The sequence below is a fragment of the Microvirga sp. GCM10011540 genome (assembly GCF_042650665.1).
Taxonomy (GTDB): domain Bacteria; phylum Pseudomonadota; class Alphaproteobacteria; order Rhizobiales; family Beijerinckiaceae; genus Microvirga; species Microvirga lenta.
The window spans coordinates 1-56,468 of sequence record NZ_JBHSBQ010000136.1; the positions used below are offsets into that span (position 1 = coordinate 1).

Genomic DNA, 56,468 nt, shown 5'->3' on the forward strand with positions numbered 1-56,468 from the left:
CTTTCTCGGGATCGGGGCGGACCGTGTGGCGTTTCCGCTGGAGCGGTTCTGGCTTCGGGGCGATCAGCTGTTCATCCGGGGGGTGACGGAGCAGGATATCGAGGCGATGGACGATTATCGCGATCAGATCGACAGCTTCCAGCGTCTGCCGCGCAACCAGCAGGCCGAGCTGCGGGTCTGGGAGTAATCCCACACCTCGCCCCACACCAAAACAACGAGCCGGCGGAGAAATCCGCCGGCTCCAGCAGCCTCAGGGGATGGTACACGCAACGACGTGAGGTCGCGTCATCACAGATGAGGGCTGCTGCATCCGCCGGAACTGAAACGTCCTGTTCGACTCCGCGAACGACTGATGATTCTTAGCCAGAGGAACATCACACACCCGGAGTGAGGGATGAACGAAGGCGGCAAGTTCAGAGCCTGCACTTGCAAAATTGTTGATGGGCTCATCCTCTGGCGTGCCGAAGCCATGACTTCACAGGAGCTATGTACTCGCTGTTTTGAGAGCATCCAGGATCGTTGACGCCACAGAAGGCCAAGGATGGGTGAGGTGATCGGCATGAGCTTTGAACGAACACCCGTTGAGCCGAAGCTACTCCTCGATGGGCGACCTCGGAACAGACTGCTCGCAGCATTGCCACCCTCCGAGCTGGAATACATCCTCACGGAACTGGAACTCGCCGTCATTCCTCGCGGATCCATCCTGCAGGACTACTATAAGAAGCAGGATCACGTCTTCTTCATCGAGAGTGGCTTGGTCTCGCTGCAGGCCAAAACCAACAGCGACGATCCCGTCGAAGTCGGGGTTCTGGGCCGAATGGGCATGGTCGGAGCACCGGTCGTTCTCGGTACTCTTGATGCTCCCCTGCGTGCCGTCATGCTGATCCCGGGCGAAGCGCTCATGATCAGCGCCGCCAGCCTTCGAGCTGCCATGGCCCGCACGCCAATACTGCACGATCTCCTCTTGGGCTATACCCAGGCGATCACCGTGCAGAATTCCCAGCTCGTGCTGTGCAGTTCACGCCATGAGACGGAGCAGCGTCTTGCACGATGGCTCCTGCTGGCTCACGACTGGCTCAAGTGCGATCTCATTCCCGTAACGCACGAAACGCTCAGCAACAGTCTGACCGTCCGCAGGCCCAGCGTCACGGTCGCCATCAGCAATCTCAAGGAGGCCGGCGCCATTCACACCGACCGCGGGTGCATCACTATCGCGAGCCGGCCGAGGCTGGAGCGCCTCGCCTGCGGCTGTTACCGCGTGATCAGGTACGAGTATGCCCGCCTGCTCGAGAAGACCCTGATCGTCCCCGGTTGAAGACGAGGTCGCGGCTTGCCGAGCGAGCGCCGATATCGCGGATCTCGCCTCGATCCCCGCGATACCCGAACCCGGCCTACTCGGTCCCTGGACGGTTTTACACGTCAGCCGTTGAACGACGGCATCGCCTTGAGCTGCTCGGCCGACATCGGAAGGATGATCCGATCGGGATAGACGACCGGGCTGATCCGGTTACTCAGGCGGGTGTCGACTCCCGCCTCGGTGCTGGGAGCTAGGCCCCCGACAGTGCCGGTCGTTGCCGTGGTCCCCGGATCGATCCGGAAGGCATGGACCGGAACACGGACCTTGCGTTCACCGAAACCGAGAGTGCCGCCAACCTCGAGGACGAACTCGGACATTCGGCCGTCGGGCCCAAACAGCACGTCGGCGATTTCGCCGATCACCTGATCGTCCGCGCCATGGACCTCCCGTCCGACGAAATCCGAGGGGCGCAGGGTTCCCGGCGTATATTGCCCGAGATACCGCTCCAGCTCGAACGTCGCGCTGCCCGGAGGCACCGGAGCTCCTGCCGTGCCACCGGCCTGCGCATAGGCGGGGGCCGTCAATATGATCGAAACGCCTAGACTCACGAAGTGCAGAAATGTCCGCATGAATTCCTCCTTGAACGATCCCGCAGGGGCGGCCGGGGATCGGGTTAATCGGGCAGGGGCTTGCTAGAGCTGAGGTATGTTGACGATGTCGGAATCCACGAGTTCGCGGTACTCATGGTCTCTGACGTCCCAGTCCGGAACAGCCTCCAGCTCAGGCCCGGTCACATCCCGCACAACCAGACGGCCCTGCTGATAGAAGACCTGGTCCAGGCGGATAGGGACTTCCTTCTCGGCAACACCGAGGAATCCGCCCCGATCGAGAACGATGAAGCGGCGTCCGTCGGTGGACTTGAAGACGAGACGCTTCACTTCACCGAGCTTTTCTCCTCGTGCATTATAGACACCGCTTCCTTCGAGTTCTCCGGCCCGCATGGTTCGGAACGGAAGTGCGGCCGTGCTCGCCGGGTCCGGCGTGCCCTGGTTCACCTGGGTCTGAGGAGAAACGCGCTGAGGCGTGGCATTCTGCGCCATGGCAGCAAGCGGTGCCGACAGAAGCAGGCCCAGCAGCACCTTATGGTGTATCTTTTGCATCGATCGAGATCCCTCGTGGAGCATCGAAGTGTTCAGCGAGCATCATTCCCATGAACAACAGAGGGATACGAACAGCGTTCCTCATGGGGGGCGACCGTGCGGCAAATTCCGTACGGTGGCGGACAAAACAGAGGCTCCGCAAGCGGCCTGCCGGCTGGGCCGCGGCGCATCCCGAAGGCGAGGGGCGCCCGCTTTGCAGGGGCAGCGAAGGCTTCGCATCTCCTAAACCGCCTCACGCTCGACCTTGCCCTCCGCCTGCAGCCACAAAGTGACGACCCAGCACAGCAACGCCCAGGCAGCGCCGACGGCCCAGCCTGCCAGTACATCGGTCGGCCAGTGAACGCCGAGATAGACCCGGCTGATGCCGACCAGGATCGTCAGGAGCACGGCAGACACAAGAATGTACGCCTTCGCGCGCTTGGGCGACTGGACCCGTGCAAGCAGCGCGCCCAAGGTCAGGTAGACCACGGCCGCCATCATGGAGTGGCCGCTTGGGAAACTGGCCGTGTAGACATAGGAACCGTGGGAGACAAGATCGGGCCTGGGGCGGTCGAAGCCCATCTTGATGAGGGTGCTCAGCAGGATGCCGCCAGCGACCGAAAGCAGAACTGCAAGAGCGGCACGCCATTTGTCGGTCAGGAAAAGGTAACCCACCGCGCCTACCGTGAGCAGCGTCAGGACGCCGACCCCGCCCAGCGCCGTGAAGTCGCGCATCATCTCCTCCAGCCAGGCAGGGCCTAGCGGCTCTGCCGGGTCGGCTTCACTGCGCAGGGCGAGAAGGAGCCTCCGGTCGATGGCGTGGGTGCTGCCCTCCACAACCTCGTCCGCCAGTTCGACGAAGGCCCAGATAGCGCCTGCCGCCGCGAGGCTCGCCAGCAGGATGGGCCACTCGGCCCGACCGATCTGCCGGGCAAGGGCTCCCATCCGGGATCCACCGGCCATGTCCATGGGCTGTTGTTGCAGGCGCGGCTTCAATTTCCATCCGTTCGGTTGTTCTGAGTGGCTTCGCCCAATCAACGCGCCGTGCCGAAAAGAGGTTGAACAGCATCGGCACCTCGATGGTCCACTACCGTACCAACACTTTGCGGTGGAAGCACAGGCACTCGCGAGGAGGAGCAGGAACAATGCACCTCCGGACAAGTTGGCGACCGTTGTATTTCGATCAGCGGAGAGTGCCATGCGTCAGGGACGGAGCCGATTTGGGGAGGCGGGCAGGGCGATCCGCCAGAGCCGGGACAGCATTGCAGACATCTGGGGGGAGCGCACTGGCTTCCATGGCGAGGACCAGTGGCCTGCCCGCGTCGACGAGGCTCTGATCGAGGAGCCCGAGCGCTGGGTTCAATCGGCCTGTGTCCTGTGCTCCAACGGCTGCGCTCTCGACATCGGCGTCAAGGACGGGCGCATCGTCGGGGTGCGCGGCCGCGAGGTCGATCGGGTCAATCGAGGACGACTTGGTCCCAAGGGCCTGCATGGCTGGCGCGCCAACAACAGCCCGGATCGTCTGACCCGACCCCTTATCCGCTCCGGCACGGGCTTTCGCGAGGCGAGCTGGGACGAGGCGATGGGCCTCATCGTCTCCAGGTCGCAGGAGCTGATCCGCGACTATACGGGCTCCTCGATCGGCTTCTACACCACGGGTCAGCTGATGCTGGAGGAGTACTACACCCTCAGCGTCATCGGCAAAGCCGGCATCGGTACGCCGCATATGGACGGCAATACCCGCCTCTGCACTGCGACTGCCGCTGCGGCGCTGAAGGAAACCTTCGGTTCCGACGGGCAGCCCGGCAGCTACTCCGACATCGATACGACGGACTGCATCCTTCACGTCGGTCACAACATCGCCGAGACCGATACCGTTCTCTGGATGAAGGTGCTCGACCGCCGTCGCGGGCCGAACCCGCCCAAGCTCATCGCAATCGACACGCGCGAGACACCGACGGCCAAGGAAGCAGATATCCATCTCTCTCCGAAACCCGGCACGAACGTGCCTGTCCTCAACGGACTTCTGAACCTCATCATCGAGGGGGGCGGAGTGGATCGAGCCTTCGTCGAGGCGCACACGATCGGCTTCGACAAGTTGAAGGAGACCGTTTCCAAATACACGCCAGAACGCGTGGAGGAGCTCTCAGGCGTGCCCGCTGAGAGGCTTCGGGAGGCCGGGCGTATGCTCACGGAAGCCAAGAGCCTCGTATCCACCGTGCTCCAGGGCGTCTACCAGTCGATGCAGGCCACTGCGGCGGCCGTGCAGGTCAACAACATCAACCTGATCCGCGGCTTCATCGGAAAGCAGGGCTGTGGTCTGCTGCAGATGAATGGCCAACCGACCGCCCAGAATACCCGCGAATGCGGAGCCGACGGCGACCTGCCCGCTTTCCGCAACTGGGATAACCCGGAGCACATCAAGGAGCTGGCGGAGCTGTGGAACGTCGAGATGGACAAGATCCCGCATTGGGCTCCTCCGACCCATGCGCTCGAAATCTTCAACTATGCGGAGAAAGGCTCGATCCGCATGCTGTGGATCCAGGCCACCAATCCGGCGGTCTCGCTGCCTGACCTCGGTCGGGTACGCTCCATCCTGAAGAACCCGAACCTGTTCGTGGTGGTGCAGGACATGTTCCCGACAGAGACGACGGAACTGGCGGACGTGGTCCTGCCGGCTGCGGGCTGGGGCGAGAAGACCGGCACCTTCACCAATGTCGACCGCACGGTGCATATCACCCACAAGGCGGTCGAACCGCCAGGCGAGGCCAAGTCCGACCTGGACATCTTCCTGGATTATGCGCGCCGCATGGACTTCCGCGACAAGGATGGGCGGCCGCTGATCAAATGGCACGATCCGGAGAGCACGTTCGAGGCGTGGAAGGCCTGCACCCGGGGGCGGCCCTGCGACTACACGGGGCTGTCCTACGCCAAGCTCACGGGAGGCTCAGGAATTCCCTGGCCCTGCAACGAGCAGCAGACGGAGGGCACCAAACGGCTCTACGAGGACCATCATTTCCCTACGGAGCCCGAGTATTGCGAAAGCTTCGGGCATGACCTCGTCACCGGCGGCGTGGTCACACCGACCGAATACAAAGCCCTCAATCCGAGCGGAAAGGCTCTCCTGAAGGCAGCCGAGTACCACGCTCCCCACGAGGAGCCCGACGACGCATATCCGTTCTGGCTCTCGACAGGCCGGCTCGTCTACCATTTCCACACCCGCACGAAGACGGGACGCTCCGAGGAACTCCACAATGCCGCGCCCGATGCCTTCATCGAGATGAACGTTGCGGACGTGCTCGGAAACGGCTTGAGGGAGGGCGATTGGGTCAGCGTGTCCTCCCGGCGGGGAAAGGTCGAGGCTCGTATCAGGATCGGCGACATCGAGCCGGGGAGAGTCTTCATTCCGTTCCACTACGGCTACTGGGACGACCCGGAGCGGATGCGTGCGGCGAACGAGCTGACCCTGTTCGAATGGGACGCTGTAAGCAAGCAGCCGCACTTCAAGTATGCGGCGGTATCCATCAGCAAGATCGACGAGCCGCAAACGGATCAGCCCGACACGGCGCCTACCATTGCGTCCGAGGTGGTCGACCGCCTCAAGCACATGGCGGATGCGGCCATGAAGGTGGTTAAGCCCGAGCACCGGCACGTCCGTGAGTATCTCGGCCTGCTGGAAGGCAGCGAGCGGGCGCTGGCAGACGCGCTGGAAAAGGTTGCCGAGGCGCATGCGCGCGAGCCTGACATTCGGAACGAATGCCACCTTCTGGCGCACTGGTCCCGCAAGGAGCTCGACGAATTGCGTTCTCTCATCGAGCGCTACGGAGAGGAGAGGGAGGCCGAGACGGACCGCCTCGGAAGTGCCCTGAAGCCGCAGCAGAAGGCGACCGGTTTCGGCCTCGTTCGCGACCTGCACGATTGCTGGCTTCTCGCCAACGAATCGCATGTATCGCTCGTCATCCTCGCCCAAGCCGCAAGCGGGCTGCGCGATGAGCAGATGAAGGGCCTTATCAAGCGGATCGATGAGCAGAACCACCGACAGCGCACCTGGCTGATGACGCGGATCAAGCGGGCTTCGCCTCAGGCTCTTACGGTTCCCTCGTAAGGATGAGAGCCCGTGAAGAGCATTCCCGAGTGGATTTGGGCGCCGCTGTCGGCGATGCTGCTGACAGCTGTCGTCGGCGCGACGGGATACTGGGCCGGCCTGCCGTGGCTGTTCCCGAGCCTTGGGCCGACCATTTTTCTGCAGGTGCATAAGCCGGGGCAGAGTTCCGCAAAGCTCTACAATGTCGTCGTAGGGCATGCGGCCGGCATCGTGGCCGCAATCACCGGCGTCCTCATCCTGGGGGCAGGGAGCGCTCCGCCCGTGTTGTCGTCGAACGAGCTGAGCTGGCCCCGGATCTGGGCGTCGGTGATCGCGATGGGGGCGACGCTGCTGATTCAGGTTCCGCTCAAAGCCTCCCATCCGCCTGCTGCTGCGACCGCGCTGCTGGTTTCGCTGGGCGGATTCTCCCTGGCGTGGCGCGACATGGGGGTGCTGACCGCCGGTATCCTGATTGTCGCCCTGCTTGGAGAGGGATTGCGGCGGTTGCGGTCTGCCGGTGACTGAACCTCCCTGCCTTGGAAGTCCGCCCGAAGCGGGATCCGAGCACCGGTGAAGAGGCCCTGACTCGGCACGAGCCTCGGACGCGGTGAGGGGAGGCCCGGCTACGAGCTCTGCTCACAGCCAAGGTTGTCGTTCGAATTGCCGTGCCTTTGCGTGTCAGCCCTCGTTATAGGGCCTCGGGACTATTGACGCTGCATGCTGGCGCGCCTACATCATACTCCAATATGGAGTATTCCACTTTGGACACAAAAACCCTTTGCCTTGCCGTCCTGTCCATGGGGGACGCTTCCGGCTACGAGATCAGAAAGCGTGTCGAGGAGGTCTTCGCCCGCTTCATGGACGTCGCTCCGAGCGGGATCTACGCCGCTCTGAAGCTGCTCGATCAGGAGGGCCTCGTCTCGGCGACGGTCGTGCCGCAGGAAGGCAAGCCGAACAAGACCGTCTACACCTTGCTCGACAGGGGTCGCGAGGCTCTGGCTGCATCGCTCCGGGCCTCGGAGGGACGGCACAGAATCCGCTCCGAGTTGGTGACGCTGCTGATGTTCGCCGATCTGCTTCCTCCTGAGAAGCTGCGAGACGTCCTCGCCAATCGGGTGGCGGAACTGGAGCAGATCAAGGCCGAGATGGAAGCATCCACCAACACCTGCCGCCCGGGGCACCGGTTCCTGGTTCGCATGGGGAGGGTCTTGGCCGAGGCGGAACTCTCATTCCTGCGCGAGAGCGTTCCGGAACTCTTGGCCGAGCTCGGTCGGAGCGAAAGCGACGTGGGTACATCCGCGGCCGGCGAACTCGTCGGACATGACCAGCACTAGGGGCATTACCTTGAAGAAAAACTTTGCTGTCGTGCTTGCCGTGGCCGCCGTCGTTGCGGCGGGAGCCGGGGGGGCGCGCTACCTGAAGAACGATACGGCCCAGGCGGTGGCTCCGACTACGGCTCCCGGGCCCACGGTGGTCGAACTCGCAGCGAGCGAGATCTCCGAAGTGCGTAAGACGGACCTTCGGTTCAACGTCCCGCTCGCCGGTACCCTGCGCCCTGTGGATCAGACGACGCTCAAGTCGGAGGTTGCGGCGAAGGTGTCGGAGGTCCTGGTTCAGGAGGGCCAGCCCGTAAAGAAGGGTGACGTCCTCGTGCGTCTCGATACCGAGGATCTCGAAACCAGGCTGAACGAGCGCGTGGCCAACCTCGAATCCGCGAAGGCACAGCTTGTGCTGGCGGAGAAGAACCGCTCGATGAAGCTCAGCCTTCAGCAGAAAGGTTATGCGGCCCAGGCCTCCGTGAACGAGGTCGAGAGCTCGTACCGGGCCGCCCAGGCGAGCGTTCGCGCACAGCAGGCGCAGGTCGATCTCGCCCGGAAGGCGCTCGAGGAGGCCGTCGTAAAGGCTCCGATGGACGGGTTCGTGTCCGAGCGTGCCGTCAATCCGGGCGACAAGGTTCCGGTGGACGGCATGCTGCTGACGCTGATCGACTTGGCGAAGCTCGAGATCGAGGCGCCGGTGCCGACGAACGAGATCGCACGCGTGGCGGTGGGACAGAAGGCGAGCTTCCGCGTGCCTGGCATCGAAGGTCGAGAGTTCTCCGGCCGAGTCGAACGGATCAATCCGACGACTAAAGCCGGTTCGCGCTCGATCCCGGTCTACATCCGCGTCGAAAACGGCGACCAGGTTCTGCGCGGCGGCATGTTCGCCTCGGGCGACATCGTTGTCCGGGAGGTAAAGGAGGTCGTCGCAGTCCCGCCGGAAGCGGTGCGCGGCGACGCCGACCGTAAATACGTGCTCAAGCTCGACGGCGGAAAGATCGCCCGGCAGTCGGTCGAGGTGTCGGAGGACGCCACGGCCACCCTGGTCGCCGTGAAGTCGGGCCTGTCGGAGGGCGACACCGTCGTGAGCGCCCCGTCCATCATTCTCGAACCGGGTACTCCGGTCCGCATCGGCGGAAAGTAAGATGTTTCTCACCCGTATCAGCATCAACAACCCGGTCTTCGCCACCATGATGATGGTTGCGATTCTCGTGGTCGGGCTGTTCTCCTATCAGCGTCTCGGCGTCGATCAGTTTCCCGACGTCGACATCCCCACGGTCGTCGTGACGGCCTCCTATCCAGGGGCCTCCCCGGAGGCGGTGGAGAGCGACGTCACCCGCAAGATCGAGGATGCCGTCAACACGATCAGCGGTCTCGACACGCTCACCTCGCGTTCCGTCGAGGGGCGCTCCATCGTGATTGCGCAGTTCACCCTCGACACGCCTGGGGCGACCGCCGTGCAGGACGTGCGCGAAAAAGTGGCCGGCATTCGCGGTCAGCTCCGCGATGAGGTGGACGACCCGACCGTCACCCGCTTCGACCCCGACAGCGCGCCGATCGTATCGGTGGCGGTGGAGTCGCCTTCGCGTTCGTTGCGCGAGCTGACGACGCTGGCCGACGAGGTCGTGCTCAAGCGGATTCAGACTGTTCGCGGCGTGGGCAGCGCCGCCATCGTCGGCGGGGTGAAGCGCCAGGTCGAGATCCGGCTCAAGCCGGACCGGATGCAGGCGCTCGCCATCGGCGTCGATCAGGTCGTGGCGACGATCCGCTCCGAAAACCAGGACCTGCCGGCGGGCAACGTCACCCGCGGGCGCGAGGACAAGGTCGTCCAGATCGAGGGAACTGTGAAGGAGCCGCGCGAGATCGGCAATTTCATCGTGGCCCAACGCGGAGGCTCTCCGGTCCGCCTGTCCGAGGTGGCTGACGTCATCGACGGCCAGGAGGAGAAGACAAGCCTCGCCCTCTACAACGGCAAGCCGGCTCTGGCGGTGGATGTGGTGAAGGTGCAGGGCGCCAACACGATCGAGGTCGCCGACGGCGTGTTCAAGGCTGTGAACGAGCTCAAGGTCTCCCTGCCGTCGGACGTAGAGCTGTCCGTCGTGAAGGACTCGTCCAAGGGTATCCGCAGCTCGGTCGCGAACGTGCGCAGCACGATGCTCGAGGGCGCAGCCCTGACTATCGCCATCGTGTTCCTGTTCCTGCACTCGTGGCGCTCGACCGTGATCACCGGGCTCACGCTGCCGATCTCGGTGATCGGCACGTTTGCGGCGCTCGCCTTCATGGGCTTTACCCTGAACACGATGACCCTGATGGCCCTTTCGCTTGCCATCGGCATTCTGATCGACGACGCCATCGTGGTGCGTGAGAACATCGCCCGCCACCTCGAAATGGGGGCAGGCCACTTCGAGGCCGCCCTCAAGGGTACCCAGGAGATCGGCTTGGCCGTGGTGGCGACCACGCTCGCCATCGTGGCCGTGTTCGCCCCCGTGGCCTTCATGGGCGGCATCATCGGCAAGTTCTTCTTTCAGTTCGGCATCACCGTCTCTGTGGCGGTGCTGATTTCGCTGTTCGTCTCGTTCACGCTCGATCCGATGCTCTCGAGCGTGTGGCACGACCCGTCCATCGGCCGGAAGCCTCGCGGCGTGTTCGGCTGGGTCGCGAGCCTGTCGGACAAGCTGACGGCGGGGATCCTGGCCGTCTATCGGCCGCTGATGCGCTTCAGCCTGCGGCGCCGCTGGGTCGTGATGGTGGCCGCCCTAGGCATCTTCGTGGGCAGTTTCGCCCTCGTGCCCATGATCGGCGTCGAGTTCGTCCCGACGGCCGATATGGGCGAGATGACCGTGAAGGTGACCGCGCCGGTAGGCTCCTCCCTTGAATATACGGAGACGAAGGCCCGTCAGGCGGAGGCCGCCATCAAGGACTTCCCGGAGGTGGACTTTACCTACACGACGATCAATAGCGGCCAGGCGGCCGGCAGGAACGAGGCGAGCGTGGCGATCACGCTCAAACCCATCGAGGAGCGGACGCGCTCGGCAACGGAGCTGGTGGACCTGATGCGCGAGCGCCTCAAGGCGATTCCCGGTATCGATCTGGCCGTGAGCCTGCCGGGCGTCGGCGACGGTAAGCCGGTTCAGATCAGCGTCCAGGGACCGAACCTCGACGAACTGGCCCGGATCGCAAACGAGACGGCGGCCATCATGGGGAAGGTGCCGGGCGTGGTCGACATGGAGTCGAGCCTGAAGGCGGCCCGCCCCACCATCGCAGTCAGCCTTGATCGCGAGCTGGCGAGCGATCTCGGGGTGAGCCTGCAGCAGGTTTCCGACACGCTCAGGCCATTGTTGTCCGGCGAGGATGCAAGCAGCTTCCGCGCGCCGAACGGCGAGAACTACGATGTCAACGTGCGCCTGCCCGAGACGGGGCGCGAGTCCCGCGAAGACCTGTCTCGGCTCTATCTCGCCAGCAGGCTGTCGAACGAGGACGGCACGCCGCGCATGGTCGCGCTGCGGGAGGTGGCGAAGCTGGAGCCTGGCGTCGGCCCGTCCCAGATCAATCGGCGCGATCTCGCGCGGGAGGTGCAGATCACGGCCAACGTCAGCGGCAGGGCCGCGGGCGACGTCACGAGCGAGATCAAGGCCGCGCTCAAGGAGGTGAAGCTGCCGGCGGGCTATCAGTACGTGTCCGGCGGATCGGCGAAGAACATCGAGGAGACTTCCGGTTACGCGGGGTCGGCGCTGCTTCTGGCCGTGATCTTCATCTACATCATCCTGGCGTCGCAGTTCGGCAGCTTCCTGCAGCCGCTCGCCATCATGGCGTCGCTTCCGCTGTCGCTGGTCGGCGTGTTCCTCGGTCTGCTGGCCTGGGGATCGACCCTCAACATGATGTCCGCGATCGGCTTCATCATGCTGATGGGTCTCGTGGTGAAGAACGCGATCCTGCTGGTGGACTTCGTCAACCAAGCCCGTAAGGGCGGCATGGAACGCTCAGCCGCAATCATGCAGGCTACCGAGGTGCGCCTGCGGCCCATCCTGATGACGACGCTCGCCATGATCTTCGGCATGCTGCCGATGGCCTTGGGGCTGGGCGAGGGCGGGGCGCAACGCGCCGGCATGGCACATGCCGTGATCGGAGGCCTGATCAGCTCGACCGTTCTCACGCTGGTGGTGGTGCCGGTGGTGCTCACCCTGCTCGAGGACATGGCATACAAGCTCGGCTTCGGACGAAAATCTGATGTCGCGCCTGTCACGGAGGATGCCGGTCCGGCGCTGTTGGCGGCGGAGTAGCGGAGGCTGGCGCCGTCCGGAATCGACATGGAAAGGGTGCGCAAGAGCGCATCCTTTCGCCTTTGAAGGAATGCAACGCCGGGAAATCGAAAAGACGCTGCGAATCTCGTCAGACCTGTCGGGTCCCACGGTAACGGGCGAAGGTTCTTTGTCCTTCAGCCCCGAACAGAACAACGTCGTAGGTGTCGTTCTCGACGCCATCGACTTCCATTCCCGGTGATCCGACGGGCATGCCGGGAACCGCGAGACCCTTGGCATGAGGCTTCTCGGCAAGGAGGCGCTTGATCGCGTCCGCGGGAACATGCCCCTCGATGACGTAGCCGCCGACCTCGGCCGTATGGCAGGATGCGAGAGATTGGGGCACGCCGAGGCGGACCTTGAGGCGGTTCACCTCGGGTGACTCGACCACCTCCACCGGGAAACCTGCGGCGCGGACGTGGTCGACCCAAGCGCCACAGCAGCCACAGTTTGGATCCTTGGTGACCACCAGCTTCGGCTGGGATTCTGTTGCCGCCGCGGCGACGGCGGACATGGCGATAGGGGTGGCGGCAAGGCCGACGAGAAGCGCTCGCCGGTTGACCGTCGGATTGCTTTTCATGATGTGAGCCTCACTGCTTGGCGTTCTCCTACGCCTTCATGATGTCCCGGGCGAGTTGGCGGATCTTCATGCCCTTGCCAATGGCCGCGGTAACCTTGGTTATACGCGACCTGGTGAATGGCGATTGCGCTGCACACGACATCGCGAACCATGTTGCTTGTATAGGCCATCGCCGTGTCGCAGTATCCCGGATCATTGCATCGATTTCGAATTAGAGCCCATGAACTTGGGTTTTCAGGAGCCGCGACTCAATAGGGCTTCTTGTCCACCCGGGATTGGCAGCAGTCACGTGCTCCGCTCGCAGGATCGGACGATCTCGGTTCAGAGGCAGCCCGGAGGATCCCTCTGATGCCAGCGGTTGGAGTATCCGCATACATGTCCTGGCCCCTTCGCATTTGCGGCCAAGCCTCGTCCACGCGTATTGGACACTATAGCGTTGGCTTTAATGTAATTATGCTCCAAAATCGGGAGGCCAGCCAATTCTGAACAGTTGTTCATTTGAACATGCCGAGTTCTCGCTTCTCCTCCGACCAGGTTTGCCCATCGATGGGGCTCAATAAGTCTTCATGCGAGGGTGGTCTCTTCATATCATTCCTGCGATCCTTCAGTATAAGGGAACATCATCCCTGAATTTGTCGTTGATCCCCCACTGATGCGGCTCGAGTAGGCCGCTCATGTTTTGGGAGGTTACACATGCGCATAGCATTTCTGACAACAGTCGCCGCTGCCGCTTTCTCACTGAGCCTTGCGGCCGTGGCTCAGACGAGCGGCGGTGCATCGGGCGGTACTTCGGGCGGTACGTCGGGTGGGACGTCGGGCGGGACGACCGTTGCTCCCAGCACATCCGGCGGAGCTTCGGGTGGCGCTTCGGGCACGACGGGCGGCAGCACGGGTAGTGCGTCGGGAACCACCTCGGGCGGCGCTTCCGGCACCACGTCCGGTGGAACCTCCTCAGGCACATCGGGCGGCACGTCCGGCGGGGTCTCCGGAACGACCTCGGGCAGCGGCTCTGGCGGGGCGGCAAGCGGCACGTCGGGTGGAACCTCTGGCGGAGCCTCCGGCAGCACCTCCGGCACGGCGTCTGGAACCACGGGTGGTGGCAACACCAACGTCAACATCAACCTGTCGGGCGAGCAGCGCACCCGAGCCGTTGAGACGCTCCGCAGCGTGAATGTGAGGCCGGTGCAGCAGAACATCAGCATCTCGGTGGGGCAGACGGTCCCGACTACGGTAACCGAGCTGGTCGACTGCCCGACAACGCTCGAGAGCCTGATCACCGGCATCCGTGAGTGTAAGGTCGTGCTGGTCGGCGATCGGTACTACATCGTCGAGGGTAGCTCCCGCCGCGTCGTTACCGTGATCGAGCGGTAAACCTTCGCAAGAGACTGGTCCGCCTTGCGGACCTTCTTCACCCCGCGGTGCTCACGTGCCGCGGGGTTTCGCTGTCGCTGCGGGCTGAGAATGGCGCCGCTGATGAACCATCGCTTTCCGGCTGGGTTGGACAGCTAGGCCGCGCAGTCCGAGGAGACTGTCGGACCATCCAACTCTCAATGAGGAGGTGCATATGGCTGAGACATATCGAGGCGGCGCTTCGCGTCTGGGCTCCGGAACCGGAATGGGATCTCCAGCCTACGGGATGGACGATCAAAGAAGAGCGATCTCGCCGGATTACGATGAAGACCTGGAGGGTTACGACTACGACCAATGGGGTGATTACGACGAGCGCCAGAGGACCCGCACCGGCCTCGCCCTTGATGACGGTATCATCCTGCTCGGCATTCTTCTCGGGGGAACGGCAGGATACATGATCGCATCCTCAGTTCGCACGGATCAGGTCGGCAGCAAAGCCCGGAGACGGTTCGGGCGGTCGGGCGACAGCCAGTACTCGGGCCACCGGGACCAAAGGAGATCCTAAAGTTCCGTCGAGCATGACGAAACGACGGATCTGATCGCGTCCAATAAGGTCGAAAGCACGGCGGTCTACAATCGCAGCGGCGAAAAGCTCGGTGAAGTGTACAACTTCATGGTCGGCAAGCGATCGGGCCAGGTTGCCTATGCCGTGATGAGCTTCGGCGGCTTCCTGGGGATCGGCCAGAAATATCATCCGCTTCCGTGGAACATGCTGACCTACGACACGAGCAAGAAGGGCTACGTGGTTGACGTCGACAAGGAGCAGCTGATGGGAGCTCCGAGCTATGGAGCAGGCGAGGAGCCATTCTCTCAGCCGGATTACGGAAAGCACGTGCGGGACTATTGGGCCTCCCGCGGGTCACGATCGGCAGTGATCGGATAATTCATGCGATGAGGCCTGCCATTCCCGAGAGTGGCAGGCCTCACCGCTCTCTGCCCCACCTCAAGAGATGAAATCAACGGTCCGACAGCCGAGCCTGCTCGTCGGCGTCGTGCCAGATGACGGTCTATGCCTTGGTGGAAGGCGAGGTGAATGTCATCGTGAAGATCTGTCCGGCGATCGCGCCGCCGAGTTCTGGCGTGACGTTCAGAGGTGTGCAGGCATCGAGAGATGCCAGGATCCGGCTCATGATGATCTTCCGCTCCTCCACGTCGCCGTTGAAGGTGGAGTAGGTGATGCGGGGCTTCCCGAGCACTTCGCCGTTACGCTTGAAGCTGAAGCGGATCGTGACCTGAAAATTCTGGGTATCCGGTGGTGGATTCCAACAGGACCAGAGGGCCTCTCCCATTTTCCGGATGGTGTTGACCGGCGGCCCGACCGGGGCCTGTTGCGAGATGGCGGATGTGATCCCCAAGGCAGACAGTGCGAGACCGACAAGAAACCGTTTCATGATGCCCTCCGCGCGGGACCTTAGCAGCCGTCGGAAGCGAGTCCAGTGCGACCTTCGGGGCGCGCTGGCCTGTCCTGACCGCGGGCTGCCTTTTGCGGAGACTCCACGGATCGACCTCTAGAAAACGCCCGGTCTTCACTGCGGGTCTCGTGCAGGCGTATGTCTGAGAGGCGGATGGCTTCGTTGGCTGCCGCCAGCTCGACCCGCAGCCGCTCGATCTCGTCGGCAGCCTCGCCCAGCATCCGCGTCGCGTCGTCGTTCAGGCGGGTGAACCCGGTTGTCGACGGCAGGGCCATGTCCGCCGTGAATCGCAACCGTTCTACTATATCCTTGGTGTCGTTGCTCATGCCCTTTTAAATGGCACGGCTATGGTGAAGGGAAAGTTTCTCAACTCGCCGACTGAAATAACACGTTATTGCGTAGCGCGTAATTTCATGTCGACGGCGAGCCGAGCGGCACTGACCCAGCATCAAGGCGCCTCGAAAGCGATGGCGAGGGCAGCAAGGGTCAGGAGCGCTGAAATAAGCCAGTGCCAGTGAAGGATCAGCAACCCGCCCTCCTTGCATTCGGGGTCACAAGGAGGAGGTTAGTCCATGCCGCGACAGGTGTGGTTGGACGATGGTCTTAGACCGTGGGCCTACCCGAAATGGGCAGGCTGCCGCGACCGGGCAGAGCGGCACTCGAGCCGTTCCGTAGATTTGTCTTGCCTGTTCGAGCGGCGAACGGTTGTCTTGTCAAAGGCTTTGCATTACGGCACGAATTCACAAGAACTAAGATGATTTTCTCCAGGAGAACGAAGATGCGCCGCGCCGTCTCGACTGCAATTCTCGTGCTGGGACTCGCAGCACAGGCTCACGCGCAAACGGGACCTGCTCCCGCCGCTGACGCCGCGCCCGTATCCCGTGCGGAGATCCGCGAGTTGATCGAAGCCGCCCAGGCGACTGCCAAGGCCTCCCGCGAGAATGTCGACTATGCGCGCGTGATGCCGGATCTCCTCTACCAGATCCTGGCAAAGCTCGACAAAATCGAAGACAAGCTCGACAAGGTCGAGAATGCGGTGAAGGCCAATCAGCGCAAGCGCTGAGACGCGGAGCCGGACGTGCGACCCCACCGGGCCGCGCTAATCCACATAGCCGAAGGCGCCTTCCGAGGCGCCGCGCTTCCAATAGTTCAGCACGTACATCTGCTCGCGGTCGAGGCGATGCTGGGTGCGCATGTGGTTGCGGATCGAGCGCGCGACGGATCCTTCGGCGCCCGCCCATACGAAGACACGTGCGTCCGAGGGCCATGAGGCGGCTTTCACCGCATCCTGTAGGGCTGAGGTCGTGCCGGGATGGGCGCCGTTCGGGCAGAGCCATGTGACTTCCACACCTTCCGGGCGGGCAAGAGCCTGCATTTCCGTCTCGTCGGGGATTTCGATGAACACCTGGCCGCGCGCGGTTGGCGGCAGGTGCTCCATGATGAAGGCGAGGGCCGGCAGGGCGGTGTGGTCACCCGCGAACAGATACCAGTCGATATTCTGCGTGGTGGGACAGCCCGGCCCCCATATTCCCACGACATCGCCGGGTTGAGCACGGGCGGCCCATGCGGAGGCGACGCCGCGGTCCCCATGCATGACGAAATCCACATGCAGTTCCGCAGCCGCCTTGTCGAAGCGGCGTACGCTGTAGGTGCGCATCACGGGACGTCTTTCGATGGCCGGCCAGACGAGCCGTCCGTCGAACCCGATGGTCGGCCATTCCGGTTCGGCCAGATGCTTCGGCGGGATCAGGAGTTTGACATACGGGCCGAGCGCATTCGTCGGCACGTCAAAATCGGCGAGATCCTGTCCTCCGAGGACGATTCTGCGCATGCGGGGTGTCAGATCAATCGTCCGCACGACATGGAGTATGCAGAGTTGCAGCCTGGTCTCTTTCTGAGCGGGAGCCTTGGTTGCGTCCGACATGCGGGGATCCTTTCAGGATGGGGATTCAGCGCTCGCGCCGGGTGAGGTGCCAGATCAGGTAGGGAACGCCGATCAGGGCAGCCACGAGGCCCACGGGAAGCTGGAACGAGAAGATGACCATGCGACCGAGCCAGTCGGCCGCCACCATGAGGATGGCGCCGAGAAGGGCGGCGCCGATCAATTGCTCGAATGCGCGCCGCATCCCGAGCACCCGCGCCAGATGGGGACCGACGAGGCCGGCGAAAGTGAGCGGACCGACAACCAGCACGGAGGCCGCCGTCAACATGGATGCCAGCAACATCACGGCAAGGCGTGCGGCACCGAGTTCGACGCCGAGCTCCCGCGACGCCTCGTCCCCGAGGGGCAGGATGTCGAGCCAGCGCGAGGTCAGAGGCGTCGCGAGGAACAGCGGGACGGCGATCGCGAACGTCATCCAGGCCAGGGAGGCGTCGGCCCGGTAGGTCGAGCCCGCCATCCAGGCGAGAAGCTGGGAAGCCCTTGGGTCGCCGAGCGCCAGGAAGCTGACCACGATCGCATCGAGGAGCGCGCTCAAGGCGATGCCGGTCAGCAGGAGCTGATCCGGGGCAAAGCGGGCTCGCGTGCCACGCCACAGCAGGAGCGCCAGAACCGCGAAAGCGCCGGCGAGGCCGAGAGCCAGTTGCAGTGCGCGCCCGGGAGCGGCGCTGATGACCATGCTCGCCAAGATCCCAAGCGCCACCCCTGTGCCGATGCCGAGCACTTCCGGGCTCGCGATGGGATTGCGCGTCAGCCGCTGCAGCAGGACGCCTGCCATGCCAAGCATGGCTCCGGCGAGGAGTGCGACAGCGACACGAGGCACCCTCCAGGGGGCAAGGGTGGCAAACTCCTCCCCGAAGGCCAAAGACCATCCGTCGGGAGTTCGGCCGAGGAAAACCGCCATGAGAACGGCGGCGATCAGGATTCCGCCGAAGGCCGAAAAGCCGAGAGGACGTTTTCCGATGCGTGACGTAGCATGAATATCCGTGGCCCAGTCATTGCCCGCCGAGCGCAACTGCGGCAGCAGCCACAGGAGCAGGGGCGCGCCGAACAGGGCCGTTACGGCTCCCGTCGGCAGAAAATCGGCGAAATGATCGCCAGCGGCCTGAACGGCCTGATCGACGAGGACGAGGAGCCCGCCACCCAACAGAGGGGAGAGGATCAGACGGTCCCGGAGCTGCCGGGCCCCCGAGAGGCGGGCGATCTGCGGCGCGGCAAGCCCGATGAAGCCGATGACGCCGACAGCCGATGTGACGAAAGCGGTCAACAGGACAGCGAGAAGGAGGGCGCCTGCGCGCAGCGCCTGCAGGGATACGCCGAGACTGCTGGCGCTCGCGTCATCCAGAGCCATGACGCTCAAGGGGCGCACGAGCAGGGCCGCGACGATTCCCCCGATGAGGAGGCGCGGGAGGAGATAGGCAACGGCGGACCAGTCCTGCTGGGCGACCGAGCCCGCTCCCCAGATGAACAGGGAGGTGACGTATTCCTGGTTCAGGAGTTTCAAGGCAACGGAGAGAGCGCCGCAGAATAGGCCGACCACCAGTCCCGTCAGCACCAATGTGAGGGAGGAAAACCCTCTTTTCGCGGCGACGGCGAAGATCAGCGCCGTCACGGCCACGGCCCCGGCAATGGCGACGATCTCCCGGCTCGCACCCAGAAGCGCGGGGGCCCAGATGGCTGCCATCACAAGCGTGAGCTGGGCGCCCGCCTCGACGCCGAGGGTCGTCGGGGAGGCGAGGGGGTTGCGCAAAACATGCTGAAACAAGGCGCCTGCCAGCCCCAGACCTGTCCCGCAGAGAAACGCCGTCATCAGGCGCGGCAGGGCGCTGAAATGGAACAGGAGCTGGCGCACGTCGTCCGCCGAAGGCTGCAAGGCGGCCTGGAACCAGAGGGCAGGCGGCAGCTGGCGAGCGAGCTGCACGGCGCTCAGCACAAGCGCGAGGCTCAGGATCGCACCTGCCAGTCCGACGGCGCCGCCTCTGGTCCGGCTAGCTTGCACGGGCAGGCTCATGGGCAAGAAGATTTTGGCTCAACAGGCGCGCAAAGCGTCCGGCCGCGACGACGTCGCCGAACGCCCAGGCGGTCGGCAGGGTCGTGATCCGTCCGGCCCGAACGAAAGGCAGGTTCTGCCACAGGCCCGGCCCCTCCCTGTTGACCGGAGCATCGGCAGGGATGGGTTCGATCGCGACGAGCTGCGCGTCCGGGTAGGCTGCCAGATCGGAGACGCCCACGAGGCTGAAGCCCCAATAATTCGTCGGGCGGTCCCAGGCGTTCGGCACGCCAATACGGTTCAGCACATCGCCGAAGAGACTATTGGCGCCATAGATCCGCACATGGCGTGCATCCATGAAACCGGCGAGGAGGAGCGGGCGCAAAGCACGGCCCACGAGCGCGCGCCGGGCGGCGTCGAAGGTGGCATCCGCTTCGGCCAGCACGGCCTCCGCCCGGCTCTCCACGCCGAGCTCCCGGGCGATGTCGCGCATGATCCGGCGGGACTGCTCCAACGGTTCTCCAGAGGCCGTATAGGTGGCATAGGAGCGCGTCGGCGCAATGCGCTCCAGAAGCGGGCGGACGCTTTCGCTGAAGGGTGTCGTGATAATCAGATCGGGCTCGAGCGCAGCGATCACTTCGAGGTTCGGCTCGGTGCGCAGGCCGATATCCTGGACTCCCGGAGGCACAGGAGGCTCGGCCGCCCATCGACGATAAAGATCGATCTCCGCAATGCCGACCGGTTCGATGCCGAGAGCAAGCACGGTCGAGGTCAGACCCCAATCGAGAACGGCGACGCGGCTCGGGCGCCCAGTGCTCCGTGCGCCGACGGGGAGAGCTTGCGAAAGCAGGAGGGCTGCGATCAGCTCGCGCCGGTTGAGGCTCCGAGTCATCGCGCGAATCCGATGGGCGCTTCGGTGACGGGATGGCGGATCACCTCCATGGGGATGCCGTAGACCATCTCTAAAACGTCGGAGTGCATGATGTCGCCGGGCGTTCCGCGCATGCGGATCGCGCCCTTTTGCAGGGCGATCAGCTCGTCGCAGAAGCGCGCCGCCATGTTGATGTCGTGCAGGACGGCGACAACGCCCAGATTCCGGCTGCGGCTCAGGCTCCGCAGAAGGCGCAGGACCTCCATCTGATGGGCGAGATCGAGGGCCGAGGTGGGCTCGTCGAGAAGAATGACGCCGCTGTTCTGGGCCACCAGCATCGCGACCCAGGCGCGCTGGCGCTCGCCGCCCGAAAGGGTGTCCACCAGCCGGTCGGCGAAGGGCTCCACCTGGGCGAGGCTCATGGCCTCGGCCACGTGCCGGTGATCCTCGGGAGAGACGCGGCCAAGAGGGCCATGCCACGGATAGCGCCCGAAACGCACGAGTTCTCGGACCGTCAGGCTCGTCGTGACGGGGGTATGCTGGGGAAGGTAGGCAACATGCCTCGCAAAGGCGCGGGCGCCGAAATCCTGGATCGGAGTTCCGGCGAAGCGGATCGCGCCGCCGCTCGGCGGCATCTGCCGGGCCAGCAGCTTGAGGAGAGTCGACTTGCCCGACCCGTTATGGCCGATGATCCCGTAGACGCGCCCCCGCCCGAAAGCGAGCGAGGTCGGCTGAAGGAGCGCATGCCCCTCGATGGAGAGGTGAGCCCCCTCCATCTCGAGGACGGCGTCGGCCCCGCCGGGACGCCCGGCGAAGGTCTCGGCCGTTCTGCGCCGGAACGGGGCGTTCATCACCACTTGTAGCTCGCGCTCACGGTTGCCCTGCGGCGGTCGCCGTAGAAGCACGCGTTGGGTGAGGAGCAGGAGCCCACATAGACCTCGTCGAACAGGTTCGACACGTTCAAGGCAAAGCGCCAGTTGTCGCGCTCGTAATGAACGGCGGCATCGGCGACCGTGTAGCTCGGCACCTTCAGGGTGTTGGCCTCGTCCGCATAGGAGCTGCCGACGAAGCGGACGCCTGCGCCTACACCGAAGCCCTTGAGAGCTCCTTCCTGCACGGTGTAGTCGAGCCAGAGCGATCCGAAAGTCTCCGGCACGCCCGCCGGAACCCGGCCGATGCGGGACGGGTCCAGGTCCTTCGTGGTCTCAAGGTCATAGATCGTGTAGGCGCCCACGAGGTTGAGCCCCTCCATCAGATTGGCGTTGGCCTCGAACTCCACGCCCCGGGAGCGCACCTCTCCGGTCTGCACCTGATTGAGGACATTGGCCGGATCGGTCGTCAGCACGTTCTGGCGCGTCAGGTCGAACAGGGCCACGCCGATGAAGCTGCGGGATCCTACGGGCTGGTACTTGACGCCCACCTCGATCTGCTCGCCGGTCTCGGGCTCGAGGGGGCGCTGGGTGGCGCTGTTGGTGCCGATCAGCGGGTTGAAGGAGCGCGAATAGCTCGCATAGGGCGCAAGTCCGATATCGCTCGTGTAGACGAGGCCGACGCGTCCGCTGAACTTGCGGTCGTCGCCTTCCGTGCTGGCGGACGGGAACAGGTAATTGGTCGTGTCCGTGTTGACCCAGTCATGCCGCCCGCTCAGCACCAGGGTGAAGCGGTCGAACTTGATCTGGTCCTGCACATAGGCGCCGAGCTGGTTCTGAACGATGTTGTTGAGGGTATAGCGCGAGGTCGTCGGCAGGGTGGGCGTATAGATCGGATTGAGCAGGTCGAGGGGCGGGCCCATCTCGAAACCCTGCTCGTCGTCGATCCGGTAGCGCTTGTAGTCGAGCCCCATGAGAAGGATGTGGCTCAGCGGGCCGGTGGCGAACTTCACCTCCGCATGGTTGTCGACCGTGAACAGGCCGACGCGGGGCTTGGTGACGAAGTTGCCGCGCGCCAGAAGCGCCTGAGTCGCCGTCGGCACGGCCGCGTAGCCGAGGCCGTAAAGGTTCGTGAAATCGATGCTGAGAGCGTTGTAGCGCAGGTTCTGGCGCACCGTCCAAGCGTCGTTGAAACGATGCTCGAACTGATAGCCGATCATCGCCTGCTCGCGCTCGAAGGAATCGAAGCCCGGATTGCTGGTGAACAACTGTGTCGGAATGCGTCCGAAGGGGGCCGGGACCACCGTTCCCTCATAGGGAAGAAAGTTCTGGCCGTTGGTTTTGTCCCGCTGGTAGGAGCCGAGGATCGTCAGGGTCGTGTCGGCGGAAGGCTTCCAGGTCAGGCTCGGCGCGATGAAGGCGCGGTCGTCCCTGGTGTAGTCCGTCTGGGTGTCGCCGATCTTGCCGAGCCCGGTGAGCCGGTAGAAGAACTGGCTGCCGTCACCGCCCGTAGCGACCGGGCCGCTCAGGTCGAAGGCGCCGAAAACATTGCCGAACGAGTTGACGCCCACATCGACCCGGCGGAGCGGCTCGCTCGTGGGCATCTTGCTGATGGCGTTGATGAGGCCGCCCGGGTTCGTGCCGCCGTAGAGGACCGAGGAGGGGCCGCGCAGAACCTCGATGCGTTCGAGGCCGTAGGGTTCGAGCCTGAAGGTGGCGAAGGACGTCGAGAAGAGCTGCAGGCCGTTCAGGTAATAGCCTGTCGCCTGGGCCGTGAAGCCGCGGATGAGGAACCAGTCATTGCGGACGTCGCCGCCGAAGGTTTCCGAGCGAATGCCGGGCGAGTAGCGCGTCGCCTCCACCACCGACTGAGCCCCTTGCTCCTCGATCTGCTCGCGTCCGACCACCGAGACGGCCTGGGGCGTCTCGATGATGGGCGTATCCGTCTTGCTGCCGCTCGCGCTGCGGGTCGCCACATAGCCCTGGACCGGGCCCGTCGCGGTCTCGCCGCGCTCGGTGACCGTCACCGTCTCGAGGGCGATCTCGCCGTTCGGCTGGGCGATTGCCGTCTGCGCCGTCGCATGGGTCACGGAGAGACCGAGACCTCCCAAAGCCGTCGTGGCGAGGAGGCCCCAGAGCCCAGCTTTGCGGCGCGAGAGCCGCTTGGTCGAATTCGGATACGCACTCATTGTCTGTCCTTCCGGACGCGGTTCAAGGCCGCGCCTGTGATGCCTCTTGTCGAATGATGGGGCCGGGGCCCTCTTGTTGCTCGATGGCTTGCCAAGCCTTCCGCGTGCGTGCCCGTTCTCCTCAGCGCAGGTCGAACCGCAGCGGCACGGCGAAGGTGAACTGCTGCTGGGGAAGGGCGTCCGGCGCCGGAGGCAGGGAGGTTCCGGGCGCTGTGGCGGCCAGTGCGGCCTGATCGAGAGCGGGATGTCCGGCGCTGCGCACGAGTGCGGCACCGACGATCCGACCATTGCGCAGCATGGTAAAACGGACGGTTGCGACACCCTCGATCCCCTGCGCTTTCGGGCCCTCCGGATAGCGCAGGCGCCTTCTCAGGGTGGAGCTTAGTTGCGCCGCATAGCGGTTGAGAACGTTCGGGTCCGCCGAGGCCGCTGCACCGCCCGTGTTCTCCCGCGACGAGGAGGCCTGCCCCTGGCGTGGAGTGGACGGAGCTGACCTCTGCTCGGCAACCGCCTTGCGCGGGGCAGGGCGCGGCTTCGGCTCCACCTTTTTCGGTGCCGGCGGCTTCTTGGGCTTCGGGGCGGGCTTCTGCTCCAGTGTCTTCGCCACGACCGTTTCATCGGGCGGAGGAAGGGCCGCGACGACCTCGGGTTCCGGAGCCGCTTCCGCCTCGACGGGCGCCGCATCCGCGGGCACGGCCTCGGCGGTTTCTGCTTCTGCCACCACTTCGGGCTGGACGGCCTCGTTCATTTCCATCGGGACGGCTTCGGCGGTCTCCTGCGGAAGAACCTCGGTCATTTCCTCCGGTGGAAGCACCTCCTCCGGCGGCAGGGCTTCGGCCGTGACGGGCTCGGGAGGCTGAACCTCCGCCGCCTCGGCCAGAACATCGGCCGGGGCCGCCGCTTCCGCTGGCGCGAGGGCTTCGGCGGTTTCCATGGCGGGCGCCAGATCGATGGTGATTTCCTGCTCGCCGGGTGGAGCCTGAACGTCCCGGGACGGCCAGAGCGCGAGGGCTCCCAGCGCGCCGGCATGGAGAGAGAGCGCAACGAGGAAGGCTGCACCGAGGCGACCTTGGTCCTTCGTCTCCCTGTCCTGAACCAATGTTTGCATTGTCTCGGGCTTTACTGCGCCGTCGGGCTCGGTGCCTGGGCGATCAGGGACACCTTGCTGAAGCCTGCCGCGCTGACCTGGCCCATGATCTCGATGACACGGCCGTAGGGCACACTCCGGTCTCCGCGCACCAGCACGATCTGGGCCGGGTCCTGAGCTGCAAGCTCCTTGAGGCGCGGCACGATCGTCTCGGGCAGGAGCGGCTCCTTGTCGAGGAAGGGCTGCCCGTTCTCGTCGATGCTGACGACGACCGGTTGCTTCGGCTGCGAGACCTTCGGTGCCGCCGTCTTCGGCAGCTGCACCGGTACGCCGACCGTCATGAGAGGCGCGGCGACCATGAAAATGATGAGAAGCACCAGCATCACGTCGACGAGCGGCGTGACGTTGATCTCGGAAAGAGGTGTGGCGCCGAACTCGTCGTCCGGCTCACCTGAGCGGAGCGGTCCCATGCCCATTATTCGGCGGCCTCTGCGCGGACATGGGGCTTGCGGTCACGGGCAAGACGGTCGCCCAGAGCCGTGATGCCCGCAGCGAACGATTGCTGCACGCGGCCGAGATCGGTGGTGAGCTTGTTGTAGGCAATCACCGCCGGGATGGCGGCCACGAGGCCGATGGCAGTCGCGAACAGGGCTTCGGCAATGCCGGGAGCCACGACGGACAGGCTCGTATCCTGACTCTTCGCAATTGCGGAGAATGAATTCATGATTCCCCACACCGTGCCGAACAGGCCTATGAAGGGCGCTGCGGATCCTGTGGTGGCAAGAAAGGCGAGGCCCGGCTGGAGACGGCGCATATCCACGGCAAGCGCGGCCCGCATGGCGCGCTCGATCCGCTCCCGCCGCTCTGCCCGGGACTCGGACGCGTCCTGGTCGCGCCAAGCCTCGTGGCCGGCCGCCACGATGCGCCCGGCGGGGCCCGGGATTTGCGGATGGAGCCTCTCGCCGGAACGGGCAGCGGCCTCGAAGGCGCGAGCCTGGCGCCGCACCCTCACGAGGCGCACGAGTTTGTCGATGATGATCGTCCAGCAGCCGAGCGACGCCAGGACGAGCAGGATCATGACCCCTTTGACGATGGGGTCGGCCTGAAGGAACAGGCCGAGGAAGGACAGATCATGCGGCGCGGTGGGGGCGATCTCGTTCATGATTGCGGCCTCACTTCTCGAAGGGAACGTTGTCGACCTTGGAGGCGGTCTCGATGGCGGCGAGGCACTGCTCACGGTCGCTGGCCGCGCCCTCGCAGGCCATCACATCGTTGAGGAGGATGCGCCCGAAGCGCGGGCATGAGAGGCCGGCGAAGTCGAACAGCTTGATGAGCGTCTTCTTCTCCGGAACGGGCCCGATCTCCACGGCCAGACGCTTGGCCGCCACACCGTCGGTGTCGAGCGCGAACAGATCGAGCTTGAGCGAGCGCCAGCCCGCTCCCTGACGGTTGTTGATCAGGAAATACGCCCGGCAGCTGTCGCCTGCATTCTCCAGCCGGTTCAGTTCGACCCGCAGAGGAGACGCTGGCGTCTTTTCCTGTGCCCAGGCGGCTCCACCGATGCCGAGCGATAGAGCCGCAAAGGCGGCGACGAGTTTGGTGCGACGGGTGAGAGCGGTCGTGCCGGAGGCTTGAGGGTTTGTTCCCATGAGAAGCGTCGTTTCACTCTTCTTGTGGTCGAGCGCGTCTACCGCGACGCGAGCATGCAGCCGCCCGCGCCCGGCGCCATCAGCGCTGGCGTGTTGTCAGGATAGTCAGGTCAAGCAATCGAGCGGCGCTGAAACAGGTTCCTGCGCCACGTCTCGAATATCTGAAAGAAGACATTCTGATCAAGGGCTTAGCGAAAAGTCAGAGCGGTTCTAAAAGAGACCTTACAGCCTTGAGTTCGATAGGAATTTCGCCTCTTTAAAATGGCTGTAAGGTGCTTTTTTGAAGGATTTCGGCGCTCGGGATCCGAGGAAATGCCGTGTCGCGGTCTGTCCTGTCGGTGGGCTTTGCCACCAAGGCGCGGCTGTCGCGGCCGCCATGGAAGAGGATAATTCACATTCCGTGTCTTGGTGGAATATGCTTGGCCGTAAGGATGAAATATGCACCCGACGATAATGCCTATCGCACGGGTCGAAGGTCGTCTTAAACTCGATCAGACAGGCTCTCGAAAGCCGAAGAGGGAGGAAATAATGTTGCGAAGAACTTTTGTCGGGATCGTCAGTGCTGCGGCGCTCACGCTGGGCCTCGGTGGCGCGGTGTCGGCTCAGGAGACGATGAAAGTCGGTCTGATCCTGCCTATGACGGGACCGTTCGCATCGACCGGGCGCCAGATCGAGGCCGCTGCGAAGCTGTACATGCAGCAGAACGGCGACACGGTCGCGGGCAAGAAGATCCAGTTGATCGTGAAGGACGATACCGGCGTTGCCGACGTGACGAAGCGGCTTGCGCAGGAGCTGATCGTCAACGACAAGGTAGGCGTCATCGCTGGTTTCGGCCTCACGCCTCTTGCTCTGGCAACCGCGCCGCTCGCGACGCAGGCGAAGGTCCCGGCCGTCGTCATGGCGGCTGCGACGTCGACGATTACGGAGGCTTCACCCTTCATCGTGCGCACCAGCGGCACTCTCCCGCAGAATGCCATGCCCATGGCGGAGTGGGCCTCGCAGAACGGTATCAAGAAGGTCGTGACCCTCGTGTCCGATTACGGGCCGGGCATCGATGCCGAGAAGGCGTTTTCGGGCGCCTTCACCAAGGCGGGCGGTCAGGTGGGAAACCTGCGCGTTCCGCTGCAGAACCCAGATTTCTCGCCATTCCTCCAGAAGGTGGCCGATGCCAAGCCGGATGCGCTCTTCGTGTTCGTTCCCTCGGGTGTCGGGGCGCAGTTCATGAAGCAGTTCGTCGAGCGCGGGCTCGACAAGGGCGGCATCAAGCTGATCGCTACCGGCGACGTGACGGATGACGACATTCTGAACGGCATGGGCGACGTAGCGCTCGGCACGATCACCACGCACTACTATTCGGCCGCCCACGACAGCCCGGAGAACAAGGCGTTCGTCGATGCCTTCAAGAAGGCGAACAATGGCATGCGGCCGAACTTCATGGCCGTCGGCGGCTATGACGGTATGCACCTGATTTACGAGGGGCTGAAAAAGACGAACGGCGCCGGCGGTCAGGCTCTGGTCGATGCCATGAAGGGCATGAGCTGGACGAGCCCGCGCGGCCCGATCACGATCGACGCCCAGACCCGGGACATCATTCAGAATGTCTATGTCCGCAAAGTCGAGCGGGTGAACGGCGAGCTCTACAATGTGGAATTCGCGACGATCGAGGACGTCAAGGACCCGGTCAAGGCTGCCAAGTCGAACTGAGTTCACGCTGAAAGGAGGCGCCGTCCCCGTTGGCGGCGCCTCTCACGTTTTTCGGAGTACGCGGTGCTGACCATTCTCTTCGACGGTGTCGCCTATGGCATGCTGCTGTTCGTGCTTGCCTGCGGCCTTGCCGTGACGCTCGGGTTGATGAACTTCGTCAATCTGGCGCATGGCGCCTTCGCCATGGCGGGCGGCTACATCACGGCCGTTCTGATGAACCGTTACGGCGTACCGTTCCTCCTGACGCTTCCCTTGGCCTTTATCGGGCCGGCGCTGCTCGGGCTCGTGCTCGAGAGGACCCTTTATGTGCAGCTCTATGCCCGCAGCCATCTCGATCAGGTTCTGTTCTCCATCGGCCTCGTCTTCATGGCGGTGGCAGCCATCGACTACACGATGGGCTCGCAGCAGCAGCTGATCCAGCTTCCCGGCTGGCTGCAAGGGCGGGTCGATGTGCTCGGGGTGCAGGTCGGGCTCTACCGCAGCTTCATCATCGGCGTTTGCGGCGTTTTGGTCATTGCCCTGCAGCTGATCCTGACGCGGACCCGGTTCGGAAGCAGGCTGCGCGCCGCCGTGGACGATCCCCGCGTCGCGCGGGGCCTCGGGATCAATGTCAGCGCCATTTTCGCCACGACCTTCGCAGTCGGGTCGGGTTTGGCCGGGCTCGGGGGCGCGCTCGGCGCGGAGATCCTCGGGCTCGACCCGACCTTTCCCCTCAAGTTCATGATCTACTTCCTGATCGTCGTCACCGTCGGCGGCACGACCAGCATCACCGGACCCTTCCTGGCCTCGCTGCTTCTCGGCATCGCGGATGTCGCCGGCAAGTACTATCTGCCCGATTTCGGAGCGTTCATCATCTACACTCTCATGATCGTCGTTCTCGTGCTCCGCCCGCAAGGGCTCTTCGCCCACGGACGATGATCATGCAGGACAAGCCTTTCATGCCATCGCTTACTACCGATGAGGTCGCCACGTCCCTGCGCAGGAAGGGGCGCTGGGGACTGGGCGAAGTCCTCTTCTGGCTCGCCGCCGCGGCGACGCTCTTCTTTCTTCCCGAGCGCCATCTCATTCTCAACGAAATCGCCATCATCGGCCTCTTCGCCGTCTCCCTCGATCTGATCCTGGGTTATGCCGGCATCGTTTCCCTGGGCCATGCCGCGTTCTTCGGGGTTGGCGCCTATGTGGCCGGCATCTTCGCGAAGGAAATGACCGGTGATCCACTGACCGGTCTCGCCGTGGCAGGCGTGGCCGCGGCTCTCCTCGGTTTCGCAACGAGCTTCCTCGTGCTGCGCGGCGCGGACCTGACGCGGCTCATGGTGACCCTCGGCGTGGCGCTCGTCGCGGGCGAGATTGCCAATCAGGCCTCCTGGCTGACGGGTGGCGCAGATGGTCTGCAGGGTATCATGATGGGGCCCCTGCTCGGGATGTTCGAATTCGACATCTTCGGCACGACGGCCTATGCCTACAGCCTTGTGGTTCTCTTCGTCCTGTTCGTCGTGGCCCGGCGCATCGTTCATTCGCCCTTCGGGCTGTCCCTCCGCTCCATCCGCGACAACTCTCTGCGGGCTCGCGCCGTCGGCATTCCCGTGAATCGGCGTCTTGTAGCCATCTACACGATCTCCGCAGCCTACGCGGGCATCGCCGGCGGGTTGCTGGCGCAGACCACGCAGTTCGTGTCGCTGGACGTCTTGGCCTTCCACCGTTCGGCCGATGTCCTCCTCGTCCTCGTCATCGGGGGCGTGGGCTATCTCTATGGCGGGCTGATCGGCGCGGTGATCTTCAAGGTCCTGCAGGACATCCTCTCCAGCATGACACCGCAGTACTGGCAGTTCTGGATCGGGCTCATTCTCGTCGTCCTGGTACTGGCCGGGCGCGAGCGGCTGACCGAGCGGGCGCGATTCCTCGCAGGACGCCTCTTCGGACGTTCGGCCGGAGCACCCCGGACAGCGCCTGCACGGGAGGGCCGGCCGTGACTCCTGCACTGGAAACCATCGGACTGCAGAAGCGGTTCGGCGGCCTTACTGCCACCGATAACGTCTCGTTCCGGCTGGAGAAGGGTGCTCGTCATGCCCTCATCGGGCCCAACGGGGCCGGCAAGACCACCTTCATCAACCTGCTCACGGGCGTGATCCCGCCGACGAGCGGACGTATTCTCCTGGAGGGCGCGGACATTACCAGGCTGCGCCCGGAGCTTCGCGTTCAGCGCGGGCTTGCCCGCACGTTCCAGATCAACCAGCTCTTTCCGGCCATGACCCCGCTGGAGACCCTGGGCCTGGCGGTTTCGGAGCGCAAAGGGAGCGGGCGCGACTGGTGGCGGGTGTTCGGGAGCGACCGCGAAATCGTGGACGAGGTCGTCGGGATCGCGCAGCGGTTCCGCCTTGCCGACGTGCTGGACGAGCGCACCTCCAACCTGCCTTATGGAAAGCAGCGGCTCCTCGAGATCGCGGTCGCCTTCGCTTGCGAGCCCCGGGTGCTGCTTCTCGACGAACCGGCCGCCGGCGTGCCGGAGGCGGAGCGTCATGAACTGCTCGCGACGGTGGCCGCTCTCCCGCGGGACGTTTCCGTGCTTCTCATCGAGCACGATATGGACCTCGTCTTCAGTTTCGCCGAGCGCATTTCGGTGCTGGTGAACGGCGGTCTCTTCACGGAAGGCACAGTCGACGAGATTGCCGCGGATCCGCGCGTCCGCGCCGTTTACCTCGGGGAGAGCGTCGATGAATGATCTCCTGTCCCTGCGGCGGGTCTCGGCCGGATACGGGGATGCCGTCGTCATTTCGAACATCGATGTGGGCCTGAAGCAGGGCGAATCCCTCGCCGTTCTCGGGCGCAACGGAACCGGCAAGACGACGCTGATCAACACCATCGTCGGGGTCACCCGCCAGAAGGGCGGCATGATCGTCCTCGACGGCAGGGACCTTACCGGAGCACGCCCGGAGACCCGCGCGAAGGCCGGGATCGGGTGGGTTCCCCAGGAGCGCAACATCTTCAAGTCGCTCACGGTCGAGGAGAACCTGACTGCGGTCGCCCGCCCGGGACCGTGGACCCTTGCCCGTGCCTACGAACTCTTTCCCCTGTTGCGGGAGCGCCGCTCGAATCTCGGCAACCAGCTCTCTGGCGGAGAGCAGCAGATGCTGGCCGTTGCCCGCGCCCTCGTCCTCAATCCGAGAATCATGCTTCTCGACGAGCCGACGGAGGGATTGGCTCCCATCATCATCGAGGAATTGCTGGCGGCCCTGACCAAGGTCATTCGCGAGGAAGGCATGTCGGTCATCATTGTCGAGCAACACGCCCAGAAGATCCTCGGAATGACCGACAGGGCACTCATTCTCGACCGCGGCACGATCGTCCATTCAAGTTCCAGCAATGCGCTCATGGAGGATCCCACTGCTCTCGAGCAGCATCTTGGCGTCACCGGCGGCAAGAAGAAGCGGCTCGGACACCCGCCACTTTAGTTCTGCACAACAACCCTGGGAGAGACAGTCTCATGCAAAGCAGCAAACCTCCGTTCCGCGCCGACATGGTCGGCAGCCTTCTTCGTACCCGGCCCTTGAAGGAGGCCCGGGACAAGCATCATCGCGGCGAGATCTCCGACGAAGCCCTGAAGGCGGTCGAGGATCAGGAGATCAAGAACCTGATCAAGCGTCAGGAGGAGATCGGCCTGCAGGCCGTGACCGACGGCGAATTCCGCCGCGCCTACTGGCATTTCGACTTCCTGGAGCACCTGGACGGTGTGACCTCGATCGAGGCCGATTCAGGCATGAACTTCAAGGGCGGCGTCGGCATCACCAAGGCTCTGCGCGTCACCGGCAAGGTGGGCTTTTCCGACCATCGGATGATCGACCATTTCCGTTTCGTGAAGGAAAACACGAGCCGCGTCGCCAAGATGACCATTCCAGGCCCGAGCATGCTCCACTACCGCGGCGGCCGGAAGATGATGAGTATGGGCGTCTACCCGGATATGGACGACTTCTATGCGGATGTGGGCGCGGCCTACAACAAGGCGGTCCATGCCTTCTACGATGCAGGCTGCCGCTACCTGCAGCTCGACGACATCTCCTTCGCCTATCTCTGCGATCCCAACCAGCGCGAGATGCTGAGGGAGCGCGGGGACGATCCCGAGAAGCAGCCCGACATCTATGCCGGCATGGTGCGCGAGGCCCTGAAGGACAAGCCTTCGGACCTGATCATCACGATGCATCTGTGTCGCGGCAACTTCCGCTCCACCTTCATCGCCTCGGGCGGCTACGAGCCCGTGGCGGAAACGCTCTTCAATGCCATGCCGGTGGACGGCTACTTCATGGAATGGGACACCGATCGGGCAGGGGGCTTCGAGCCACTCCGGTTCCTGCCGAAGGGCAAGTCGGTGGTTCTCGGCCTCGTCACGTCGAAGACCGGCACCCTTGAGAGCAAGGATGACATCAAGCGCCGTATCGACGAGGCGACGAAGTACGTCGACCTCGACCAGCTCTGCCTCTCTCCGCAATGCGGCTTCGCCTCCACGGAGGAGGGCAATACCCTCGCCGAGGACGAGCAGTGGGCCAAGCTCCGCATGATCGTCGAAATCGCCGAGGAGGTATGGGGCAAGGCGCCGTCAGCCACGCAGGTGCGGCAGGCTTCGTAACGATCCGCGAAAGGATCGCGCAATCCAGCGGGACTCGGGGACAAAGAGCCGAGCCCCGCTGAGGATGCCAGGATTGCTTGCTGCACCCGCATCCCTGCTGAGAGAGCCGCCTCGAAGGCCGCAGAATCTGGCTTTTCCGTCCTCCGACCGCCTGAGCCGGCGGGAAATGGGCGGGACGAACGCCCCGCTGCGACAATTCTGCGGCCTTTGGGTTTCTTTCGGGGATGGATACGGGTTACTTTGTTGTCTATTCAGTCGGCCACAGCCGTTCACGCTATCCAGAAGAAGCTTTGCGTACCACGATGACGTTTCCGATGCCGCCGAACGAGGTGGAGCGGCTGCAAGCTCTCCACCGCCTGAACATCCTCGACGGGAGGCTTCCGTCGGGGCTCGACCGGATCTGTTCGATCGCGCAATCCCTGTTTCATGTGCCCGTGGTCCTCATGGTGTTCCTCGACGAGGAGGTGGCCTGGATCAAGAGCGGGTCCAACTCGGAACTGTCGAAAGAGCCGCGGGCCCTGTCCTTCTGCAACCATACCGTGATGCACGACGAGGTGTTCGTGGTTCCCGACACGTTCGCGGACCGGCGTTTCGCGGAACATCCCTATGTCAAAGCCGATCCTCCGCTGCGCTTCTATGCGGGAGCCCCCTTCACGACGGAGCCGGGCGTGCGGATTGGCTCGATCTGCCTTGTCGATCACGTCCCGCGCGACTTCACGCCCCGGCAGATGAACCTCCTGAGCTCTCTGGCCCGTGTCGCGGTCGACGAGTTGTGGCTGCACCACCTGGAGCGGTCGGGCCTTGCGCCTGCGACCGAGGTGCTTCCCCTTGCCAGGAAGGTGTCGCTGGACTTCCAGCTGGAGCCGTCCATCACCAGCCGCCAGGTTCGCGCCGGACGCGGCCTGCTCAATTGGTCGGTGCGGGAGCTGGCGGAGGCCGCCAAGGTGTCACCCATGACCGTGAAGCGCATCGAGGCGAGCAGCGATGTCCTTGTGGTCAGGGATGAGAGCGCCAAGGCGGTGCGCCGGGCGCTGGAAGAGGGCGGCGTCGAGTTCGTGTTTTCTCCCGATGCGGAGCCGGGGGTGAGGCCCCGCTGAAACGCTCCCCGGGCCTCCCGAATATCGCGCCTGGAACCGGCTCAAAGCCGGGCCGCCTGCAGGGCGTGGCTGGCGCGGGTATCGCGGTTGCGGGGACCAGGGCCGATGGGGCCGAAATCCCCTCGCAGCGCCTTCAGGGCATAACGCTCGGTGTCGATCTCGCGGGCGGTGCGGAAGCCGAGATTTCTGAGGATCGGCAGGGGCGGACACCAGCCTTGCACCGAATGCTGGAACAGGAAGATGGAAACAAGGGCTGGCAGGGCGAGCCAGCGCCGGTCCATCGTTGCGCCCAGGGCGACGCCGGCAAAGGCAAGGGTCGCGGCATTGGCCTCCAGCATCCGCTCGATGTCCCACTCCTCATCGAGCTCGCGGAGCCTGCGGTCGATCCGGTCGGGGTGCTCGGCGTGCCATCTCACACTTTCGGCGATCTGCGCCTCGATCCGGCGGTTGGCGTTCTGCCCCGTGCGGCCTGCGACCCGTTCGGCACTGCTTGCCACCATGACGCATCCTCCTCTGCTCCGTTAGAAACGGGGCCGTTCGGGTGCAGTTCCGCGGTGCTGCCTCGGCTGTCGGGTTTGGGTCAGGTGCTGCGACGCTCGATCAGAACGTGGCTCGTATCGATGACGCGCCGCGCGTCCTCGGCATGAGGCTCTTGGATGCGCGCGAGGATCAGGCGAGCGACTTCCTTTCCGATTAGATCTCCCGAGGGCCTGATCGTGGTGAGCGAGGGGACGCAGGAGGTGCTGAAATCCAGGTCGCCGAATCCGATCAGGGCGACGCGCTCGGGAATCGCAATGCCCCGGCGCTGACATTCGAACAGAACGCCCAAGGCGATCAGGTCGTTGGAGCAGGCGATGCCGTCGAGATCCGGGGCCTGTTGAAGAGCCCGGTTGAGGAGAAGGGCGCCGGCCTCCACCGTGGCGGCGCCAGGGTGATTGATAATTTCGCAGATCGGGGCTCCCCCGCCCTTGCCGGCCTCCGCGAAGCCGCTGGCGCGTTGCGCCGCACGGCGATCCTCGTCCATCCGCGCTCCCAGGAAGACAAGGTTGCGGCGGCCTTTCGAGAGCAGATGCCCTGCCGCCGAGGCGCCGACCTGTGGATGGGAGAAGCCGACGGCCATGTCGATGGGCTCTCCTCCAAGCTCCCACATCTCGACTACCGGCACACGGCTGGCTTTCAGCAGCTTGCGGGTTTCGGGGCTGTGATTGAGCCCCGTCAGCACGACAGCGGCCGGCGCCCAGGAGAGGGCGGTCCGGACCAAGGCCTCTTCCTGGCCTTCCCCGTATTCGCTGTGCCCGAGGAGAACCTGGAGTCCCTCGGCGGCGAGGGCGGATTGAAGCGTCGAGACCGTTTCTGCGAAGAAAGCATTGCGGATCGAGGGCACGATGATGCTGACGACCCGGGAGGAGGCTGCGGCGAGCCCGCCGGCAACCAGATTGGGCACGTAGCCCAGCGTATCGATGGCCCGGGCGATGTCCTGTCCGGCTGCGGGGGACACCGCATCGGGCTTGCGCAGATAGAGCGAGACCGTGGAGGGGGACACCTGGGCGAGCTTGGCGACGTCCATCATGGTGACGCGCTGCATCTTGCGCCGCTTCCGAGTCGCCCGGGTCTGGATCGTTCCGCCTCCTGAATCCACGAAAAGTCTCCCTAATTCGTAGCGCTCCGAAGGGAGAGCTTAATCCCTTTCCAGCGCGGATGACAAGAAAATCAACTTTATAGAGGGGATATTCCTGCTCCGGACGCCTGTTGAGAGATATAGCCTCCGGTCTTGCGGCAATTTCATCGTAGCGCTATGATGAATGAAATCGGCCGTGCGGAAGCGGTCTTTTGCTGCTGCCGCGAAAGGTCCACGCGTCGAGCCGACGCGCCAGGAACAGGTGAGGAAGCATGTCGTCGGTCAGCTTTCGGAAGCTCGAGAAGAACTACGGTGCCCTCAAGATCGTGAAGGGCATCGATCTTGAGATCGCCGACAGGGAGTTCGTCGTCCTGGTCGGGCCCTCCGGCTGCGGCAAGTCCACCACCCTTCGCATGCTGGCCGGTCTGGAAAGCATCAGCGGCGGGGAAATCAGCATCGGCGACCGGGTGGTTAACAAGCTGCCCCCGCGCGAGCGCGACATCGCCATGGTGTTTCAGGACTACGCGCTCTACCCGCACAAGACCGTCTATGAGAACATGGCCTTCAGCCTGAAGGTTCGCGGGGTCCCTGCTTCCGAGATCAAGCCGCGTATCGCCCAGGCCGCGGAGATGCTCGGCATCGAGCAGCTTCTCGAGCGCAAGCCGAGCCAGCTCTCCGGCGGGCAGCGGCAGCGCGTCGCCATGGGCCGCGCCATCGTACGGCGTCCCCAGGTCTTCCTTTTCGACGAACCGCTCTCCAACCTGGACGCCAAGCTGCGTGGGCAGGTTCGCACCGAGATCAAGCGGCTGCATCAGGCCATCGGCACCACCATCATCTACGTGACCCACGACCAGGTCGAGGCGATGACGCTCGCCGACAGGATCGTGATCCTCAAGGGCGGCGAGATCGAGCAGGTCGGCACGCCGGACGAGGTCTACAACAATCCGGCCAGCGTTTTTGTCGGCGGCTTCATCGGGTCGCCCGCCATGAACTTCGCGAAGGGCACCATTCGCGGCGGGCAGATCGCCTTCGACGGGGGAGCCCAGCTCCCGGTCACGGCGAACGCCGCCGGGAAGGCGACGGCGCTGGAAGGCCGGGACGTGGTGGTCGGCATCCGCCCGGAGCATTTCGTATCCTCTGCCGAGGGTCAGACCCTGGCAGGCCGCGTGCAGGTCGTCGAGCCGCTGGGCTCCGACACGCTCATCCATTTCGCCCTGGGGCAGGCCACGCTCACCGCGCGCGTTGCGCCGGAGATGCGGCCCCAGCCCGGCGAGACCCTGTCCATCGGTGTCGATCCGTCCCGGATCCATCTCTTCGATGCGGCAACGGAGCGGGCGCTGAGCTGATCGCTCTCTGACAACAAGGAAGATGCCGGCCAGGCACCGGCATCCGTCAACTTCAACGGAGGAAATGATGACCGTTACCAAGACCGTGACCTGGCTGCTCGCCGGCGCAGCCCTGACCCTGTCGGCGTCCGCCGCCATGGCCCAGCAGACGAACCTGCGGGTGTTCGTCTCCAGCCAGCACCGCCCGGACGTGTGGCGCAAGGCCTTCGACATGTACGAGGCACAGAACCCGAACGTGAAGGTCACCATCGAGACCGGTGGAAACACCTCCGAGGCGCAGGCCCAGTACCTCAACACCATCATGACGGCGAAGGATTCCTCGCTCGACGTGATGATCCTCGACGTGATCCGCCCGGCGCAGTACGCCGCCGCCGGCTGGACCGTGCCCTTCAACGAGGTGATCCAGGGCGACGCCCAGGCCTACATGAAACGCTATCTGCCGGCCTATGCCGAGGCGAACACGGTCGACGGCAAGGTGGTGGCGCTGCCCGCTTTCGCCGACGCCATGTTCCTCTATTACCGCAAGGATCTTCTGGAGAAGCACGGCATCCAGCCGCCGCAGACCTGGGAGGAGCTGACCGCCGCCTCCAAGAAGATCATGGAAGCCGAAAAGGACCCGAATCTTCAGGGCCTCTCCTTCCAGGGCAAGGCCATCGAGGGTGCGGTCTGCACCTTCCTCCTGCCTTATTGGAGCATGGGCAAGCAGCTCGTCTCCGACGGCAAGCTCTCCTTCGACAAGGATGCGGCCGTGAAGTCGCTCACCCTCTGGAAGGACTTCGTCGACCAGGGCGTCGCCAAGAAGAACATCGCCGAGGTCGCCACCGACGACACCCGCAAGGAATTCCAGGCCGGCAACGTGGTCTTCGCGGTCAACTGGTCCTATGCCTGGGGACAGTTCCAGGGGCCTGAATCCGCCGTGAGGGACAAAGTCGGCGTCGTGAAGCTCCCGGCCGTCAAGGGCGGCGAGCCGGCCTCGTGCCTGGGCGGTTGGGAGTGGGGCGTCTCCGCCTACTCCACCAACAAGACCGAAGCGCAGAAATTCGTGCAGTACCTGTCGAGCCCCGAGACCTCGGAGTTCATGGCCGTCAACGCCGCGCTCCTTCCTGCCTTCCCCGAGAAGTATACCGATCCCGATGTGACCAAGGCCGTGCCGTGGTTCGCCGAGGCCAAGCCTGTCGTCGAGACGGCAAAGGCTCGCCCGGTGACGCCCCGGTATAACGAGGTCAGCGAGATCATCCGCACCACGGTGAATGCGGTGCTCGCCGGCACCACGACGCCGGAACAGGGCGCGACCCAGATGGAAAGCCGCCTGCGGCGCGTCCTGCGCTGAGCCGCTCCACCCCATGACCGGACGGGCGCCTCAACCGGCGTCCGTCCCCAACGTTGCAACCGGGCAGGAACATGACGATGGCAACGGCCAGCGAAACAGGCATCATCACGGCGCATCGTGAAGGCGCCACGAAATGGTGGACGCGCTTCCTCGACCCGAGCGAGCGCACCCTTGCGGCTCTCCTGCTGGCTCCGACGGCGCTGCTGCTCTCGCTCATCATCGTCTATCCCGTCTGCCGCCTGGTCTGGACGAGCTTCCAGAATCTGTCGCTCACCTCCGGGCTCCCGGCGGAGTTCGCCGGGCTCGAGAATTACCGTCTGATGATCGACGATCCTGTGTTCTGGGAGACCACCTGGAACACGGTTCTCATCACGCTGATCACCGTTCCCGGCGCATTGCTGGTCGGCCTCGGGCTCGCCCTCATGGCCAACATGCCCTTCAGGCTGAAGTGGCCGGTTCGCCTGTCCCTTCTCATTCCCTGGGCGCTGCCGCTCTCCTTCGCCGGCCTGATCTTCGCCTGGTTCTTCCATTCCGAGTACGGGGTGGTGAACGACGTGCTCCGGCGAGTCGGCATCGAAGGCATCATCTGGTTCAATTCCGCCAATTGGGCCTTCGCGGCCATCTGTCTGACCATCATTTGGAAGACCTCGTCCTTCATGGCGCTGATCATCCTGGCCGGACTGCAGACCATTCCGCGCTCCCTCTACGAGGCAGCGGAGGTCGATGGGGCAGGGCGCTTCCGCCAGTTCTTCGAGATCACGCTGCCGCTCCTGAAGCCGGCCATCGTGGTGGCCCTGATCTTCCGTACGATCACGGCGCTCCAGACCTTCGATATTCCCTTCACCATGACCCGCGGCGGGCCCGGCACGTCCACGGCGACGCTGGCCATGTACATTCACCAGAACACCGTCGATTTCCTCGATCTGGGCTACGGCTCCGCGCTGGCGGTCGTGATGTTCCTGCTCTCCATGTGCGTGACCTTCGTCTATCTGCGCATGATCCGCGCCAAGGGGTGACAGCCATGAACGCCGAAGCACCTGCAACCCAGTCGCTCCTCTCCGGCAAGCCGCTGCGGCTTCTCATCGCGTTCATCCTCGTGATGAACGGCATGTTTCCGGCCCTGTGGATCCTCTTCACTTCGCTCAAGACCGAAGCGGAGCTGACGGTGAAGCCGATCACCTGGCTGCCTCATGCGCCGACGATCGCGAACTACCTGCGCGCCTTCACGGACCAGCCGCTGCTGCTCTTTCTGTTCAACAGCTTCATGGTGGCGATCCTTTCGACCGCACTGACCCTGTTCGTATCGGTTCTGGCGGCCTATGCCCTGGCGCGCCTGCAACTGCGGGCGCGGGATCTGATCCTGTCGGCGATCATCGCCGTCTCGACCTTCCCCTTGGTGACCCTGCTCGTGCCTCTGTTCGAGATCATGCGGGCGCTCGGCCTCCTCAATACCTGGGTGGCGCTGATCCTGCCCTACACGGTCCTGAGCCTGCCGGTCTGCACCCTGATCCTGGTTTCGTTCTTCGAGGGCATTCCGCGCGACCTCGAAAACTCCGCCATGATCGACGGCTGCACCCGCATCGGCGCTCTGTTCAAGGTCGTCGTGCCGCTCTCGGCGCCGGGCGTGTTCACCGCGGGCATCCTGGCCTTCGTCAATGCCTGGGACGAGTTCCTGCTCGCTCTCTCATTCAATTCCAATCCCATGCTGCGCACCCTGCCGGTCGGCATCACGCTCTATCAGGGCGAGTTCGCCTTCCCCTGGCCGGTGATCTCGGCGGCGCTCGTCGTCGGCATCGTTCCCGTCGCTGTTCTGATCGTGATCTTCCAGGAGCGCGTCGTGTCGGGCCTGACCTCCGGCGGCATCAAAGGTTGAGGACTTTCCCATGACACGCCGACCCCTCGCAGACCTGCGGAGCCAGCGCTGGTTCGCCTCCGACGACATGCGCGGCTTCGCGCATCGCCAGCGCACACAGCAGATGGGCATGCGCCGCGAGGAATTCCTCGGAAAGCCCGTTGTCGCCATCCTCAATACCTGGAGCGACATGAGCCCGTGCCACTCGCACCTGCGGGACCGGGCCGAAGCCGTGAAGCGCGGCGTGTGGCAGGCCGGCGGTTACCCCGTTGAGCTGCCCGCCCTCTCCGTCGGCGAAGTGATGGTGAAGCCCACCACCATGCTCTACCGCAACTTCCTGGCCATGGAGGTGGAGGAACTGCTGCGCTCCCACCCGGTCGACGGGGCGGTGCTCCTCGGCGGCTGCGACAAGTCCACGCCCGGCCTGCTCATGGGCGCGATCAGCATGGATCTTCCGGTGATCTTCTGTCCGGCGGGTCCCATGTCGAACGGCCAGTGGCGCGGCGTGAAGACCGGGGCCGGAACCCATACGAAGAAATACTGGGACGAGCTGCGCGCCGGTAACATCACGCAGGACGATTGGGTCGACCTCGAAAGCCGCATGACCCGCTCCATCGGCACCTGCAACACCATGGGAACGGCCTCCACCATGACTTCCATCGTGGATGCCATGGGCCTGACGCTTCCGGGCGCTTCCTCGATCCCGGCCGCGGACAGCGGGCATACCCGCATGGCATCGTCCTGCGGCGAGCGGATCATGGAGATGATCTGGGAGGACCTGAAGCCCTCCCGGATCCTCGACGCCAGCAGCTTCCGCAACGGCCTCGTGGCCTACATGGCGCTCGGAGGCTCGACCAATGCCGCCGTTCATTTGATCGCCATGGCCCGCCGCGCCGGTGTCGACCTGACACTCGACGACATGTCCGACATGGCCGGAAAGGTCCCGGTCTGCGCCAATCTCTTCCCGTCGGGCGAGTACCTGATGGAGGATTTCTATTTCGCAGGCGGCCTGCTGGCGATGCTCAAGAAGCTCGAGGCCCATCTCGATCCGGAGGCGAAGACGGTCAACGGCCGGACTTTGGGCGAGAACATCGCCGATGCCGAGTGCTGGAACGACGACGTGATCCGCGGCCCCAACAACCCGGTGGTGCCGCTCTCGCAGGGCAAGACCCTGGCCGTGCTCCGGGGCAACCTCGCTCCCAACGGCGCGGTCATGAAGTCCTCGGCCGCCAACCCCAAATTTCTCAAGCATGTGGGCCCGGCCATCGTCTTCGACAGCCCGGCCGAAATGAACAAGGCCATCGACGATCCCGATCTCGACATCACCGAGGACAGCGTCATCGTCCTGCGCAATGCGGGCCCCGTGGGAGCGCCGGGGATGCCCGAATGGGGCAATCTGCCCATTCCGAAGAAGCTCCTGAAGCAGGGCGTGCGCGACATGGTCCGCATCTGCGACGGGCGCATGAGCGGCACCCATTACGGCACCTGCATTCTGCACGTGGCACCCGAAGCCGCCGTGGGAGGCCCCCTCGGTCTCCTCAAGACGGGCGACCTGATCGAGCTGGACGTGGCGGCCGGGCGGCTCGACATGCGCGTCGCTCCAGCCGAACTGGAGCGCCGCAAGGCCGAGTGGAAGCCGACCGCGCCGGTTTACGGGCGCTCCTTCGCCGCCCTCTACCAGCGCCATGTCTCGCAGGCCGACGAGGGCTGCGACTTCGATTTCCTGAGCGCGCCCGGCCCGGTGGCCGAGCCCGTGATCTTCTGAGGACGCCATGATCGACATCGAAAACCGCTTCAAGCGCTGGCTTCAGGGAGCGGGCCCGAAACCGCCGCTGGGAACCTGGCTGATGGCGGCGGCTCCCGCCACCGCCGAGGCCATGGGCTATACGGGCTTCGACTTCCTCGTGGTCGATATGGAGCACGTGCCGATCGAGGTGGCGGATTTGGCCCACATCCTGCGCGCCATCGGCTGCACGCCGGCCGAGGCGGTCGTCCGCATGGCCTGGAACGACCAGATTCTCATCAAGCGCGTTCTCGATGCAGGCGCCCAGACCATCATGGTGCCTTTCGTTCAAAACGCCGAGGAAGCCCGTCAGGCGGTCGCCTTCGCCAAGTATCCGCCGCACGGCGTGCGCGGGGTCGCTGCGGTCCATCGCAGCTCCCGGTTCGGCCGCGCGTCCGACTATCTGAAGCGGGCGAACGACGAGGTGGCCGTGATCGTCCAGCTCGAGACGCCGGAGGCCATCGAGCGGCTGCCGGAGATTGCAGCCGTGCCGGGCGTCGACGCGCTCTTCGTCGGGCCGGGCGATCTCTCTGCGGCCATGGGCTATATCGGCAACATCGCGCATCCCGAGGTTCAGGCTCTCATTGCGAAGGCCGCGAAGGATTCCCATGCCGCCGGAAAGCCCGTCGGCATCGTCGGTCCCAATCCCGAGATGGTGCGCCGCTTCATCGACTACGGCTACGATTTCGCCGCCATCGCCTCCGACATCGCCATGATGACCGGCCGCGCCACGGACTGGCTCGGCGCGCTTCGCGACCAGCCGGTGCAGGTGGCGCCCGCAGCTGCCGCCTATTGAGGTTCGCTCCATGAACGCGACCGTCGCGCTCGACGTTCGGGCGCAATTGGGTGAATGCCCGAAATGGTCCGATGAGGAGCAGGCCCTGTTCTTCGTCGACATCAAGGGCAAGGCGCTCCACCGCTACAAGCCTGGCACGGGCGAGCACGTCGCCATGACGATGCCCGAGGAAATCGGGTGCTACGGCTTCAGGAAAGACGGCGGCTTCGTTGCCGGGTTCCGGTCGGGCATCTGGCTCCTCGACCGCGAGGGCAAGCCGGAGAAGAAGCTCGCCAACAACCCGGAGGACCAGAACACCAGCCGGTTCAACGACGGCCGGGTGGACCCGGCGGGGCGCTTTCTGGCCGGAACCATCGACGAGCCGAAGGCGGGCGGAAAGGCCCATCTCTACCGCTACGACCGGCGCGGGCTCGTGCCGCTTGCCGGCGGCCTCCTGACCTCCAACGGCGTCGCGTTCTCCCCTGATGGGCGCACTCTCTACCATTCGGATACGCCGACCTTCACCGTCTGGCGCTATTCCTATGATCCTGCGACAGGCGAGACCTCCGACCGGACATTGTTCGTGCGTCTGACGCCGACCGAGAGCGACCGTGGCCGTCCCGACGGTGCGGCGGTCGATGTGGAAGGCTGCTACTGGACCGCGCTCTTCGAAGGCGGGAGGGTGCAGCGCTATGCGCCCGATGGAAGCCTGATCGGGGAGTATCCGGTGCCGGCCCGCTGCCCCACCATGGTCGCCTTCGGCGGTCCCGAGCGGAAGACCCTCTTCGTCACCTCGGCGCGGGACAGCCGCCCGGAGGATGAGCTGGCGACCTTCCCGCATTCGGGCAGCCTGTTTTCCATGCCGGTGGATGTGCCGGGCCTGCCGGAATATCGTTTCGACCCCGCCGTTTAGTTCCCGAGGCACCGATGCCGTTCGACTACCAGACTGTTCAGTATCGCTCACTCGAAGACCGCTCCGTGGTGATTACCGGCGGCGCCTCCGGCATCGGCGAGGAGATGGTGAAAGCCTTCGTGGCTCAGAAGGCGCGGGTGTCCTTCATCGATATCGACAAGGAGCGGGGAGGGGCGCTTGCCGCCGCGACCGGCGCGACCTTCCATGCCTGTGACGTGACCGACATTCCGGCCCTGCGCAACGTGCTCGCCCGCATCGAAGGCGACACTGGCGGCATCCACGTTCTCGTCAACAATGCCGGCAAGGACGACCGCCACGACATGGCGGAGGTCGAGCCGGAGTACTGGCGCCGGGCGCTCTCCCTCAATCTCGACCACCAGTTCTTCGCCACGCAGGCCGTCTCCAAGGGCATGGCGAAGGTGGGGGGCGGCTCGGTCATCATGCTGGGTTCCATCTCCTGGATGCGCGGCCGCCCCGGCATGGTCGGCTACACCACCGCGAAGGCCGCCATCAACGGCATGACCAAGACACTTGCCCGGGAACTCGGCCCGTCGGGCATCCGCGTGAACTGCATCGTGCCCGGCGCCATTCTCACCGAGCGGCAGGAAAAGCTCTGGCTCACGCCGGAGCTCAACCAGCAATTCATCGATCTCCAAGCCCTGAAGTTCCGCCTCAACGCCAGCCACGTGGCGAAGCTCGCCCTCTTCGTGGCGTCGGACGAGAGCGCGGGCTGTACCGGGTCCAATTTCGTCGTCGATGCCGGCCTGACCCAGAACTGAGCCCTTCCATGCAGATCCAGACACAACCCAACGGCTTCGACCTCCTCCTCGACGGCAGGCTTATCCTGCGCCACCGGAGCGATATTCCATGCCTTTTCGTCGGCCATGGCGAAGCGCGCATGGACATGTACCGGGGCAATTTCGACATCGAGGACTATGTCGTCGAGCGCACGCCTCTCGCTCACGCCGAGATCACCGGGACGGACGACGGCTGCGACATTGCTTTCGCGGCAGCCCCGGGGCTGCCGACCCGCCTCACGCTCAGCGTGTCCGGCGATGAAAGGAACGCGGTCGTCTTCTTCAATGCTCAGGACCTGTCGATCAACCGTGTCTGGCTGCGGGTTCAGGCCGAGGCGGATGAGCATGTCTGGGGCGGCGGCGAGCAGATGTCGTATTTCGACATGCGCGGCCGCCGCTTTCCCTTGTGGACTTCCGAGCCCGGCGTCGGGCGCGACAAGTCGACGGAAATCACCTTCAAAGCGGATGTGACCGGCAAGTCGGGCGGTGATTACTGGAACACGAACTACCCGCAGCCGACCTATGTCTCGTCCCGTCGCTATGCGCTCCATGTGGAGACGACCGCCTATTCCGCCTTCGATTTCCGGCGCGACGGCTTCCATGAGATCGAGGTTTGGGCCGTGCCGGAGCGGATCGAGCTTGCGGCTCGACCGACCTTTCTCGCCCTGGTCGAGACGCTCTCCGAGCGCTTTGGCCGCCAGCCGCCTCTTCCCGAATGGGTCTATGGCGGTGCCATTATCGGCCTGAAGGACGGGGCGCGCTCCTACGAGCGGCTCGACGCCATCGTCGCGGCCGGAACGAAGGTCTCCGGCCTCTGGTGCGAGGACTGGGTGGGGTTGCGCAACACTTCCTTCGGCGCGCGCCTGTTCTGGGATTGGAAAGCGAACGAGGACCGCTATCCGGGCCTGCGCCAGCGCATCGCCGAGATGGCGGAGCGCGGCATCCGCTTCCTCGGCTACGTCAATCCGTACCTTGCCGTGGACGGCTCGCTGTTTCCCGAGGCCGATGCGGCGGGCTATTTCGCGAAGGACGAGGCGGGCAAGACCGCCCTCGTGGACTTCGGCGAGTTCGATTGCGGAGTGGTGGACTTCACCAATCCCGACGCGGTGGAATGGTTCGCCGAACGAGTGATCGGGCAGAACATGCTCGATTTCGGCCTTTCGGGCTGGATGGCCGATTTCGGCGAGTACCTGCCCATCGATGTGCATCTCGCCAACGGCGTCGATGCGAAGCTCATGCACAATGCCTGGCCGACCCTCTGGGCCGAGGTGAATGCCCGGGCGGTGGAAAGCCGCGGCAAGACGGGCGAGATCCTGTTCTTCATGCGCGCGGGGTTCACGGGCGTGCAAAAATACTGCCCGCTGCTTTGGGCCGGGGACCAGTCGGTGGACTTCACCCGTCACGACGGTCTCGTGACGGTGATCTCGGGCGCCCTCTCGTCGGGCCTCCTCGGCAACGCCTATCACCACTCGGACATCGGCGGCTATACGAGCCTGTTCGGCAATGTCCGCACTGCAGAACTCATCATCCGCTGGGCAGAGATGGGGGCCTTCACGCCGGTCATGCGGACCCACGAGGGCAATCGGCCGCGCGACAACCTGCAGATCGACCAGGACCCGGAGGTGCTCCGCCACTTCGCTCGGATGACGCAGGTCTATGTGCATCTCGTGCCGTACCTGAAGTCGCTCGTGGCGGAGGCCTCCGCGCGCGGGTTGCCGGTGCAGCGGCCGCTCTTCCTGCATTTCGAGGACGATGCCCGCGCCTACACGATCCAGGACGCCTATCTCTACGGGCCCGATCTGCTCGTGGCTCCCGTCTGGCAGGCGGGCAGGACCGAATGGACGACCTACCTTCCGAAGGGCGCGGATTGGGTCCATGTCTGGTCGGGGCGGACTTTCGCCGGAGGGAAGGAGGCGACGGTGGCCGTGCCTTACGGTCAGCCGCCCGTATTCCATCGGGCGGGCTCCGCCTTCTCGGAGCTCTTCGCAGGCCTGAAGGATCTCTGAGGAATGTCAGCTGCGGAGCTGGTGGGCTTTCTTCTTCTCGCCGGGGCCGCAGCCTATGCGCAGACCCTGACCGGTTTCGCCTTCGGGCTGATCACCATGGGCGGGATCGCTCTGACCGGGCTGCTTCCGCTGACGGATGCGGCGGCGATCGTCAGCGTGCTCACCCTGGTCAACGCCACGCAGATGCTCCTCAAGGGCTGGCGCGATGTCGCCTGGCGCGAGTTCTGGCTCGTCATGGCGACGAGCGTGCCGTTTCTCTTCGCGGGCTATGCCCTGCTCGAGTGGCTCGCCGAGACCCGTACCGATCTCCTGCGCCTGATCCTTGGTCTCATCATCATCGTGTCCAGCCTCCAGCTCGCGCGAAAGCCCGAGCCTCTGGGCCGGCTGTCCGGCTCGGGCTCCTTCCTGTTCTTCGGCAGCATCGCCGGCCTGATGGGAGGGCTCTATTCCACCGCAGGGCCGCCGCTCGTCTATCACTTCTATCGTCAGCCGATGCCCCTCGTGCAGATCCGCGAGACCCTCGTCACGGTCTTCGCGCTCAATGCAGTGTTCCGTATCGGCCTCGTGGGTTTCACCGGCAACCTGCCGACCGGTTCGGCCTGGTTCGGGCTTCTCGCGGTTCCCATGGTCATGGGAGCGACCTATGCCGCACGCCGCTGGCCGCCGCCGCTCTCCCCCAAAACGACGCGCCGCATCGTCTTCGTCCTGCTGTTCCTCTCCGGAGCGTCTCTCGCGGCGCCGGCTCTGGTGCCGATATTCGGAAGCTCGGTCTAGGGGACAGCCCGAAGGGAGGCGATGTCCCCATCGGTCAGGCCGGCGGCCTTCGCTCTCGCATAGAGTTCGCGCGCCTTGGAAGGATCGCCCCTTATCCCGAGCACCCTCCAGCTTGCCAGCACCTGTGGATCGTAGGTCTGTGCCAAACGGTAGATGGCCCTCGCGCTGCCCTGAGCCGCCGCTTTCTCCAGCACGAGACGGGCGGCGCCGACATCCGCCTGTGCCAGGAGACGGTTGGCTCGCTCCAGAAGCGCGATTTCGTCCTTGCCCGGTGGAGCATGCGGCGCACCGGGAAACGTGGCAGCAGGCGGAGGAGGCGGTGGCGCCGTCATCCAATCGGGCGGCTGGCGCTGCCGCTGGATGGTCAGGCCCCGCCGCAGGGCCTCGGATTCGCGGATCAGCGCCTCCGCATCGCTACGACGCGAAGGTGCTTCCGAGCCTGTCACATGCGAGGGCGGTGGTGCATCGTCGGCGCGAGGCGAGCGGGCAGGTGGGGCAGGAGACGACGCTTCGCCGGAATCCGGAGGTCCATCGGGAAGGGCAGGAGCGGCGGAGGGCGGTTCGCCGAGGGCGCTCCGTCCTCCCGGGAACCAAGCGGCGACCGCGACGGCGAGCAGGGCCGCGACGACGAGCTGCGCCGCCATGACGGTCCAGCCGAAGAGGCTCAGAGACGGAAGGTCGCTCCGCGACAACGGGGCTGCCGAGAGGCCGGAGAGCGGGCGTGGCTTGGCTTCGTCTTCGGGGGGTGGGATCCCGGCCTCTGCGGCCCTGCCCAGGATCGGATGTGGGGCTTCTGCAGGAATCTCCGCATCCTCGCCGGAAAGACCCAGGATCCGCTCCAGATCCGCCTCTCCCTCCGCATCTGTCGCAAACGCGATCCTCTCGCAGTCTGAATCGGGATTCCCCTGGATCATGGCCTCTACCGGGTCTGGAGTGTGGCCCTTGGCCAGGGCTCGGATCGCCTGAACCGCCTCGTCGAACTTGGCCTGCCGGGACAGGAGGTCACGGGAGGCGGGAACGATCCTGCCGGCTTCCTCGAGAGGGGATGCGCTCGGATGTGCTGCTTTCCGGCCAGACGTGGAGCGTTGCGGCCGCAGGTCTGGTTTCCTCCGACCGTTCTTGCCGGCGTTCGCTCGCGTCCCTTGTTCTGCACGTCTTCTCATAGGCATATCGCTTTATGAGAGGGATTTCTCGGCCGCCCGTGCGTTCCGTCAGAACATACGGCCGGGAGCAGGCGTCCCACAATCGGCACCTAAGGGTGAGGCGGGCGCGGCAGAGGCGGAATCGATCCCGTGCCTCCTGCGATAGGATGAGCCGTCAGCCTTCGGGAGTAGTGCGTCCCATAATCCCGAGGAGCGCGTTGTGTTCCGGCGCCTGCCGCGGTCTTGCCAAGCTGTTCGCCGAGCCCGGCCAAGTTTTCGGCCCAGCTTGCTGCAGCTTCATCCAAGAAGATGATGCTGCAACAACCGTAAACCCTTTAGGCGGATGCGAATTGGCAACTGTTTCCCATGGTCGAGAACGAGGAAGGTCTTTGCTGCCGGCGGGATGTGCGGGATCCGATCGTGATTCTCCGACGCCCCCGGTCCGTTCCGATGGCAGATGCTTGCCGGAGCGGCCAGTCAAACGGGAGAGCGCACCATGGAAGAAGAAGACACTGAAGGCACCGCCAACACCGGCAGCAACAACACCTTTACCTTCGACTTCGATTTTGATCAGGACCTCGTCCAGGATCAGGACGCGGATGTCGACGTCGATACCGACCAAGTTGCCGATATCGATCAGGACAATGACCAGACGGCCGACTCCGATGCGGTCGCCGACAATGATGCCGATCTTGATGTCTTCACCGACAACGATGCCGACTCCGACGCGACCGCGGATTCCGACGGAGACGCCGTGAACGATATCGATAGCCCTGTCGACGGAAGCGACGGCACGGGCGGCGCCGGTGACGGCGGTGACGGCGGCGATGGCGATGGTGGCGACTCGACCGGCAGCGGCGGCGATGGCGGCAGCACGGACAACGACGGCGGAGCCGCTGGCGACGGCGGCGACGGCGGCGATACGTTCGGTGATGGTGGCGACGGCGTGGCTGGCGACGGCGTGGGCGGCAACGGTGGCGACGGCGGTGACGGCGGTGACGGCACCGGAGGCAATGGCACCGATGGCGGCGGCGGCGGCGACGGCGGAGCCGGCGGTACGGAAGGCAGCGGCGGCACGAGCGGCGCCGATGGGACGGATGGCACCGATGGTGACGGCGGCACCGGTGGAACCGGAGGTACCGGCGGCACTGGCGGAGCCGGTGGATCAGGTGGCGCCGGTGGCGCTGGCGGCGCCGGCACCGGTGGTGCTGGTGGAGCCGGTGGCGCAGGCGGCGATGGCGTGGGCGGTGCCGGCACCGGTGGTGCAGGCGGCTCGGGTACGGGCGGTGCGGCCGGCAGCGGCGGCGCTGGCGGCTCGGCCGACGGTGACGCAGGTGCGGGCGGCTCCAGCGGCAATGGCGACGGCGGTGACGGCGGAGCCGGGGCCGGTGGCGATGGCGGCGCAGGCACGGGCGGCGATACCACCAGCACGGTGACGGCCGACGCATCCACCGACAACGATGCCGATGCGAATGCCGACGGCGATGCCGATGGCGATGCTTCGGGCGATGCCACTCAGGACGCGGATGCCCTGTCCTACGTCGATCAGGATACTGGCGACGTCGATGTCGCGCAGGACCAGGCGGTCGATGTGGACGTCGTCCAGGATCAGGACGCCGACCAGGCGATCACGATCGATTTCGACTTCGGCGACTTCGGCTGATCGATCTCCTGCCGAGGCCCGGCACCCGAAAGCGTGACCGGGCCTCATGGCCTACGCTGCCGCTCTCCTCAGGCAGCGTAGGCCGCTTTCGCGCCCTGCCGACGGGCGATGTTGTCTGTCGGCGCCCGTGAAGACCAATGGGAGACCTGCCGCCCATGGCCCTATCGTGGATGAGAACCCGTCCCCGGACAGAGATCGAGATTGCCTTCAGGCTCTGCCGCGCCTCACTCATCATGGTGTTCGCGCTGAGCTTCTTCCTCAATTTTCTGGCACTGACCGTTCCGCTCTATCTGCTTCAGGTCTACGACCACGTCCTGTCGAGCCACAGCATCGACACGCTCGTGATGCTGACCGGCATCGCCGTCGTCGCGCTCGCCGTGAGCGCCATCCTGGACGGCCTGCGCCGGGAGATGCTGTCGCGGATCGGAACCTGGCTCGACGACCGCATTCAGGCCTCGGTCCTGACGGCGGCGGTTCAGGCCGCGCTCCGGAGCGATCCGACGGCCGCCGCCCAGTCCTGGCGTGATCTGAACGGACTGCGCACCTTTTTCGCCGGCAATGCCTGCAGTGCGCTCTTCGATCTGCCCTGGACGCCGATCTTCGTCCTGGCGATGATCATCGTCCATCCGCTGCTCGGCATCCTCGGGCTTGTCGCATCGCTCATCCTGTTCGGCCTGGCGCTGCTCAACGAGACGCTGACGCGCCGGTCCGTCGCCCGTGCAAGCATAGCCTGGTCCAACAGCCAGCATCGCTTCGAGGCCCTCCTGCGCAATGTGGAGGCCATCAGCGCCATGGGCATGCTGCCCGGCGTGGCTCGCATCCTTCACGACGAGCAGGTCGAGGCGAAGCAGGCCCAGCTCTCGGCAGGTGCCCGCGGCGCGATCATTCAATCCCTCGCGCGCTTCGTCCGCCTCTTCACCCAGGTCACGGTCATGGCCTTTGCCTCCTGGCTGGTCATTCGTCACGATATCAGCCCGGCGGCCATCTTCGTGAGCTCGATCCTTCTCGGCCGGTCCCTCGGCCCCGTGGAAGGCGCCATCGGGACGTGGAAGGCGGTCACGAGTGTTCGGCTGGGCTATGCCCGCCTGCAGAAGCTGATGGCCGCCGCTCCGCCCAAGGGGCCCGGCATGTGGCTGCCCCGGCCGAAAGGCGATCTCTCCATCGAGCAGTTGAGCTACACGCCGCCCGGCTCCGACACCTTGGCCCTCCGGCGTCTCAGCTTCAGTCTCAAATCGGGAGAGGTTCTCGGCGTTGTCGGCCCTTCAGGCGCCGGCAAGTCGACCCTCGGTCGGCTCATTGCCGGGGTCATCATTCCCACGGCAGGGCACGTGCGCCTCGACGGAGCGGACATGTCGATCTGGATGGCATCGGGCGGCCACGGGCATTTCGGCTACCTGCCGCAGGACGTCGAGCTCTTCGGCGGTACCGTTCGCGAAAACATTTCCCGCCTGCAGGATGCTGCGTCGGAGGACGTGATCGCTGCGGCGACCCTGGTGGGACTGCACGAAACGATCATGCGCCTGCCGCACGGCTACGATACCGATATCGGGGAAGGAGGCGCACGCCTTTCGGGCGGGCAGCGCCAACGTCTCGGGCTGGCGCGGGCCTTCTTCGGCGAGCCCCGCCTCGTCGTGTTGGACGAACCGAACGCGAGCCTCGACCAAGACGGCGAGGATTCCCTCCGGCAGGCGATCCTTGAGATGCGCGACCGCGGCGTGACCGTGGTCGTCATCGCCCAGCGCCTCGGTATCCTCAGCATCTCGGACAAAGTTCTGATCCTCGAGAACGGCGCCCTGAATGCCTTCGGATCCCGCCGGGACGTGGCCGAGAAGATCAGGAGCGGGCGCACGGCCATCAAGGTCAAGGGGCCACAGGTCATCGACGAACGCCGGAAGCCGGTCCAGGATACCCGGCCCGCTCAGTCCTTGCCGGATGTGTCGAACGGGCCGATGCTGCTCGACGAGGCGAAGAGGGCCGTGTCATGAGGAGCGGGAAAAACACTCCTGTCCTGGACCTTGCCGCCGTCCTGCCGCCTCCTCCTCCGACGCCGTTCCAGCGCATGGGCTTCCTGGCGGTCAGCGCCTTCGCGCTGATCGGCGTCTTCGTGATCGGGTTCGGTGTCTGGGCGACGCAGGCGCCCCTCGAGAGCGCCGCCATCGCGGGCGGCGCCATCGAAGCGGAATCGAGCCGCAAGACCATTCAGCATCTGGAGGGAGGGATCATCGGGCGGATTCTGGTGAAGGACGGGGACGAGGTGACCGCCGGCCAGCCGCTCATCCGCCTCGACGATACCAAGGCCCGTGCCACGCTCCAGGTTCTGCAGGGCCAGCTATGGGATGCGCAGGCCCGGGAGGCCCGCCTTCTGGCCGAGCGCGACGGACATCAGGCGCTTGAGTACCCCGAAGGGCTCGCGAGGGCCGCAGCCGACAACCCGGCTGTCACGGAGGTGCTGAGCGGCCAGCAGAAGATCTTCGAGACGAGACGCCGCCTTCAGGAATCGCGCATCGACGTCATCCGCCAGCGCAAGGGACAGACCCTGCGGGAGATTGAAGGCCTCCGTTTCCAGGAAGGTGCCGCCACCAAGCGTGCCCGGATCATCAAGGAGGAGCTGGCTGCAATCGCACCCCTTGTGGCCAAGGGCCTGCAGACCCGTCCGCGACTGCTGCAGCTCGAAAGGGAGCAGGCCGAAATCGATGGCCGGCGCGGCGACACGCTGGCGCAGATCTCCCGCGCCGAGCAGGCGGTCGGCGAGGCCGAGGCCCAGATCCTGAAGCTGCAAAGCGACTGGCATTCGGAAATCGCCCTGGCCCTGCGCGACACGCAGAGCCAGATCTTTCAGCTCCTCGAGCGCATTCAGGCGGCGACCGACGTGCTGGCGAGGACGGAGGTCCGGGCGCCGGAGGCGGGTACGGTCACCAACCTGCGCATCCATACTCCGGGCGGCGTCATCGCCGCCGGCGAGCCTCTGATGGACCTCGTGCCCCAGCAGGACAGATTGATCGTTCAGGCACAGGTGAAGCCGGATGACATCGATCTCGTCCGGCCGGGTCTCACCGCGTGGGTCCGACTTCTCGCCTATAAGCAGCGGCGCGTTCCCCCGGTGGAGGGCGTCCTCACCTATGTCTCGGCAGACCGGCTCGTCGATAAGGAAACCGAACAGGTCTATTACACGGCACGCATTCAGCTCGACGAGGCGGCGCTGCACCAGCTGCCGGAAGTCGAGATCATGCCCGGCATGCCGGTCGAGGTTCTGATCAAGACCGGCGAGTTCACCGTTGCTCACTACATGCTGCGTCCGGTTCTGGACAGCTTCAACCGAGCCTTCCGCGAGAACTGAAGGGCCGGTTGGGAAAAGGAGAGGAGCTTTCGATCTGCGGTCTAGCGCCCGCTGGAATCCGGCGGGCGGTGCTGGGACAGGACGACCGCTTCGGTGCGGTTCGTGGCCCGGAGCTTTCTCATGATGTGCCGGATATGGACCTTCACGGTGTTCTCCGAGAGGTTCAGGTGATGGGCGATCCACTTGTTGGACCGCCCCATCTGCAGGGCCGCCAATACGTCGGTCTCCCGCGCCGTGAATGTCACCAAGAGACCGCCGTGCTCGTCCGGATCGTGGTGCTCGGTGCCCCCGTCTGCCGATAGACCGTGATCGGCAGCGTTGTGGGATGGATCGGCTTCGCGGATGTGCGAAGGCATTTCCGTAACGCCATGATCTGAATCGCGCGAGCCCGCGTTCAGGCGTGCGCTGTCGATGACCGATTGAGGATAATAGGTGCCGCCGGCCAGAACCAGCTGCAGGGCGGCGACTGCGATCTTGAGGGATGCCGTAACGGGTATGACCCCTTGCGCCCCGGCAGCCATCGCGATGCCGACATGGGGAGCATCGTCGCAGGCCGTAATCACGACGATCGGCACCTTGGGAAAGTACCGGGCGATGGACCTGATGTCGTTCGCCAGTCCATCTCTGGGCAACGGATACGGCTTCGTCTTCAGCAGAATGAGCGCGACGCTTGTTCCGTTGGGGCGCGGGAGCTTGTCGATGGTCGGCGTTCCCAGGATGATCGCCTGAGGAAAGGCGCTCCTCATGGCTTCGGCGAGACAGTCCTGCGTCAACGTCTCCTCATCGATGAGGATGATGAGGTCCTTGCTGTTTTCATCCGGATGGGAATCTGAGGCTGAATGCGACATTGGCATGGCAATTCCCTGCTTTGCCTTGCTTGATCATGTCCGACGAGGACGCCTCGATTATTCAGGCGCAACGCTGACGCAGCAGGCACTGAACCGGACAAGAACTCCACCTCGCGGCTATCCCGGGAAGAACCGCGCAAGGATGACTACAAACCTAAGAGGCCGGATAGAACACCACAGATGGGATGATTCGGATATTACCCGTTTGAATTAAAAATATAGAAAGAATTAAGCCCTGCGAAACTGCCAAGTTTGTTTATATTCTTCTTTATATATGAAAGTATTCAGGATGAAAGCATGAATTGGGAATACGCATATTACGGTATGTTAGTCGGATCAGATTTCTACTGCGGTTGAACTGCGCGTCGAGTGTCGGATGCCGTGACGCCTGAGATTAAATCCTCCGGGTGGTGTCCGCCGCACGGGCTCCTCAAAATGATGTCTAGCGTCCGGCTAACCCTTTGCCATCATCAGCTGGGACACACCAGCGGGCCCGGCAGGGCCACGAGGAGGCTTCATGGCTCCGCTCGACAGAGGATTCCGGGATCTGCTGCCATTCCTTGAGGCCGATCCTGACGAGTTCGGATTGGTCGCTGAGGAGGAAGGGGAGCGTCCTGTTCAGAGTCCCGGTTTCGAGCCGCTTCCCGTTGCGGCCGAATCTCCTGCTCCGGAGGCCATGAAGCTTCCGGGGCTGGCGGTCCGCGATACAGGCGATGCGCCGCTGCCGAAGCAGGACCTGCCGGTGTCGAGCGGAGGCGCGCAGGCCGACCAGAACTCGGGAGCCGCGGATGGATCGGCCATCACGGCACCATCCCATGGGGGCGATCCTCAGGTCTTCGAGTCGACGGTCGCCAAGACATCGGTGTCGGGCGGGAGCGGCTCCGGCGGACGGGAGCAGGGGCAACAGAGCTCGGCCGCGGTGAGTGACGCCAGGGAGGATCGGACGTCCGTCGAGGGGGATCGGCCTTCCTCCGACGGGGATGGGCCAGCCGGCGAGGAAACCCTCGTTGATGAGCCTGTTGATGAGGTGGAACCCGATGGCACCCCACCACAGGAGGTCCCGGCCGCCGAGCCGGGGCTCCCGGTCGAGGAGGAGGATGACGGTCATGATATTACCGTGACCCAGATCGCCGACGTCGACCAGGACGCCACCATTCTGGTCCAGGGCTATATCGGTCCGATCGTCGCCCGCTTCCATGTGGATCAGAGCATCACCATGGATCAGGATGCCGACGTCAGCATCGACATCGACGGCAACGGGCATTTCGCCATCTCCATCGACCAGCGGATGTTCATCAGCCAGCAGACTGAACTCGACCTCAACATCTATGACGATGACGGGGTGCTGTATGTGGACCTCTTCCTGCGCGACGTCATCGAGGTCGATCAGGATACGAACGTCGTCTTCAACTTCTACGACGGGTTCGGCGAAAACGATCTCCAGATCGTCCAGGATCTGGTCATGGATCAGGATGCCGACGTGGACATCGACATCGAGGATGACCTGGAGGAGCGGTACACGGTCAAGGTCGAGGCCGTCATCCAGCAGGAGGTCGATGCCGAGCAGGATGCCCGGTTAGACATCGAGGCTCTCGACGAGGGTTTCGAGGTGGACGTTCAGGCCGATCAGGTCGCCTCCATCGACCAGGAGACCCTCGTCAAGATCGACTTCGCCCTGGTCTGAGACGTAGATGCCGGCGACGACCGGAGAGAAAACATGCCGCGCTACTACATCCACCTCGCCCACGAAGGGCACATCGTCTGGGATTACAGCGGCATGGAGCTGCCCAGCCTCAAGGCCGCCCGCGGCATGGAGGCGGCGGCCGCCAAGGAACAGTGGAGCAATGCGCTCCGCTCGCTCGAGGGACGGCCCGAATCCACCGCCGTCATCACGGACGATGCCGGGCGGATTCTGTTCATGATCTCCGTGTGACCGCCGCCAACCCGAAGGGTGCGAGCGGCGGCCGGACGGCGTGCCTTCAGAACTTCCAGGTCAGGTCGCCCTTGACAGTCTGATCCTGCGTTCTTCCGGAGATCTGCCCGGAATAGCTCACGCCGAGGGTTGCGGCAGGGCCGACCGCGAGGTCGAGACCCGCCTCCACGACGAGAGCATCGCGCGCAACAGGCGCTCCGGTAACGCCGAAGGGGAATGCGCCGTCCTGAAAGGTCATCAGAGCCGCAGGCTCCACATCGCCGAAGGCATGGCGCCAGCCAAGAGTGCCGCGGACCGTGAGGGCCGTCGTTTCGCTCAGGGCGATCCGGTTCGCCACCCGGACGCCGAGAGTCGAGAAGGTCGTATTGGCGCTGCCGCCCCTTGCGTTCAGGGCCGCTGCCCCACCGGTTTCCGTGAGGCCGTCCGTGTGCAGGTTCACATGAGCCAGTGCGGCAAAGGGCTCGAGGGCGGCAGTGCCCAAGGCAAGGCCATATCCCACCTCGCCGAAGATCTGCGCGGTGCGCCCGTCCCGGTCGCTGACCAGGGTGTCGGAGAAGCCCGGGAAGACGACCTGCCGATTCACGCCGATGCTGTGCCAGCTCAGGGCCGAACCGAGGCGGACGCCGAGCGGTCCCCACTGCCTGCCGCCATAGGCAGCGACATGGTAATTGTCGCTGGTGCCGGAGGAGACCGTCCGGTCCGTATCGAAGCTGGTCTGGCTGTACCCGCCCGCGATGCCGACGCGCCACCCGTCTCCCGCCAGCGAGTCCGCACCGAGGAGGAAGCCTCCTGTCGAAGT

General features: G+C 64.6%; 53 protein-coding genes (1 of these 53 running past the window's edge). 33 read left to right on the plus strand and 20 right to left on the minus strand.

Features of this window, described 5'->3' with window-relative positions; all coding sequences use genetic code 11:
- Both ACFOYU_RS20580 and ACFOYU_RS20585 read left to right on the plus strand, forming a co-directional pair.
- The coding region (locus tag ACFOYU_RS20580; RefSeq protein WP_377035051.1) for a hypothetical protein at positions 1-187 on the plus strand (187 nt) is incomplete at its 5' end.
- 372 nt (positions 188-559) lie between these two features.
- Complete coding sequence (locus tag ACFOYU_RS20585; RefSeq protein ID WP_377035052.1) at positions 560-1,315, plus strand: Crp/Fnr family transcriptional regulator; 756 nt, start codon at positions 560-562, stop codon at positions 1,313-1,315.
- Between the two features lie 104 nt (positions 1,316-1,419).
- Here ACFOYU_RS20585 and ACFOYU_RS20590 read toward each other — a convergent pair whose 3' ends face one another.
- From ACFOYU_RS20590 to ACFOYU_RS20600, 3 genes are all read right to left on the minus strand, one after another.
- Entirely contained in the window at positions 1,420-1,926 is a 507-nt protein-coding gene (locus ACFOYU_RS20590; protein WP_377035053.1) for a PRC-barrel domain-containing protein, read from the minus strand.
- Between the two features lie 63 nt (positions 1,927-1,989).
- Entirely contained in the window at positions 1,990-2,457 is a 468-nt protein-coding gene (locus ACFOYU_RS20595) for a PRC-barrel domain-containing protein (protein WP_377035054.1), read from the minus strand.
- Between the two features lie 222 nt (positions 2,458-2,679).
- A complete protein-coding gene (locus ACFOYU_RS20600; protein WP_377035055.1) occupies positions 2,680-3,381 on the minus strand; it encodes a phosphatase PAP2 family protein in 702 nt (233 codons plus the stop codon).
- Between the two features lie 253 nt (positions 3,382-3,634).
- Here ACFOYU_RS20600 and ACFOYU_RS20605 point away from each other — a divergent pair, with 253 nt between their 5' ends.
- The 5 genes from ACFOYU_RS20605 to ACFOYU_RS20625 all read left to right on the plus strand — a co-directional run bounded on the left by ACFOYU_RS20605 (position 3,635) and on the right by ACFOYU_RS20625 (position 12,119).
- The gene (locus ACFOYU_RS20605; protein ID WP_377035056.1) at positions 3,635-6,541 is read left to right on the plus strand and encodes a molybdopterin oxidoreductase family protein; all 2,907 of its coding nucleotides are present in this window, start codon (positions 3,635-3,637) and stop codon (positions 6,539-6,541) included.
- A gap of 12 nt (positions 6,542-6,553) precedes the next feature.
- Complete coding sequence (locus ACFOYU_RS20610) at positions 6,554-7,045, plus strand: HPP family protein (RefSeq protein WP_377035057.1); 492 nt, start codon at positions 6,554-6,556, stop codon at positions 7,043-7,045.
- A gap of 236 nt (positions 7,046-7,281) precedes the next feature.
- Positions 7,282-7,854 carry a PadR family transcriptional regulator gene (locus ACFOYU_RS20615; RefSeq protein WP_226741718.1) on the plus strand — a complete coding sequence of 191 codons (573 nt, stop codon included), beginning with the start codon at positions 7,282-7,284 and terminating at the stop codon, positions 7,852-7,854.
- Between the two features lie 10 nt (positions 7,855-7,864).
- Positions 7,865-8,983: an efflux RND transporter periplasmic adaptor subunit gene (locus ACFOYU_RS20620; protein ID WP_377035058.1), complete on the plus strand. Its 1,119-nt coding sequence runs from the start codon at positions 7,865-7,867 to the stop codon at positions 8,981-8,983.
- 1 nt (position 8,984) lies between these two features.
- Positions 8,985-12,119: an efflux RND transporter permease subunit gene (locus ACFOYU_RS20625; protein ID WP_377035059.1), complete on the plus strand. Its 3,135-nt coding sequence runs from the start codon at positions 8,985-8,987 to the stop codon at positions 12,117-12,119.
- Positions 12,120-12,228: 109 nt separating this feature from the next.
- On the opposite strand, the gene ACFOYU_RS20630 is transcribed toward ACFOYU_RS20625, so the two are convergent.
- Positions 12,229-12,717, minus strand: coding sequence for a DUF411 domain-containing protein (locus tag ACFOYU_RS20630; protein WP_377035060.1), 489 nt, complete (start codon positions 12,715-12,717; stop codon positions 12,229-12,231).
- A 693-nt stretch (positions 12,718-13,410) separates the two neighbouring features.
- Here ACFOYU_RS20630 and ACFOYU_RS20635 point away from each other — a divergent pair.
- From ACFOYU_RS20635 to ACFOYU_RS20645, 3 genes are all read left to right on the plus strand, one after another.
- Positions 13,411-14,088, plus strand: coding sequence for a DUF1236 domain-containing protein (locus tag ACFOYU_RS20635; RefSeq protein ID WP_377035061.1), 678 nt, complete (start codon positions 13,411-13,413; stop codon positions 14,086-14,088).
- Positions 14,089-14,281: 193 nt separating this feature from the next.
- Positions 14,282-14,632: a hypothetical protein gene (locus ACFOYU_RS20640; RefSeq protein ID WP_377035062.1), complete on the plus strand. Its 351-nt coding sequence runs from the start codon at positions 14,282-14,284 to the stop codon at positions 14,630-14,632.
- 33 nt (positions 14,633-14,665) lie between these two features.
- Positions 14,666-15,010 carry a PRC-barrel domain-containing protein gene (locus tag ACFOYU_RS20645; RefSeq protein WP_377035098.1) on the plus strand — a complete coding sequence of 115 codons (345 nt, stop codon included), beginning with the start codon at positions 14,666-14,668 and terminating at the stop codon, positions 15,008-15,010.
- Between the two features lie 124 nt (positions 15,011-15,134).
- On the opposite strand, the gene ACFOYU_RS20650 is transcribed toward ACFOYU_RS20645, so the two are convergent.
- Complete coding sequence (locus tag ACFOYU_RS20650) at positions 15,135-15,518, minus strand: hypothetical protein (RefSeq protein WP_377035063.1); 384 nt, start codon at positions 15,516-15,518, stop codon at positions 15,135-15,137.
- Positions 15,519-15,538: 20 nt separating this feature from the next.
- Complete coding sequence (locus tag ACFOYU_RS20655; protein WP_226741723.1) at positions 15,539-15,865, minus strand: hypothetical protein; 327 nt, start codon at positions 15,863-15,865, stop codon at positions 15,539-15,541.
- 452 nt (positions 15,866-16,317) lie between these two features.
- On the opposite strand from ACFOYU_RS20655, the gene ACFOYU_RS20660 reads away from it, so the two are divergent.
- Positions 16,318-16,602 (plus strand): hypothetical protein, encoded by a 285-nt coding sequence (locus ACFOYU_RS20660; RefSeq protein WP_226741724.1) that lies wholly within the window; start codon positions 16,318-16,320, stop codon positions 16,600-16,602.
- A 36-nt stretch (positions 16,603-16,638) separates the two neighbouring features.
- Here the strand turns inward: ACFOYU_RS20660 and ACFOYU_RS20665 are convergent, their stop codons facing one another.
- The 9 genes from ACFOYU_RS20665 to ACFOYU_RS20705 form a co-directional block, all read right to left on the minus strand.
- On the minus strand, positions 16,639-17,463 hold the full coding sequence (locus tag ACFOYU_RS20665) for a siderophore-interacting protein (RefSeq protein WP_377035064.1): 825 nt from the start codon (positions 17,461-17,463) through the stop codon (positions 16,639-16,641).
- A gap of 25 nt (positions 17,464-17,488) precedes the next feature.
- Positions 17,489-19,477, minus strand: coding sequence for a Fe(3+)-hydroxamate ABC transporter permease FhuB (gene fhuB, locus ACFOYU_RS20670; protein WP_377035065.1), 1,989 nt, complete (start codon positions 19,475-19,477; stop codon positions 17,489-17,491).
- Positions 19,467-20,360: an ABC transporter substrate-binding protein gene (locus tag ACFOYU_RS20675; RefSeq protein WP_377035066.1), complete on the minus strand. Its 894-nt coding sequence runs from the start codon at positions 20,358-20,360 to the stop codon at positions 19,467-19,469. Before ACFOYU_RS20675 ends, fhuB begins: the two co-directional genes overlap by 11 nt.
- Complete coding sequence (locus ACFOYU_RS20680; protein ID WP_377035067.1) at positions 20,357-21,190, minus strand: ABC transporter ATP-binding protein; 834 nt, start codon at positions 21,188-21,190, stop codon at positions 20,357-20,359. Before ACFOYU_RS20680 ends, ACFOYU_RS20675 begins: the two co-directional genes overlap by 4 nt.
- Positions 21,190-23,397, minus strand: coding sequence for a TonB-dependent siderophore receptor (locus ACFOYU_RS20685; RefSeq protein ID WP_377035068.1), 2,208 nt, complete (start codon positions 23,395-23,397; stop codon positions 21,190-21,192). Before ACFOYU_RS20685 ends, ACFOYU_RS20680 begins: the two co-directional genes overlap by 1 nt.
- A gap of 121 nt (positions 23,398-23,518) precedes the next feature.
- Positions 23,519-24,505, minus strand: coding sequence for a TonB family protein (locus ACFOYU_RS20690; RefSeq protein WP_377035069.1), 987 nt, complete (start codon positions 24,503-24,505; stop codon positions 23,519-23,521).
- An 11-nt stretch (positions 24,506-24,516) separates the two neighbouring features.
- Positions 24,517-24,960 carry a biopolymer transporter ExbD gene (locus ACFOYU_RS20695; RefSeq protein WP_226741730.1) on the minus strand — a complete coding sequence of 148 codons (444 nt, stop codon included), beginning with the start codon at positions 24,958-24,960 and terminating at the stop codon, positions 24,517-24,519.
- Positions 24,960-25,646 (minus strand): MotA/TolQ/ExbB proton channel family protein, encoded by a 687-nt coding sequence (locus ACFOYU_RS20700; protein ID WP_226741731.1) that lies wholly within the window; start codon positions 25,644-25,646, stop codon positions 24,960-24,962. The genes ACFOYU_RS20695 and ACFOYU_RS20700 overlap by 1 nt, the downstream gene beginning before the upstream one ends.
- Before the next feature lie 10 nt (positions 25,647-25,656).
- The gene (locus ACFOYU_RS20705) at positions 25,657-26,133 is read right to left on the minus strand and encodes a Tat pathway signal protein (RefSeq protein WP_377035070.1); all 477 of its coding nucleotides are present in this window, start codon (positions 26,131-26,133) and stop codon (positions 25,657-25,659) included.
- A 525-nt stretch (positions 26,134-26,658) separates the two neighbouring features.
- Here ACFOYU_RS20705 and ACFOYU_RS20710 point away from each other — a divergent pair.
- The 7 genes from ACFOYU_RS20710 (at position 26,659) to ACFOYU_RS20740 (ending at position 33,552) form a co-directional block, all read left to right on the plus strand.
- Positions 26,659-27,837, plus strand: a complete 1,179-nt coding sequence (locus ACFOYU_RS20710) for an ABC transporter substrate-binding protein (RefSeq protein WP_377035099.1) — start codon at positions 26,659-26,661, stop codon at positions 27,835-27,837.
- 63 nt (positions 27,838-27,900) lie between these two features.
- On the plus strand, positions 27,901-28,755 hold the full coding sequence (locus ACFOYU_RS20715) for a branched-chain amino acid ABC transporter permease (RefSeq protein ID WP_226741734.1): 855 nt from the start codon (positions 27,901-27,903) through the stop codon (positions 28,753-28,755).
- Positions 28,756-28,775: 20 nt separating this feature from the next.
- The gene (locus ACFOYU_RS20720) at positions 28,776-29,807 is read left to right on the plus strand and encodes a branched-chain amino acid ABC transporter permease (RefSeq protein ID WP_377035071.1); all 1,032 of its coding nucleotides are present in this window, start codon (positions 28,776-28,778) and stop codon (positions 29,805-29,807) included.
- A complete protein-coding gene (locus tag ACFOYU_RS20725) occupies positions 29,804-30,556 on the plus strand; it encodes an ABC transporter ATP-binding protein (RefSeq protein ID WP_377035072.1) in 753 nt (250 codons plus the stop codon). The genes ACFOYU_RS20720 and ACFOYU_RS20725 overlap by 4 nt, the downstream gene beginning before the upstream one ends.
- Positions 30,549-31,286: an ABC transporter ATP-binding protein gene (locus ACFOYU_RS20730; protein WP_377035073.1), complete on the plus strand. Its 738-nt coding sequence runs from the start codon at positions 30,549-30,551 to the stop codon at positions 31,284-31,286. Before ACFOYU_RS20725 ends, ACFOYU_RS20730 begins: the two co-directional genes overlap by 8 nt.
- Before the next feature lie 32 nt (positions 31,287-31,318).
- The gene (locus tag ACFOYU_RS20735; protein ID WP_377035074.1) at positions 31,319-32,455 is read left to right on the plus strand and encodes a 5-methyltetrahydropteroyltriglutamate--homocysteine S-methyltransferase; all 1,137 of its coding nucleotides are present in this window, start codon (positions 31,319-31,321) and stop codon (positions 32,453-32,455) included.
- 302 nt (positions 32,456-32,757) lie between these two features.
- Positions 32,758-33,552 (plus strand): GAF domain-containing protein, encoded by a 795-nt coding sequence (locus ACFOYU_RS20740; RefSeq protein ID WP_377035075.1) that lies wholly within the window; start codon positions 32,758-32,760, stop codon positions 33,550-33,552.
- A 41-nt stretch (positions 33,553-33,593) separates the two neighbouring features.
- On the opposite strand, the gene ACFOYU_RS20745 is transcribed toward ACFOYU_RS20740, so the two are convergent.
- Positions 33,594-34,052, minus strand: a complete 459-nt coding sequence (locus tag ACFOYU_RS20745; protein ID WP_377035076.1) for a hypothetical protein — start codon at positions 34,050-34,052, stop codon at positions 33,594-33,596.
- A gap of 80 nt (positions 34,053-34,132) precedes the next feature.
- Positions 34,133-35,191: a LacI family DNA-binding transcriptional regulator gene (locus tag ACFOYU_RS20750; protein ID WP_377035077.1), complete on the minus strand. Its 1,059-nt coding sequence runs from the start codon at positions 35,189-35,191 to the stop codon at positions 34,133-34,135.
- 251 nt (positions 35,192-35,442) lie between these two features.
- Between ACFOYU_RS20750 and ACFOYU_RS20755 the strand changes: the two genes are divergently transcribed.
- The 10 genes from ACFOYU_RS20755 to ACFOYU_RS20800 all read left to right on the plus strand — a co-directional run bounded on the left by ACFOYU_RS20755 (position 35,443) and on the right by ACFOYU_RS20800 (position 46,746).
- On the plus strand, positions 35,443-36,516 hold the full coding sequence (locus ACFOYU_RS20755; RefSeq protein WP_377035078.1) for an ABC transporter ATP-binding protein: 1,074 nt from the start codon (positions 35,443-35,445) through the stop codon (positions 36,514-36,516).
- A 67-nt stretch (positions 36,517-36,583) separates the two neighbouring features.
- The gene (locus ACFOYU_RS20760) at positions 36,584-37,846 is read left to right on the plus strand and encodes an ABC transporter substrate-binding protein (protein ID WP_377035100.1); all 1,263 of its coding nucleotides are present in this window, start codon (positions 36,584-36,586) and stop codon (positions 37,844-37,846) included.
- A 77-nt stretch (positions 37,847-37,923) separates the two neighbouring features.
- Complete coding sequence (locus tag ACFOYU_RS20765; RefSeq protein WP_226741743.1) at positions 37,924-38,862, plus strand: carbohydrate ABC transporter permease; 939 nt, start codon at positions 37,924-37,926, stop codon at positions 38,860-38,862.
- A 5-nt stretch (positions 38,863-38,867) separates the two neighbouring features.
- Entirely contained in the window at positions 38,868-39,719 is an 852-nt protein-coding gene (locus ACFOYU_RS20770; protein WP_226741744.1) for a carbohydrate ABC transporter permease, read from the plus strand.
- 10 nt (positions 39,720-39,729) lie between these two features.
- Entirely contained in the window at positions 39,730-41,463 is a 1,734-nt protein-coding gene (gene araD / locus ACFOYU_RS20775; RefSeq protein WP_377035079.1) for an L-arabinonate dehydratase, read from the plus strand.
- A gap of 7 nt (positions 41,464-41,470) precedes the next feature.
- Positions 41,471-42,277 (plus strand): HpcH/HpaI aldolase/citrate lyase family protein, encoded by an 807-nt coding sequence (locus ACFOYU_RS20780; protein ID WP_377035080.1) that lies wholly within the window; start codon positions 41,471-41,473, stop codon positions 42,275-42,277.
- A 10-nt stretch (positions 42,278-42,287) separates the two neighbouring features.
- Complete coding sequence (locus ACFOYU_RS20785; protein WP_377035081.1) at positions 42,288-43,169, plus strand: SMP-30/gluconolactonase/LRE family protein; 882 nt, start codon at positions 42,288-42,290, stop codon at positions 43,167-43,169.
- A 14-nt stretch (positions 43,170-43,183) separates the two neighbouring features.
- A complete protein-coding gene (locus ACFOYU_RS20790; protein ID WP_377035082.1) occupies positions 43,184-43,948 on the plus strand; it encodes an SDR family NAD(P)-dependent oxidoreductase in 765 nt (254 codons plus the stop codon).
- A gap of 8 nt (positions 43,949-43,956) precedes the next feature.
- Positions 43,957-45,972 (plus strand): alpha-glucosidase, encoded by a 2,016-nt coding sequence (locus tag ACFOYU_RS20795; RefSeq protein WP_377035083.1) that lies wholly within the window; start codon positions 43,957-43,959, stop codon positions 45,970-45,972.
- A gap of 3 nt (positions 45,973-45,975) precedes the next feature.
- Positions 45,976-46,746: a sulfite exporter TauE/SafE family protein gene (locus tag ACFOYU_RS20800; protein ID WP_226741750.1), complete on the plus strand. Its 771-nt coding sequence runs from the start codon at positions 45,976-45,978 to the stop codon at positions 46,744-46,746.
- Here ACFOYU_RS20800 and ACFOYU_RS20805 read toward each other — a convergent pair.
- The gene (locus ACFOYU_RS20805; protein ID WP_377035084.1) at positions 46,743-47,909 is read right to left on the minus strand and encodes a hypothetical protein; all 1,167 of its coding nucleotides are present in this window, start codon (positions 47,907-47,909) and stop codon (positions 46,743-46,745) included. The genes ACFOYU_RS20800 and ACFOYU_RS20805 overlap by 4 nt on opposite strands.
- A gap of 475 nt (positions 47,910-48,384) precedes the next feature.
- Here ACFOYU_RS20805 and ACFOYU_RS20810 point away from each other — a divergent pair, with 475 nt between their 5' ends.
- The 3 genes from ACFOYU_RS20810 (at position 48,385) to ACFOYU_RS20820 (ending at position 52,888) form a co-directional block, all read left to right on the plus strand.
- Positions 48,385-49,551, plus strand: coding sequence for a hypothetical protein (locus ACFOYU_RS20810; RefSeq protein WP_377035085.1), 1,167 nt, complete (start codon positions 48,385-48,387; stop codon positions 49,549-49,551).
- Between the two features lie 155 nt (positions 49,552-49,706).
- On the plus strand, positions 49,707-51,536 hold the full coding sequence (locus tag ACFOYU_RS20815) for a type I secretion system permease/ATPase (RefSeq protein WP_377035086.1): 1,830 nt from the start codon (positions 49,707-49,709) through the stop codon (positions 51,534-51,536).
- Entirely contained in the window at positions 51,533-52,888 is a 1,356-nt protein-coding gene (locus ACFOYU_RS20820) for an HlyD family type I secretion periplasmic adaptor subunit (protein ID WP_377035087.1), read from the plus strand. The genes ACFOYU_RS20815 and ACFOYU_RS20820 overlap by 4 nt, the downstream gene beginning before the upstream one ends.
- Positions 52,889-52,929: 41 nt before the next feature.
- Here the strand turns inward: ACFOYU_RS20820 and ACFOYU_RS20825 are convergent, their stop codons facing one another.
- Positions 52,930-53,736: a LuxR C-terminal-related transcriptional regulator gene (locus tag ACFOYU_RS20825; RefSeq protein WP_377035088.1), complete on the minus strand. Its 807-nt coding sequence runs from the start codon at positions 53,734-53,736 to the stop codon at positions 52,930-52,932.
- Positions 53,737-54,253: 517 nt separating this feature from the next.
- On the opposite strand from ACFOYU_RS20825, the gene ACFOYU_RS20830 reads away from it, so the two are divergent.
- Positions 54,254-55,420 carry a hypothetical protein gene (locus ACFOYU_RS20830; protein ID WP_377035089.1) on the plus strand — a complete coding sequence of 389 codons (1,167 nt, stop codon included), beginning with the start codon at positions 54,254-54,256 and terminating at the stop codon, positions 55,418-55,420.
- A 33-nt stretch (positions 55,421-55,453) separates the two neighbouring features.
- Positions 55,454-55,669, plus strand: a complete 216-nt coding sequence (locus tag ACFOYU_RS20835) for a DUF6894 family protein (RefSeq protein WP_377035090.1) — start codon at positions 55,454-55,456, stop codon at positions 55,667-55,669.
- A 46-nt stretch (positions 55,670-55,715) separates the two neighbouring features.
- On the opposite strand, the gene ACFOYU_RS20840 is transcribed toward ACFOYU_RS20835, so the two are convergent.
- Positions 55,716-56,468: the end of an autotransporter outer membrane beta-barrel domain-containing protein gene (locus ACFOYU_RS20840; RefSeq protein WP_377035091.1), read on the minus strand. The gene runs 1,149 nt beyond the window's last position; the window shows 753 of its 1,902 coding nt (coding positions 1,150-1,902); its start codon lies off the right edge, out of view; it ends in the stop codon at positions 55,716-55,718.

Excerpts from the sequence above, each read along its gene's own strand:
- ACFOYU_RS20655 (WP_226741723.1), bottom strand. The coding sequence starts at position 15,865 with ATGAGCAACGACACCAAGGATATAGTAGAACGGTTGCGATTCACGGCG.
- ACFOYU_RS20625 (WP_377035059.1), top strand. The coding sequence starts at position 8,985 with ATGTTTCTCACCCGTATCAGCATCAACAACCCGGTCTTCGCCACCATG.
- ACFOYU_RS20675 (WP_377035066.1), bottom strand. The coding sequence starts at position 20,360 with ATGACTCGGAGCCTCAACCGGCGCGAGCTGATCGCAGCCCTCCTGCTT.
- ACFOYU_RS20795 (WP_377035083.1), top strand. The coding sequence starts at position 43,957 with ATGCAGATCCAGACACAACCCAACGGCTTCGACCTCCTCCTCGACGGC.
- ACFOYU_RS20740 (WP_377035075.1), top strand. The coding sequence starts at position 32,758 with ATGACGTTTCCGATGCCGCCGAACGAGGTGGAGCGGCTGCAAGCTCTC.
- ACFOYU_RS20835 (WP_377035090.1), top strand. The coding sequence starts at position 55,454 with ATGCCGCGCTACTACATCCACCTCGCCCACGAAGGGCACATCGTCTGG.
- ACFOYU_RS20635 (WP_377035061.1), top strand. The coding sequence starts at position 13,411 with ATGCGCATAGCATTTCTGACAACAGTCGCCGCTGCCGCTTTCTCACTG.
- ACFOYU_RS20630 (WP_377035060.1), bottom strand. The coding sequence starts at position 12,717 with ATGAAAAGCAATCCGACGGTCAACCGGCGAGCGCTTCTCGTCGGCCTT.
- ACFOYU_RS20760 (WP_377035100.1), top strand. The coding sequence starts at position 36,584 with ATGACCGTTACCAAGACCGTGACCTGGCTGCTCGCCGGCGCAGCCCTG.
- ACFOYU_RS20600 (WP_377035055.1), bottom strand. The coding sequence starts at position 3,381 with ATGGGAGCCCTTGCCCGGCAGATCGGTCGGGCCGAGTGGCCCATCCTG.
- ACFOYU_RS20785 (WP_377035081.1), top strand. The coding sequence starts at position 42,288 with ATGAACGCGACCGTCGCGCTCGACGTTCGGGCGCAATTGGGTGAATGC.
- ACFOYU_RS20690 (WP_377035069.1), bottom strand. The coding sequence starts at position 24,505 with ATGCAAACATTGGTTCAGGACAGGGAGACGAAGGACCAAGGTCGCCTC.
- ACFOYU_RS20585 (WP_377035052.1), top strand. The coding sequence starts at position 560 with ATGAGCTTTGAACGAACACCCGTTGAGCCGAAGCTACTCCTCGATGGG.
- ACFOYU_RS20830 (WP_377035089.1), top strand. The coding sequence starts at position 54,254 with ATGGCTCCGCTCGACAGAGGATTCCGGGATCTGCTGCCATTCCTTGAG.
- ACFOYU_RS20665 (WP_377035064.1), bottom strand. The coding sequence starts at position 17,463 with ATGTCGGACGCAACCAAGGCTCCCGCTCAGAAAGAGACCAGGCTGCAA.
- ACFOYU_RS20650 (WP_377035063.1), bottom strand. The coding sequence starts at position 15,518 with ATGAAACGGTTTCTTGTCGGTCTCGCACTGTCTGCCTTGGGGATCACA.
- ACFOYU_RS20805 (WP_377035084.1), bottom strand. The coding sequence starts at position 47,909 with ATGAGAAGACGTGCAGAACAAGGGACGCGAGCGAACGCCGGCAAGAAC.
- ACFOYU_RS20660 (WP_226741724.1), top strand. The coding sequence starts at position 16,318 with ATGCGCCGCGCCGTCTCGACTGCAATTCTCGTGCTGGGACTCGCAGCA.
- ACFOYU_RS20820 (WP_377035087.1), top strand. The coding sequence starts at position 51,533 with ATGAGGAGCGGGAAAAACACTCCTGTCCTGGACCTTGCCGCCGTCCTG.
- araD (WP_377035079.1), top strand. The coding sequence starts at position 39,730 with ATGACACGCCGACCCCTCGCAGACCTGCGGAGCCAGCGCTGGTTCGCC.
- ACFOYU_RS20755 (WP_377035078.1), top strand. The coding sequence starts at position 35,443 with ATGTCGTCGGTCAGCTTTCGGAAGCTCGAGAAGAACTACGGTGCCCTC.
- ACFOYU_RS20720 (WP_377035071.1), top strand. The coding sequence starts at position 28,776 with ATGCCATCGCTTACTACCGATGAGGTCGCCACGTCCCTGCGCAGGAAG.
- ACFOYU_RS20825 (WP_377035088.1), bottom strand. The coding sequence starts at position 53,736 with ATGTCGCATTCAGCCTCAGATTCCCATCCGGATGAAAACAGCAAGGAC.
- ACFOYU_RS20680 (WP_377035067.1), bottom strand. The coding sequence starts at position 21,190 with ATGAACGCCCCGTTCCGGCGCAGAACGGCCGAGACCTTCGCCGGGCGT.
- ACFOYU_RS20790 (WP_377035082.1), top strand. The coding sequence starts at position 43,184 with ATGCCGTTCGACTACCAGACTGTTCAGTATCGCTCACTCGAAGACCGC.
- ACFOYU_RS20745 (WP_377035076.1), bottom strand. The coding sequence starts at position 34,052 with ATGGTGGCAAGCAGTGCCGAACGGGTCGCAGGCCGCACGGGGCAGAAC.
- ACFOYU_RS20595 (WP_377035054.1), bottom strand. The coding sequence starts at position 2,457 with ATGCAAAAGATACACCATAAGGTGCTGCTGGGCCTGCTTCTGTCGGCA.
- ACFOYU_RS20695 (WP_226741730.1), bottom strand. The coding sequence starts at position 24,960 with ATGGGCATGGGACCGCTCCGCTCAGGTGAGCCGGACGACGAGTTCGGC.
- ACFOYU_RS20765 (WP_226741743.1), top strand. The coding sequence starts at position 37,924 with ATGGCAACGGCCAGCGAAACAGGCATCATCACGGCGCATCGTGAAGGC.
- ACFOYU_RS20735 (WP_377035074.1), top strand. The coding sequence starts at position 31,319 with ATGCAAAGCAGCAAACCTCCGTTCCGCGCCGACATGGTCGGCAGCCTT.
- ACFOYU_RS20800 (WP_226741750.1), top strand. The coding sequence starts at position 45,976 with ATGTCAGCTGCGGAGCTGGTGGGCTTTCTTCTTCTCGCCGGGGCCGCA.
- ACFOYU_RS20705 (WP_377035070.1), bottom strand. The coding sequence starts at position 26,133 with ATGGGAACAAACCCTCAAGCCTCCGGCACGACCGCTCTCACCCGTCGC.
- ACFOYU_RS20730 (WP_377035073.1), top strand. The coding sequence starts at position 30,549 with ATGAATGATCTCCTGTCCCTGCGGCGGGTCTCGGCCGGATACGGGGAT.
- ACFOYU_RS20780 (WP_377035080.1), top strand. The coding sequence starts at position 41,471 with ATGATCGACATCGAAAACCGCTTCAAGCGCTGGCTTCAGGGAGCGGGC.
- ACFOYU_RS20770 (WP_226741744.1), top strand. The coding sequence starts at position 38,868 with ATGAACGCCGAAGCACCTGCAACCCAGTCGCTCCTCTCCGGCAAGCCG.
- ACFOYU_RS20605 (WP_377035056.1), top strand. The coding sequence starts at position 3,635 with ATGCGTCAGGGACGGAGCCGATTTGGGGAGGCGGGCAGGGCGATCCGC.
- ACFOYU_RS20685 (WP_377035068.1), bottom strand. The coding sequence starts at position 23,397 with ATGAGTGCGTATCCGAATTCGACCAAGCGGCTCTCGCGCCGCAAAGCT.
- ACFOYU_RS20700 (WP_226741731.1), bottom strand. The coding sequence starts at position 25,646 with ATGAACGAGATCGCCCCCACCGCGCCGCATGATCTGTCCTTCCTCGGC.
- ACFOYU_RS20590 (WP_377035053.1), bottom strand. The coding sequence starts at position 1,926 with ATGCGGACATTTCTGCACTTCGTGAGTCTAGGCGTTTCGATCATATTG.
- ACFOYU_RS20640 (WP_377035062.1), top strand. The coding sequence starts at position 14,282 with ATGGCTGAGACATATCGAGGCGGCGCTTCGCGTCTGGGCTCCGGAACC.
- ACFOYU_RS20810 (WP_377035085.1), top strand. The coding sequence starts at position 48,385 with ATGGAAGAAGAAGACACTGAAGGCACCGCCAACACCGGCAGCAACAAC.
- ACFOYU_RS20815 (WP_377035086.1), top strand. The coding sequence starts at position 49,707 with ATGGCCCTATCGTGGATGAGAACCCGTCCCCGGACAGAGATCGAGATT.